The organism is Paenibacillus sp. NPDC058174 (assembly GCF_042883865.1).
Lineage (GTDB): Bacteria > Bacillota > Bacilli > Paenibacillales > Paenibacillaceae > Pristimantibacillus.
In genome coordinates this window covers 57,672-113,962 of record NZ_JBHVUY010000007.1, presented here as the reverse complement: position 1 = coordinate 113,962, position 56,291 = coordinate 57,672, and the positions used below count along the sequence as shown (strand labels likewise).

The window sequence follows — 56,291 nt, the reverse complement described above, 5'->3', positions numbered from 1 at the left end:
AAAGACGGCTGGCTCCTTATAGGTTATTTTACAAAAGGTTATAATGGTTAAAGTGCCTGTGGGCGGCTATAAAAAAGAAGATGCACTTGAAATCGAAGCGAAAAAAAAGTATGATAATTATGGTTGTTAGCACTTTACGCTTACGAGTGCTAATAAAAAACAATAAGCGACAAACTTTTTAAGGAGGCTATTTTCAATGATCAAACCTTTGGGTGAACGCGTACTGATCGAACCGATCGCAAAAGAAGAGACGACCGCAAGCGGTATCGTATTGCCGGACTCGGCTAAAGAGAAACCGCAAGAGGGCAAAGTAGTTGCAGTAGGCAGCGGTACGTTGAAAGATGGCGTTCGTGTTGCGCTTGAAGTAAAAGAAGGCGACCGCGTTCTTTTCTCCAAATATGCAGGAACTGAAATCAAGTACGAAGGCAAAGAGTATTTGATTATGAAAGAAAGCGACATTCACGCGATCTTTGGATAAGCCCCGTTAGGGACATATAGAGCAAGAACCAAGCAACACCATACATCTATTTATTTTCCGGGAGGTAATCGATAATGGCTAAGGACATTAAATTTAGTGAAGACGCTCGCCGCGCAATGCTGCGCGGTGTTGACGCTCTTGCAAATGCGGTTAAAGTAACGCTCGGCCCTAAAGGCCGCAACGTCGTGCTGGAGAAAAAATTCGGCAGCCCGCTCATCACGAATGACGGCGTATCCATCGCCAAAGAAATCGAGCTGGAAGATGCATTCGAGAACATGGGTGCTCAACTGGTTAAAGAAGTAGCTACAAAAACTAACGATGTAGCCGGTGACGGAACGACAACTGCTACCGTTCTTGCTCAAGCGATGATTCGCGAAGGCCTGAAAAACGTAACAGCTGGCGCTAACCCGATGGTTATCCGCAAAGGCATCGAAAAAGCGGTTAAAGCAGCTGTTGAAGAGCTGAAAACAATCGCAAAACCAATCGAAGGCAAACAATCCATTGCACAAGTTGCTGCAATCTCCTCGGCTGATGACGAAGTTGGCCAACTGATCGCAGAAGCTATGGAAAAAGTGGGCAACGACGGCGTTATTACTGTAGAAGAGTCGAAAGGCTTCGTTACAGAGCTGGAAGTAGTTGAAGGTATGCAATTCGACCGCGGCTACGTTTCCCCTTACATGATCACAGATACGGATAAAATGGAAGCTGTCCTCGACAACCCATACATCCTGATCACGGATAAAAAAGTATCGAACATTCAAGAGATCCTTCCGGTTCTCGAGAAAGTGGTACAATCCGGCAAGCAATTGCTGATCATCGCTGAAGACATCGAAGGCGAAGCGCAAGCTACGCTGGTAGTCAACAAACTTCGCGGCACATTCACTTGCGTAGGCGTTAAAGCTCCAGGCTTCGGCGACCGCCGCAAAGCAATGCTGCAAGATATCGCTGCTCTGACTGGCGGCCAAGTGATCACAGAAGAGCTCGGCCTTGAGCTGAAATCGACGACTGTTGAACAACTGGGCTCCGCTCGTCAAGTACGCGTAACGAAAGAAAACACGATCATCGTTGACGGCAGCGGCGAAGCTTCTGACATCGTAGCTCGTGTTAATCAAATCCGTGCTCAACTGGAAGAAACAACTTCCGAGTTCGACAAAGAGAAGCTGCAAGAGCGTCTGGCTAAATTGTCCGGCGGCGTAGCGGTAATCAAAGTCGGCGCGGCTACTGAAACCGAATTGAAAGAGCGCAAGCTCCGCATCGAAGATGCCCTGAACTCCACTCGCGCAGCTGTGGAAGAAGGTATCGTATCCGGCGGCGGTACAGCTCTGATCAACGTATACAAAGCAGTTGCTGCTGTTAAAGCAGACGGCGACGAGCAAACTGGCGTTAACATCGTATTGCGCTCCCTCGAAGAGCCGCTTCGCACAATTGCTGCGAACGCAGGCCAAGAAGGTTCTGTAATCGTTGAGCGTCTGAAAAACGAAAAAGTTGGCGTAGGCTACAACGCAGCTTCCGGCGAATGGGTAAACATGTTCGAAGCGGGCATCGTTGACCCTGCGAAAGTAACGCGTTCCGCGTTGCAAAACGCAGCTTCCGTTGCGGCTATGTTCCTGACAACTGAAGCAGTTGTTGCTGACAAGCCTGAAAAAGACAAACCAGCTATGCCAGATATGGGCGGCATGGGTGGCATGGGCGGTATGATGTAATAAGCTTCAAAAAACCCTGTGGTATCAAGGGTTTAGGGCTCCTTCGGGAGCCCTTTTTTATTATAAAATCACAAGAAAATCACAAAGAAAAGACACCTCTTATATTGAAGTGCCCCTAGAATTACATTGAATTATTCAGTTTTAAGTTACTTTTCCGTCTCTTTACCCAAAGGTATGCCATGGAATGGGATAACATGTAGATCGTGATCGACAAGGGAATGATGATCCATAAACCCAATTGGTGATGAACGAGCACAGTAAACAAGCCGATTAAGAGGAAATGGATAAAATAAATCTCTGTTGTGAGTGCGCTAGCGCTTTTTAGAAATGTCTTTAATTTTCCCGTTAGCTTGAGCGTCAGGAAGTAAATGCAGCTGATCCAAAATAAAATAAAGGCAAGATAAAATAAATTCACAATCAGCGTATGATGATAATAGCGATCATCTGATTCATACCCGGTAGGGAAATCAAAAGTGATAATTAACATCACATACCCAATCAGAAGAAGGAAGGAAACTTTGAATAGGGTTTGATAGAAATGGACTTTATGCTCACTCTGAATTAATTGCTTGCCAAACAAATAGCCCCCGATAGGATAGGCAATCCATGTGAAGAAAGGAAAGAAGGACATGGAGTTGCCGAATAGCAGGGCCAGAACAGGGCTGCTCCCCATATTCTCAATATATGAAATATACGGCGAGAGTAATAAATTGATAGACATAAATGCGAGCAGTACGAAAATGTGCGCTTTGCAGGAAAATTTCAAATGGCTGGATAGAGCAAAATACAGCATCGTCAATCCTGCAAACTGTAAAATATCAATGTAAAAAAAATTGTCATAAAACAGGGTGGAAATACGCTCATAAGGCTCAAATCCAAGCTTCATGTTAACCCATGCCGGAAGAACGGAGCGAAACAGGTTTAACATATAGCCAGCCGTGATTAATAATAATCCTCGCTTAACAAGGCGTGCGGGGGTATTCCTTCTGGAGTAAATAACCCCGACGCCTAGTAAGAACATAAAAACTGGTGCGGCAGGAATACCTCCTAACGCTTGTACTGCTTTTCCATACAGGGATTCAAACTGGGCATCCGAAGTTCCGAATTGAATTAATACATGTACAAACACCATAAAAATAACTGCTAATCCTCTAGCTGCATCCAACTCATATTGCCTGTTGTTATTTTTTAGCATAATTATTGTTCAATGCCTGTAGAATTTAATTTTTTTTGCCGGTACATCAGACTATAGCCATCCTTGGGCATGGTTTTGATGATATGAAATTCATTGGCATCATAAAGCTGTTGAGCTTTAAGTTCGTTCTCGTGGGTGGAGGTATATAAAAGCAGGTTTTCTTTCCCGCGATGTTTCGACTGCTGTACTGCATAATTTAATAACTGGATACCGATGCGCTGACCGCGATAGCGTTCATCTACACAAAACCAGCCGATCCAATCATTCTTATCAAAATCGCTATTCAATTCGTATAAACCGATGATGCCCATTACTTGATGTTCACTAACAGCGACATAATACTGAAAAGAGCGGATATCGTCATCCTGTGTAATCTGATAGTTGCGCAGCAGCTCCGGGTCCAGACTTGCTTGAAGTTCACGGGCAGGGAGCACCTCTTCGTCCTCATCAAGAAATACGGAATTAACTAATTGACTGGCTTGAAATAAGTAGGATTGATTTAATTCAACGATCTTCATGCTTTTCATCCTTTGTTATGATTCTCAATAATCGGAAACCAGATTTCCGGAGAAACGGTTCCTGTTATCGGGTAATACTCAATTTCGGGAAGCAGAGAGATGGAGTGATCCGAGATCAACATCCACTCTGACAACACTCGATTACGGGTATGCCGGAAATGTTCATCAGTTATTCCATTAACAGCGAATTTTGCCCATTTCCCGGAGGGAAGCTGGATTACTTCAAATCCGTTAGAATCCTTAACCTCCTCATTCGTTAAAATGCCTATACCATAAATGAACTGATCGCCTTCACCAGCAAGGCTGATACCAATAAATGATGCAGCGCTGTATTGATTCCTCAACTCGCTAAGTGCGCCATTCATTTGCTGCCAAAATTGTTCAATGACTTGCATATAAATGGAGGTATCATTGGAAATCGCAAGGGTCCTTCCCACAAAAGACATCATGGAATGATTCTCTTCCGTGGCTGTTAAAGGGGCACTGCTTTCTACACTGAACTTGATATGCATCGGACCGAAATATTTGACTTGTCTGGACAACGTGCGGTTTCGAACATCTTTAGGGGAAATGCCATGAAATCTTTTGAAGGCCTTTGAGAAAGCTTCAGGTGTCTCATATCCGGTATTGAGAGCGACTTCAAGAATGGAAATGTTTTTTGATTTTAAGGTAATAGCAGCATGGCTCAACCTTCTGTTTCGAATATATTCTCCAATGGTAACCCCTGTTAATATTTGAAAAGTCTTCTGTAAATCAGATGTATTCGTATAAAATTGATTGGCCAAAGAATCTGGCGTTATGCTGTTGTTGAACAATTGTGCCTCTATTTCTAATAGAGCATCCGATATGAGTTTAATCTTTTCCAAGTTGAGCGCCCCTTATATGTACAGATTATAAACAATCTCCATGCAAAAGTTCTGTCTGATTCCAAGGAGTTTTGTCCGTTTTAAAAAGTTGAAGTCTGGATCAAATTGCTGTACTTTTTTTCATTGGAGTAAGTTAATAATAGTATAGACTGGCGGGCAGACTTACTAACAGCTAAGGCAAGATCATGAAGTTCTCTTACAGGAGACTCCGTGATCCTGCCTTTTTCTGCATTTTAGCCCCTCACCAGCAAATCCCGCTCCTTAACCAATTATTCATAAAACGATGACAAAGCGTTAACATCACATGCCTATAGTAGTTGTATAGACGTCTAGACAAATGAACGGTAAGAAAAACGCTTTGTGTCGTCATGGTTGGACTCGTCCTTATATTCTCAATTTTTTATATCAAACGTTCAATAGGTGGGACTCAATATGACATGCGTCATTGATTTTCTTAATGTAGGCTTTGGCGAAGCGACGGTTATTCGGTATACATATGGCGATCGCAGCTTTTGCCTTGTCGTGGATGGCGGAGATGTTCATGCAAGTACTAATATACGCAGATGCAGCCTTACTCAATATATTCGAGAACAGCATATTGAAAAAATTGATGTGCTCGTCCTCACTCATTTCCATAGGGATCATATTGGCGGAGTGCATGAAATTATAGGCCGTGTTCCGATTGGGGAAATAAAAATTCATCTGACGCTTCCCGAGTTTATTTTGGAGACGGGTATGATGGATTGCTCAACGCCAATGCTTGCCTCCCTCTCGTTATATATTCAGATTTTGAATATGGCGAAAGAGCTTAACATCCCTGTTGATGTTGTAGAGAGGTCTACAGCATTTTACGAGCAGGAGTTAACTTATAAGCTGCTAATGCCAGAAATGCATAAACTGCAACAACTGAAGCTGGAGCTAAATGATCTTGACATGAGTTGTCTGAAAGGGCAAGCGGAGTCCTTGAACCGAATTGACCGGATGCTGAGCTCGACCGCGATGGCAGTTATTATCAGCTATAAAGGGGAATCGGTTGTGCTGCTTACCTCTGACGTGTCCTTGGATTTTTGGGTGCCCTACTGCGGAGAGCTTACGAATATCGCCGTCGTGCAAGCTCCGCATCATGGTGACCAGCATCGGATTTCAGGGGAGTGGCTTAGCAGCATAAACCCACAAGCTGTAATTGTTAGTGCGGATGATAGAGGGACGTATCAGCTTCCGCATAAAGAGATCGAAGCGATAATCTCGGAGCATAGTAATGCACAGCTATACTATACGGAAGCTGCAGCGACAACTCATCGGATTCTTCGTGTAGACGCCCAGCAATGCAGTGTGGAGTTCATATAATAAGGAACTGTGATAACCTATGAATTTAGATCAGGTATTAGACAATATAGAGTTCTGGGTAGACAAAGTAGCCGCTTACCAAAAAGTCGCCAACGAGCAAAATCAGCTTCAGGTTCGTACAAAGGGCTATGCGACGGATTTCGTTACCAATGCAGATGTGAAGTCCGAGGAAATGTTAGTCGAATGTATCCGAAGCGCTTATCCGGAGCACAGCATTCTCACCGAGGAGAAAGGGAGCTATACGCAAGATAGTGATTATTTATGGGTGATTGATCCCATTGACGGCACGACGAATTTCATTCACCGTTTTCCCTTCTCTTCGATTTCGATTGCTTTGCAGCATAAAGGCGTTACTCTGGCCGGCATGGTCTATTCGCCATGGCTTAACATGAAGTTTTATGCAACGAGAAAAGGCGGCGCTTATTTGAACGGAAAGCGTATTTTCGTATCAGGGACTGCCCGATTGGAAAAAAGCTTATTGGCTACAGGTTTCCCTGGAGGTGGCTATTCCGAATATATGAACCTGGAATATTTCAACCGTATGATCAGCAAAGTGGCCGGCATTCGGCGCACTGGGAGCGCTGCGCTCGATTTATGTTTTGTCGCCGCTTCATATTTTGACGGCTTCTGGGAATTTAATCTTCATGACTGGGATATATGTGCAGGTGCATTAATTGTTGAGGAAGCGGGCGGTATCGTACAGCGGCTGGAAGTTAATGAACATTCACTCATTCTCTGTAGTAATGACGAGCTATATGATATCTTTAAGGAAAGCTTACTTATTCAGGATTGAATTCATACAAAGCGGGGCCAGTCGAAATGGGAAGCTATCAGACGATTAAGCTGGAAATTGAGAAAATGATCGACAATAAGCTCTGGAAGGTAGGGCAAAAGCTGCCGGCTGAATATGAGCTGGCCAAATATTTTAATGTGAGCAGAGAGACGCTGCGCGCTGCGCTTAAGCTGCTGGAGCAGGAAGGCAGGCTGCTTGTGAAGCATGGCGTAGGCACCTTCGTCATTCAACCGCTTCCGGTTATTCCAAGCCGGCTCGAAATGCTGCAAAGTATCGGTGCGATGATTAAAGTGGCGGGCTTGAATGAGGAAGAGAAGAAAGAAATGATTGGAGAAGTGCCGTGCAGACAAGATTGGGCGGATGCGCTCAATATTGAAGAGAACAGCACGGTTATTAAGCTGGAACGGATTCGTTATGCCGACGGCGAGCCGGTCGCATATTCGATCAATATTTTGCCTAAAGAATTAGTTGGCGATGCGTTTGAACGTGTAGATTTCTCCGGATCGTTATTCCGTTTTCTTGAGGATAAATGCAAAATCAATATTGCCAGAGCAGACACAGAGCTGCTTGTCCCCTTAAAGAAAGACAAATATGCAGCGAGACTGCAGGGCGATAAAGAAGAAGCGCCGGTTATTCTTATGAAGCAGCTTCATTATGATGAAAAGAATAAAGAGGTGCTGTATTCCTTCGATTATTTGCGAAATGATATATTTAACTTTTGGATCCGGCGAGAGCGGAAATAATGTGGACCGGTTCGGAATAAACATGTAAAAAGACGCTTCCAGGCACTTCTATAGTGATATTGGAAGCGTCTTTTTTCATAGCTTTACGTCTTCTTAACGGATACTGTTAATCATTCAAATTATTGCATTTCCATTTGCCATTCTGTACGGGAATTTAGCGAAGAAGTATTCGACCAGAGCAATGATTGTAACTGGCATTATCACGTATATTGTATCTTGCGTAGCAGCCTTTTTTATTTCGTCGGTATGGCATATCTTTATTCTTGGTGCGATGATTGGGTCCGCACAAGGCGGTATACAGGCTTTAAGCCGATCTTACTTTGCCAGGATCATTCCGAAGGAAAACTCGAATGAGTTTTTTGGATTCTACAACATATTCGGCAAATTCGCAGCCATTCTCGGACCGTTCATAATGTCGATAACGACGACAGTGACAGGCAACGCCAAGCTCAGCATTTTATCCATCATTCCATTGTTTGTTATCGGGTTGCTTGTGTTCCTGACACTGCCTAAGGAGCAGAAGCATAGCGGGAACCTATTAGAATTGTAGATGACAGATTTAAATTAATAGAAGAAATATATTCCACCTTCATGTATAATTTAGGAAACGACATTTTTCGTGAAGGGATGATGAATAATGGCGAAGGCGTTAGTGAAACTGCTGCATGGATTAGAACTAAAGGACCCAGATACCCTTTTAGAAGTAACGTTTGATTCGGAGTTTCTAATCATTGTTGAGAAATCAATCAAAGGTTTTAAAACAATAGTTGAAAATACCTTTAAAATTCCATTGGTTAATTTTTTGGGATCAACGATTACAACTGAAAAAGACTTAACTGAAGTCAATAAAAGTGTTATAGGCCGGGGGATTGTCGGTGGTTTACTATTTGGGCCAGCTGGATTAGTATTAGGTGGAATGTCAGGTATTGGGACGAAAAAAGGAGCAACCTATCACGTATACATCGTTTCATTTGTTTCTTCGAATGGAGAAGTACGCAATATTACATTTAAAATGCCATTGCCAATGGTTAGTGTGACCCAAAAATTCGATGACAAGTTGAAAAAACAATTAATCAAAGTGCCAAGAAGCGAAGCAGCTATAAACATCTTGAAACAAGCTCAGGAACAAGAACAACTCGGTAAACCTGATGTTATTTTATAATTAGAAAAAGCGCCTGTCTCGGGCGCTTTTTTTTCTAAAGGTCAGCTGAGTGGATTAACTAGTCCTTCTTCTGATCCTTAGCAAGCTGCTGCCGGAGCTCCGCATTTTTTGCAGACAGCTGCTTGGACAGTTCCTCTTGAGAAGCGGTTAATTTAGCTGCTTCCTCAGTCAGCTTTTTGATTTGTTTGGATTTGCTATTGGAACCAGGATCGGAAGGATTCAACCGGAGTTCCTTTTGCAGCTGTTTTATTTTGGAGTGCGCTTTACCCGCTTTAATTTTATCATTGTTCATCTGATTCTGAATTTCTGTAATATCCCGTTTTAATCGGCTGATTCGTGAAGCCGTGAAGCTGATGGACATTGGAACACCTCATCCTCGTATTGTACTGCATGCCCATTCTACTATAAAAACGTCAATAGAGCGAGATGAATGCCTAACCTGCATGGAAATGCGGCCTCCTTTATTGACAATGATTTTGCAATTCGGATATACTGTCTGTAATCTTATAACGATATACGTTGAAAGAGCCCAGTAGCAGCTTTGTCCCTGTTATAGAAAGTCAGGGGTTGATGGAACCTGATACAAACAAGGTCTGCGAATTACACTCTGGAGTATCTTGGGTAATGCCAAGCGGAACGGCGAACGATATCTCGCCAATGAGTGGCATGAACAGCGTCTTAATGGCCTGTTGGTGCAATTTGGGTGGTAACACGGTTATTCAATCGTCCCTATGTCTACAATTAGACGAGGGGCGATTTTTTGTTGTTTTCAGACGGAAATGAACTTATCTATTAAAAAGGAGCTGCATGAAATTGAACATTATCGACGAACTGGAATGGCGCGACGCGATTAACCAGCAGACGGATGCGGAAGGCTTGCGCGAATTAACGAATACGAAGGCGGTTTCGCTCTACTGCGGCGTTGACCCGACAGGCGACAGTATGCATATCGGCCACTTGATTCCATTCATGATGCTCAAACGTTTCCAGTTGGCTGGTCACCGTCCGGTTATTCTGATCGGCGGAGCAACTGGCACAATTGGCGATCCAAGCGGACGCCAAACCGAGCGTTCCCTGCAAACGATGGAGCAAGTACAAGCGAATGTGGATGCACTGACGGCGCAATTGAAGAAGCTGTTCGTGACAGAAGGCGACAATGAAGTTCGCATGGTGAACAACTACGATTGGACGCATAAAATCAATGTAATCGACTTTTTGCGCGACTATGGCAAGAACTTCAGCATCAACACGATGCTCGCGAAGGACGTTGTATCCAGCCGTCTCGACAGCGGTATCTCCTTTACTGAATTCTCCTACCAAATTCTCCAGTCGCTCGATTACCTGCACCTGTACCAGCATGAGGATGTGCAGCTGCAAATTGGCGGTTCCGATCAATGGGGCAACATTACGAGCGGTCTGGATCTGATCCGGAAAAAAGAAGGCTCCGAGGCAAAAGCGTTTGGCCTCACCATTCCTTTGATGCTTAAAGCGGACGGCACGAAATTCGGCAAAACGGCCGGCGGCGCTGTATGGCTTGATCCGAACAAAACGACGCCATTCGAATTCTACCAGTTCTGGGCGAATACGGACGACCGCGACGTTATCAAATATTTGAAGTTCTTCACGTTCCTCGATAAAGCGGAAATCGATTCGCTGGCTGAAAAGGTTCAAACCGAGCCGCATAAACGCGAGGCTCAAAAAGCGCTGGCTGAGGAAATGACGAGATTCGTGCACAGCGAAGAACTGCTGGAGCAAGCAAAGCGGATTACGGCGGCGTTGTTCAGCGGAGATATCCGTTCCCTTACAGCTGATGAAATCGAGCAGGGCTTCAAGGAAATGCCAACGTTCGAGGCAGGCACCGAGTCGAAAAATATTATCGATTGGCTGGTTGATCTCGGTATCGAGCCGTCCAAACGTCAAGCGCGTGAGGATATTACAAAAGGCGCGATCTCGATGAATGGTGAACGTGTCAGCGATGTGGAGCTGACTGTGACGGCAGAGCATGCGATCGGCGGACGGTTCATTATTATCCGCAAAGGCAAGAAAAACTACAGCTTGGTGAAGCTGGGTTAAGCTTAGCAGTGGCCATTCTAACGGTATAAGGCAAAGCTGAAAGCTTCCTTCAGAGCATGATTTATATGCTCTGGAGGAAGCTTTTTTACGAATAACCACATGACAAATCTTTATTTTTTCGTTATGATGAGCAAGATAATTTAATAGGATAAGAATGAACAGGTGCCTATTTTTTCGTCTGATACGAAGAATGGGTTAAATGGGAAGCGGGTGAAAATCCCGCGCGGTCCCGCCGCTGTATAAGAAGAGTCCTTGCAGGAAGCCACTGGGAAACCGGGAAGGCAGCAAGGGCGATGACGCTTGAGCCAGAATACCTGCCTGTTCGTTTACACCATTAATTCTACGAGCGATAGGAGGGTGTTTATTCATGCATGCTTTTCTGAGATGTCCGCTTGATTAAACCCCTTGACCGTATGCGTCGAGGGGTTTGTTGTATTTCATCAATTTAATAGAAAGGGTGTTAATGAAGTAATGATTAAGAAACGAATATTATCCTGGCTGCTAATTGTTGCCGTCTTCATGTCCTTATTTTCTACTAACTTATCTGTATCCTTTGCCAATGAGGGAGGCACGCCTGAAGGATACGTTACGATTTCCGTAGAGAAATTCACACTAGGTCAAGGCTATTTCCTAGAACCTGTAAAGGTTCCATACTATGATGGAGATAATGGTGCTGCAATAATTACCAGATTATTGGGCGAAGGAAATTATAAAAACACAGGCTCTATTGATGAAGCATTTTATTTGGCAAAAATAAAAAATCCGGATTCGAATCCGCTGAATATTCCGCAAGGCGTACAGGATTTATTACCAAAGTACGGGCAGACTCTAGGAGATCGAATTAACGAAGAGTGGCTTGGTGAATTCGATTATACAGCTATGTCCGGCTGGATGTATGCCGTCAATAATCAATTCCCTCCTTATGGTTTCTCTAATTATTGGCCGGAAAACGGAGATGTGATTCGGACTCAATTTACTGTCATCGGCTTTGGTGAGGACCTCGGCAGTGAATGGGGAGATATTCAGCTGCCTAATAAAGATGAGTTGACCGCTAAGGTTGCCGAAATCAACAGCTCAGAAGAGAAAGCAAGTTTGCTTTCTAATGCCAATGTAAGCTCGGCCTATCAGGCTGCGTACCAAATTTTAGAGGATTATGACAGCACGCAAGCAGAGGTCGACAGCGCTCTTACAGAACTTAAAGATGCTGTTGATGTCTTTGGGGACAAGGAAGTGCCAGTCATTACAGTGGCAGGTGTAACGGACAACCAGATCGTTACGGCGCAGTCTTTAACTTTTAACGTATCTGTAAGTGACAACGTGTCACAAGCTATCCAGCCGGAAGTGAAAGTGAATGGCCATACGGTTACGGCCGAAAACGGACAATATCAAGTTTTATTACATATCGGATTTAATACGATCTCTATTAAAGCGATTGATGCAGCTGGCAATCAGTCAGAGAAAAGCTTCAATATTAAATATGAAGCGAATCCGGCAAATGATGTAGAAAAACAGCTTTACGATAGCCTTGGCTATATTTTGCAAACCGTCCCTAATCCGACATTCGGAACTGGCGGAGGCGAGTGGTCAGTTTTAACTCTAGCCCGCGGAGGGTACGGAGTTCCAAACGGCTATTATGACACCTATTTTAATAATGTACAAACTAAAGTAGCCAGCCTGATGACTCAAAATCAAGGTAAGTTGGACAGCTCAAAAGGTACAGAGCATTCCCGTGTTATTCTGGGGCTTACATCTGTTGGTAAAGATATCCATAATGTAGCTGGCTATGATCTTAGTTATGCGTTAAGTGATTACAATTATGTAACTAAACAGGGCTTAAACGGACCGGTCTTCGCGCTAATAGCGTTGGACAGTCATCAATACGAAATGCCCCTTAATGAAGTAGAAGCTGTTCAATCAACAAGAGATAAATTTATTCAATATATACTAGATAGAGAGATTAAGAAGGGTACAGCGGATGCCGGGGGATGGACTTTCTTTGGAAGTAATCCTGATGATATGACCCCGATGGCTCTTCAAGCTCTCGCTCCTTACTATGGGGTTAAACCAGAAGTTACGGCTGCCGTAGACCGGGCGATTGTGAAGCTGTCTGCTGTTCAAGCCAGCGCAGGCGGTTATATACTTTCCGGAGGTTCGAGTGTAAATGCGGAAAGCATTGCACAAGTAATCGTTGCTTTGACTGCGCTTGGCATTGATCCGCAAACGGATTCCAGATTTATCAAAAATGGAAAAACGACAATTGACGCATTAATGACTTTTGCTGTTCCAGGGGGCGGATTTAAGCATCTAGTTACACAGGCGCTTCCAAACAATATGGCGACCGACCAAGCTACCTATGCATTAGTTGCTTACGATCGTTACAAAAAAGGCAAGACATCGCTTTATGACATGTCGGATGTTCAAGTAGGACAGCCGACGCCAACACCGACGCCAACACCGACGCCAACGCCAACACCGACGCCGACGCCAACACCGACGCCGACGCCGACGCCAACGCCAACACCGACGCCTGATCCAGAAGGTAAACAATATGTAACCCTATCTGTCGACAAGCTGACGATTGGTAAAGGTTATGTGGTTCCCACGATAAGGGTAGAGCTTCAAGAGAGCGACACAGCTTGGAGTTTATTGAAGCGGGTATTGGATGAAAGAGAACTTATTGCCAAGTGGACAGAAACCCGAGATGGTAACGGAATTTCTGTAGAAGAAATTGATGGCGACAGAGAGTTTGACTATGGTGTTGGAAGCGGCTGGATGTATTTCGTCAATGGTCTGGCTCCAAATACTACATCCAATCAAATAACACTTAAAAATGGCGACGAATTGCAATGGCGTTACACGACAAATTATGGCGCTGATTTACAAGAGTTACCAGGTGAAGTTTTGCCGCTTCCGTCCGGCATGAATCCGCAAGTTGCGATTCCTGACAATACAGAGGATTATCTGATTGCAATTTCTGGAGCAGATAGCGGTAAAACCGTTGCGGTTGAAATTCCAAGTGATAAAAATTCGAAGGTTTCCTTAAGTCTGCCTTCCAATATTGAATTGCCGCAAATCGAATCTGTGAAAGGCACAGTATCTGCTGTTATTCCGCAAGGGACTAAGGTGCTAAGCGGCTATACAGGTCAAATTGAGCTGCTTACCACAAAGAGTATTGATGAGGCTCTGAAAGATAAACTAAGCGGATTTGCAGCTTCTGGACGACAATTAGATATTAATCATGCTCTTGTAATGGGTAATGCAGGAAGCGTAAAATTCAGCGACTTCATTACATTGACCTTTGCAGGAATGGCAGGCAAGGAAGCTGCTTATATTCAAAATGGCACGGCCAAACAAATTGAGAAATTCAGCTCGGAAGCCGAGGGACAAGATAGCGGATTAAATGAATATGCCTACGATAACGGCAATGATCTGATCATTAGAACAAATCATTTTACCGATTACGTAGTATTCGCTACAAGCGCTATACCAACGCCAAGCCCTACTGCGACACCAACACCAACGCCAAGTGCGACACCGATCCCTACACCCGCACCTGGTACGAATAAATTTGTCACGTTCTCGATTGATAAGCTGACGATCAATAAAGGCTACGTTCTTCCAGCAAGGCAGGTTGAGTTGAGAGCTGGCGATACAGTATGGACGATGCTGAAGCGTCTTCTGGAAGAAAACAATATCGCTTTTAGATATGAATTCAGTGAACAGTATAACAGTGTGTACGTACAATCTATCGCTGGTGACGGTGAATTTGATCATGGCAGCGGCAGCGGTTGGATGTATAACGTCAACGGCGTATATCCGGACTTTGGCGCAAGCTTGTATACGCTGAAGGAAGGCGATTCCGTTCAGTGGAGATTTACTACTGATTTAGGCGTTGATCTGGGAGTTGATCCAAGTGAATGGGAGCTTCCAGTTGCTCTTGACCCGGATGATAAAAACCCGATTATTAACGTTCCGAAGGATAGCAAGAACAATTTCAATCTCACGATTACAAATGAGCTAAGCAAAAAGGACAGCATTACGCTTAATATTCCAAATGAATTTAAAGCAAAAGCTTTCCTTCAACTGAAGAATACAGCCGATCCAGTTCCGCAGATCAAAATATCGAAAGGCAATGTCTCTGCAGTAATTGGGAAAGGGGCTACGCTCAAGTCCGGACCTTCCAGCCTGGAATTGTTCACAGCTTTAGATACGAAGGATACCAAGCTGCAAGAACAGGTAAAAGCAGGTCTTGGTGAAAAACAGGCGTTAAAATCGATTGATCAAGCTTTCGTATTTGGCGATTTAACAACAGCGGCTACATTTAATAAACCTGTTACGTTTACGTTAACAGGAGGAAAAGCAGAAATTCCGGGTATGCTCATCAATGGCGTATTTACGCCGATCCAGATTTATGAGACGGAAGAAAAAGGTGCCCAAGCTGCAAAAGACAACGAGAAATTGGCTTACGCTTATATTAAAGGCAATGATTTGATTATCCGCACAAATCAGCTGGCTGCTTTTGTATTGTATTCACTCAACGAAGCGAAGCCCGTTGTTGAATACACCGATGCGGCATCCATTTCGCAATGGGCGAAGGCTTCCATCGACCGGGCATCGGAGCTTGGCTTCGTACAAGGCAGCAATGGCAAGTTTAATCCGAAGTCATCGGTAACAAGAGCAGAGTTTGCGAAAATGCTCGTATCGGTGCTGAATATTCCGATGGTAAGCAAGCCTGCTGGTTATACCGATGTGGCATCTAACCAATGGTACTACCCGTATATCAACGCTGTTTCTCAAGCGGGGTATATGAGCGGCTATAATCAGAAGTTTGAGCCAAATGCCAGCATTACTCGTGAGCAAATGGCAGCTACAATCGTTAGGGCGCTCGGACTCAAACCTGTACAGACAGCATCGTTGATCGCTGATGCGGACAACGTATCGGTATGGGCGAAAGCGGATGTTTCTACCATCCTCGCTTCGCAAATTATGCTAGGCGATCACAATGGCTTTAATCCGCAAGGTACGGTTACTAGAGAAATGGCTGCTGTTGTCGCTATGCGTACTTACGACTATGGCAAGCCAAACGAGACCGATCCTGAAACGCCTGTTGTAAGCCCGATACACACAAAGGTTAAAACACAAGTGAAAGAGACAGCAGCTTTTCTGCAGTCTTCCGTTACAAACCCGGTCATCGCCAGCGTTGGCGGGGAGTGGACGGTATTAGGCCTGGCCCGCTCCGGCATTAAGATGCCGGATGCGTATTATGCTAAGTACTACGCTAATGTAGAAAAGAAATTGAAAGAAGTAGACGGCAAACTCCACAACATCAAATATACAGAATATGACCGTGTTATTCTGGCCCTTACTGCGATTGGCAAAGGCGTCGATAATGTAGCTGGCTACAATTTGCGGGAGCCGCTTGCTGACTACGAGACGCTAATCAAGCAAGGCATTAACGGACCGATCTTTGCACTGATCGCTTTGGACAGCAAGAACTATGAGATTCCGACAGTTGCAAAGGTGAAGACGCAAACAACTAGAGAGCTGCTTATCGACTTCATTCTGAATCGTGAAATTTCAGGCGGCGGATGGGCGCTGGGCGAGAAGCCAGCAGCCGCTGACCCGGACATTACCTCGATGGCTATTCAAGCCTTTGCACCTTATTATGCTGCGAATCCGAAAGTGAAAGCAGCCGTAGACCGCGGCATTGCATGGCTGTCGAAAGCACAGCAGGCTGACGGCGGTTACGTAAGCGGCGGATCTGCCAACTCCGAAAGCACGTCACAGGTTATTGTGGCTTTAACCGCACTCGGCATTGATCCGCATACTGATGCGAGATTTGTGAAAAACGGACACTCCGCAGTTGATGGATTGTTAAGCTATGCGGCTAACAATAAAGATAAAGGCGGCTTTTATCATGTGAAATCCGGCGGCGTGGACAATGGCGGCGCCAAGCCGGGCGATGTGGATCTGATGGCTACGGATCAGGCGTTCTATGCACTAGTTGCCTATGATCGTTTTCTGAACGGCCAAACCCGCCTTTACGATATGACGGATGTCAAAGCTTAATGGAATAAAAGAGCGAGCAAGGGCTGAATGCGATGCCCTTGCTTCGTTATTTTCACGATTGGGGTGAGAAGCGAGTGAAGAACAGGAATAAATGGCTGGCAGCGATAGCGGTTATAGTAGTGCTGGCTGTTGCATTTTTCTGGGGCGGCGATTATGCCAAGAACACAACAAAGGTAGATACAGCCTCTGTGATGGAGTCTCCGGCAGCAGGCCAAGAAGCTGCTACGGCATCCCCGCCGGCGACAGAGGAGCATGACGAGGAAGAGAAGGCGGGCGGCGTTCAAGCCTCACCTACGAGTACCCCATCGCCAGAGTCAACGCCAACGGATTCCGCTGCTGGAACCGGCAAACCGACAGGTCAAGCGGGTGAAGGAGGCAGCCCGAACCCTACGGAGAGCGCAGAGCAAGGCAGTCCGACAACTGCACCGTCAACGAAGCCGGATTCGAATACGGCGCCAACACCTAAGCCGGAAGTTACCAAGAAGCCAGCCGATACCGGGGGCAAGCAGCCGGCAGCGACAGCAAAGCCAACGTCCACACCGAAGGGCGGCAAGGATAAGTACCAGACCGATCCGATTCCAAGCGGCAAGCCAAAGCCTGTCGAATGGCAGGATGCGGTTGTCGATAAGAAGAAGAAGCTAACAGCAACTTTGTCCGTATCGGCAGCGAGCATTCTTGATCATATGGACAGCTTCAATAAAGATAAGCTCGAAGTGCTTCCCGAGGACGGCATAATCTACAAGGAGCAGAAAGTAACCTTTTATGAAGGAGAATCCGTCTTTGACGTGCTGCTTCGTGAAATGAAGAAGAACAAAATTCATATGGAATTCGAAATGACGCCGATCTATAACAGCAATTATATAGAGGGCATCAACAATATTTATGAGTTCGACTGCGGCGAGCTAAGCGGATGGATGTTCAAGGTGAACGGGTGGTTCCCGAATTACGGAGCGAGCCGCTATCAGCTGAAGGACGGAGATAAAATCGAATGGCAGTATACTTGCGATTTGGGACGGGATATCGGCGGCTATTCGGCTGGCGCAGGAGACGGTAGATGATGAAGGACAGCTTCTCCAGCTTCCATCCAATCATTAATTTTGGCTATTTTGCCGCGATGCTGCTGTTCGGAATGTTCTTGATGCATCCGGTGCTGCAGGTCATTGCGCTGCTTTGCGCACTCACGTACTCCAATCTTCTAAATGGAAGACGAGCGGTTAAATTCAACCTGCTCTATATGCTTCCGTTGTTTATTATCATGGCTGTTATGAACCCGGTCTTCAACCATGCAGGAGTGACAATTCTCTTCTATTTAAAGAACGGTAATCCGATGACACTGGAATCGATCCTTTACGGGATTTCGGCGGCCTGCATGTTCGTGACCATTCTGCTTTGGTTTTCTTGTTACAATGCGGTTATGACGTCGGATAAATTTATTTATTTGTTCGGTAAAATCATGCCCGCCCTATCGCTCATTTTCTCGATGGTGCTGCGATTTGTGCCCCGGTACAAGGAGCAAATTAAGCGCATTTCACTGGCACAGAGAAGTATCGGCCGCGATATTACGCAAGGAAATATGCTTGTTCGGGCACGCAATGGCCTTACGATCTTATCGATTATGACGACCTGGGCGTTGGAAAATGCGATCGAAACGGCGGATTCGATGAAATCGAGAGGCTATGGCCTTCCCGGCCGCACGAGCTTCTCGCTCTACCGGTTTGACAGCCGCGACCGCCTAGCTGGCGGAGCCCTATTAGTTTTAATTGCAATCATGGTAATTGGCGAAGTAAGCGGGCGTAACGATATGCGGTTTTTCCCGTCGGTAAAAATGGCGCATACGACGCCGTTCAGCATCATCGTGTTTATCGCTTATTTACTGCTTGGCCTGCTGCCTGTCATTATTCATGTTGTGGAGGCTTTGAAATGGAAATCTATCAGCTCCAAGACGTAAGCTTTACGTTCCCTCTATCGGAAGAAGCGGCGCTCTCTCATATTAATTTGACGATTGCGAGCGGGGAATTCGTTACGATATGCGGCAGATCGGGCTGCGGCAAGAGCACGCTGCTCAGACAGCTGAAGTCGATTCTGACTCCCCATGGCAAACGGGAGGGAACGATACGCTACGCTGGCAAGCTCATTGAGGAAACAGAACAGCGAACGCAAGCGGCGGAGATCGGCTTCGTGCTGCAAAATCCGGATAACGGCATCGTTACCGATAAGGTATGGCATGAGCTGGCATTTGGGCTTGAAAGTCTGGGCTATGACAGCGGCTCGATTAGATTGCGCGTAGCTGAAATGGCCAGCTTTTTCGGGATTCAACACTGGTTTCACAAAAATGTCGCTGAGCTGTCAGGGGGCCAGAAGCAGCTGCTTAATTTGGCCTCAATCATGGCGATGCAGCCTTCGGTTCTTATTCTGGATGAGCCAACTTCCCAGTTGGACCCTATCGCCGCGGCAGACTTTATTGAGACGCTGCGGAAAATCAATCAGGAGCTCGGAACGACGATTATTCTGACCGAGCATCGGCTGGAGGAAGTGCTTCCTGTATCGGATCGGCTTATCGTAATGGATGACGGTGCAATTATCGCCGACGATACGCCTCGCCGTTCGGGGCAGGCGCTGTTTCGGATGAAGCATCCGATGCTTGCGGCGATGCCGTCTCCGATGCAAATCTGTGCGGGCGTAGAAGCAGGAGCGTCAGCTATTCCCGTTACCGTAAAAGAAGGCCGGCAATGGCTGGATGCATTTCTGCAAGGAAAGGTACTTTCGGCGCTTGATCCAGAAAGCCGGAGTCAGCCGGCCGCTAACGCTGTCGCTGGCGGCGGCAAACGGCAGAAGCCAGTAATTCAATTCAAAGAGGTATGGTTCAAATACGGAAAAGATGCGCCAGACACGGTGAAGGATCTTTCCTTTGAAGTAGAGGAAGGGCAGTTCTATTGCATCGTTGGGGGCAATGGAGCGGGGAAAACGACAACGCTGTCGTTAACGGGAGGGCTGATTCAGCCTTATCGGGGCAAGATTCTAATCGCTGGCAAAAACATCGCCAAGATGAGTGCGAAAGAGCTGTTTACCAATAAGCTAGCTATTCTTCCGCAAAATCCGCAGCATCTGTTTGTGAAAAAAACAGTGGAGCAGGATTTGTATGAGATGCTGTCCAATTCGCCTTTAAGTTCTGCTGAGAGGACAGAGAAGGTTGAAAACGTTGTGCAGTTTCTGGAGCTTGAGCCGCTGCTGGAGAGACATCCTTATGACCTGAGCGGAGGCGAGCAGCAGCGAGCAGCACTGGCAAAGGTAATGCTGCTTGAGCCGCGTATTCTGCTGCTGGATGAGCCAACGAAGGGCCTTGACGGCTTCTTCAAGGACCGGCTTGCGCATTATTTGAAAAAGCTGAACGCGGAAGGCGTCACGATTTTGATGGTTTCGCATGATATTGAATTTTGCGCCAAGCATGGGGATGTGTGCGCGATGTTTTTCGATGGCAGCATTATTACGGAAAAAGCGACAAAAGCCTTTTTCGCGGGCAACAGCTTTTATACGACGGCTGCAAACCGGATGGCTCGGCATGTGTGGCGAGAGGGCGTTACGATTGAGGATGTGATTGCATTATGCAAGCAGAGCAGCTAACGAAGCCGAACCGGCGGTTAAGCCGCCGGACGCTGCTGTCCGCTGTACTCATACTTATCGTTATTCCGGCAACGATTCTCATGGGCATCTACTTGCTGAATGACCGCAAGTATTATTTTATCAGCTTGCTAATTATTCTTTACACGATGCTGCCCTTTGCCATGGTGTTTGAGAAACGGAAGCCGCAAGCGAGAGAGCTGATTGTTATTGCTGTATTGGCGGCAATTGCCGTTGCGGGGCGGAGCGCGTTTTTCATGCTGCCGCAATTCAAGCCAGTTGTCGCGATCGTTATTATTGCGGGGGTCAGCTTCGGGGCAGAGGCCGGATTTCTAGTTGGCGCTACGGCGGGCTTTGTCTCCAACTTTTTCTTTGGTCAAGGTCCTTGGACGCCTTGGCAAATGTTCTGCTTCGGCATTATCGGTTTTATAGCCGGCATTCTGTTTCAGAAAGGGCTGCTCCGCCGGACCAAGCTTTCCCTTTGCATATTTGGCGGTTTGTCTACATTAGTCATCTATGGCGGCATTATTAATCTGGGCTCAGCAACGATATTTTCTCCTTCGTTTTCGTGGGAAGCCTTGCTTGCGGTTTATGCCTCTGGGTTTTGGTTTGACCTGGTTCATGCGATAGCTACCGTGTTTTTTCTATTTATTTTATCGAGGCCCATGCTGGAGAAGCTGGATCGCATTAAGGTCAAATATGGCTTAATCGAGCGCGAGTAGGGAACAGCATAGAGGACATGGAGAGCTGTGAGGCGAATAAATATAGGATTACCTATATATTCCTCATAAGGGAGGGTTCCAACATGAATGAGAATCAGGACTTACAGGAGATTAAAGACAGACTGACCCAAATTGAAACGAAGCTGGAGAAGAAGCCAAGCTTTTTGAGAAATTTCTTGATGGGCTTCGGAATTGTGTTTATAGTTATGTTCCTCATTGGTGTTATTCAATTTATTACGAAGAACTAGCTGAAAAACCGGATATGCCTGACCTGAGTCAGCAGACGATCGGCTTTCTTTTGCAGCCAGTTTCGATTGTCGGGCAGCAGAGGTAAAGCAAGCTGTGCAGCGATCATTTCTACCACTTCATCAGTCGTAATCGAATCGGTATCCAAATGCTGGCCGAATAATTCATTCGACAAGCCTTCCATACAGCGGTCGATTTGTTGAGCAGGCCAAGATTGCTCCCGGTCCCCGCGGCCTTTCAGTCTTTTGAGCAGCACATCTTTGGAAGCCCATAGTGTAAAATGATGGGTCTCTACGCCTTCAGATTGCAGTCGACCGATAATTTCCTGAAAATACACAGGGGATACGATCGTCATCGGGATGATGATCGGTCCTTCGTAGCTGCTGCTTATGTACTTCAATAGGCTGTAATTGAATTCCCGCCACATCGGATAATCTTGAAAATCACCAATGAGGAGCGATTGCGGCAGCTGCTTGCGAATATAGTAGCCGGCATTTTCAGGATCAAATACGAAAGAATGTTGAAGCCGTCTATGAAGCTCATAGGCGGCTTGCGTTTTTCCCGCTCCAAAAGCGCCGTTTATCCAAATGATCATAATTAACACCTCGTATAGAAAGTGATGAAACTGGATTCTAGACGCTCCGTGTTTGTAAAAGGTTCCATTTGAGCGGAATTTAGCGCAAAATAGAACGTAATTAAGGGAAAGCGGAGGGACAGGATCTATATGAGCAGGAGAACAGGAATACTCCGTCAGCGGATTTTATACGGGATGGCTGTTGTGGCGGCTATGCTTCTGGGCTTGGGATCGAGACAATGGGCCGGACAACTCCCGCCATTTGCTGCGGAGCATTTAGGCGATGCGTTATGGGCGAGTATGATTTATTTCGGCTTTCGGATGCTCTGGCCAACAATGAAGCTGACAGGTTCAATGGTATTAGCTGTCGTGTTTTGCTTCGGTATCGAATTCAGCCAGCTTTATCAGGCAGAGTGGATCCAGTCAATAAGGGGGACGACGCTAGGCGCTCTTGTGCTTGGGAAAGGATTTTTGGCCGTTGATTTGGTGAGATATAGCGCCGGAATTCTGATCTCTCTTGCGATTGACAGTATACTGCTGGCGCGCAATGGGAGTGCTACAACGTGACGAACAGCTGCGTCCAATAGGTGCTGAATTCACTCTGGTCATTGCCGGGGACGTAGCCAACGCCCAAATAGGTGAAATTAGGGTTGAGGATGTTCGCACGGTGGCCGGGACTGTTCAGCCAGGATTGCATAACAGCTTCCGGTGTCCGCTGGCCGGCAGCGATATTTTCCCCGTATGCCGTCCAATTCACGCCAAATTCAGTGAGCATTTCTCCAGGTGAGCCGTACGTGGGCGACGTGTGAGCAAAGTAATTATTATCGCGCATATCCCGCGCTTTTAACGTAGCGATATCACTCAATTGATCGGTTGTTAGCGTCTCACCATTCGGGAGAGTGGTAGTGACGAGGAGCTTTCTCAGCGGCCGGAGTCCCGCAGCAGCCCGTGCTTCGTTAATCAGTGTGAACACATCATCAGCGAGCTGTGAAATACGTACCCGGGAACGGGTTCGTGAGCGGGTCAAAAACAGCGTGTACTTTCGCGATGTACGAGCCCGGTTGACCGCTGAAGGCTTCACCCTCCGTTTTCGCGTTGACGAAGCGACTTGTTTTCTTGCCATTTCATTCCTCCCATCTATTGTTTGCAGATATGATATTCTATTCAAAAGATAGGTTAACGGTTTGAGTGAAATGAACCTTGTTAGGAAAGAGGCGATTTGATATGTTTGAGAATACACTTTACACAGGCACAAGAGAAGAAAACTATCAGCTGCTGCTGAAGCAGCTTGAGGGATTAGTAGAGGATGAGCCGAGCCGCATTGCGAATCTGGCAAATGCATCGGCCCTTTTGCAGCAATTTTTGCAGGATATTAATTGGGTGGGCTTCTATTTGCTTGAAGGTGAAGACGAGCTGGTTCTAGGGCCATTTCAAGGCAAACCGGCATGCACGCGGATCACAGTCGGCAAAGGAGTATGCGGAACAGCCGTCAGCCGGGGAGAAGTGATGGTGGTCGAAGATGTCCATCAGTTTCCTGGGCATATCGCATGTGACAGCGCTTCGAATTCGGAGCTTGTTATTCCGCTTCGCAGCGGAGGCCGCATAATTGGCGTACTCGATATCGACAGCCCGTCGTTTGCCCGATTCGATGAGACAGATGCTCGGTTTTTGACGCTCTTCACTGAAGTGCTAGGTAAGTATTTGTAGGGGTTAGAAAAGAAGGAGAGAGGGCAGTCATCTAAAGGAGTCCCTTCTTCAATTAGAATGATGGAAAGTGCAATCAAAATGTAAAAGTGCATTTTGATTACTTCATTTCATTCAATATTCACCCTCAAAATGCAATAGTGCAGGTTGTTAAGCCAGAATAGGCCGAGTTGAGCTGATTTCAGCTATTTCAACTGCACTTTTACATTTTGATTAGAAAAATCGGGCTAAAAAGGTGGAACAACATGCAGATTTGCAGGTTGTTCCACCTTTTTAGTTTCCGCCACCTTAGAAATAGAACTTGTCCATTTCTTTCGGAATACCGTTGCGGGCGAGCAGCTCGCCGACCGTCTCACTGCGGCCAAGCGTATCGCCCGAGGTAAGCAGCCGGATGGCGAATTTATTAGCCTGCCGTTCATACTTCCCCACATTAAAGAAGGATTGTTCATCGAGCCAAAAGCGGTTGAACCCCGGATGCAGCCGGTCATGCCCAAGCTCATGCGCACAGACGAACCGGCGCCAATCATCCGGCAATACGTCGTGGATGACGATGAAGCGGCGCCGCAGCTTTTTATAGTAAAGCCCTTTGGTGGCTTCCCCAAGATCGGCATAACGAATATGAATGCCTAAACCCTCTGCAATGACGAACGGATCATTGGTTTGGAATTTACGGATAAGCCTCATGATTAGTTTGTCCATGGCGTCACCTACTTCTCGTTATGTTTGTCTGGTTCCTCTTGCACCTGTGATTTAGGGCGCTTGTTCATTTGCTTAGCTTCCCAGAATAGTCCTGTCAGGACGTCCATTACGCGCTGCCGGTCCGTATTGCTCATTGGCACCCCGTCGAACATTAGGTCGCCGTCTTCCTCCAGCATCTTTTTGAAATCACGCTTATCCTTATACGTAGCCCATTCAGGAATGGATTCAGCTGCAGACTCCCGCCCGAGCAAGTAATCCGTTGTTGTGTTCAAAATATCTGCGATCCGCTGAAGATCGCCGCTTGTCGGAACAACCCGGTCATTCTCAATATGACCGAAATTGGAGCGTCCCATGCCGATACGGGTCGCTATGTCTTGTTGGGTCAGCTCGTTTTTTGTCCGAAGTTCCTTAATTCTCGTACCAAGAGACATTGTAATCATCCTCCGAAATAAAATGGTATTTAAAATACTTGACGGTATTTATATTACCACATATAATGAATTTGTAACGAGGAATCGTAGTATAAATACTTATATTAATATTTTATTTGTTATAGGTGGTAATGTCAATACCGCGAGCAGTCTAGGAGACTACTAATTTTTTTATCCAATAACAGTATTTTAAATACCAAAAATAATAAACGGAGGGTATTTCTATGAACATGGAGCAGGATGTTGTGGAGCAATTGAAAGCGTACAAGCGTCTCGTCGCCCGGAAAAAATGGATCGAGAAGCAGCCGGTAGGGAGCGGGGTGACGATCAGCTCGGTCTATGAGGACGATAAGCTGCAGGAGCTGCACCGCGAGCTTCGCCGGATGCCTTCTTATATGTACTTAAACAAAAGAGAGCAGCAATTGGAGCAAGCAGCACACGCTCATTTGACGCAGCATCCCGTTGGAACTAAAGCGCAATTGAGGGAAGTTAAGCAGGCTGCCGGGAATGCCGAGCCGGGAGATGAGAAGCTGCTCCGCGAGCTGGCCCGCAAAATCGAGAAAGTCATTGAAGCGCGGGCAGGATCCGCTGCGGAAGGTTATGAGGGTGTCATTAACCGTCTGAGCGAGCTTCAAGACATTGAGCGGCAGCTGCAATCGATCGACCAGGCGATGGAGGCGCTGCAGACTTGTTTTCCGGAGTACGAGCGTTTGCTCCGTTTGCGTTATATCGAAGGAAGACCCGCCGACTTCGTTGCTTCTGAGCTTGGAATCGTGGATCGCACATTTCGCAGATGGCGGCAAAAGGCTTCTCTCGAGCTTGTCCGTTTTTTGTCCGAATGATGTCCGCCGCTTGTCCGATATCGCCTAAAAAACCGTGCTACTATGATATTGTGAAATACATCGTAAGCAGCGGGGACGAGAGGCGAACACAGCCACTCGTCCTTTCTCATACCATTGCAGGGGGTGATCGTATGTAGGCGCATCGGCTGCACGGTTGGAGCATCGGAAGGGCAAACCACTAACCGAACTGAAGGGAGCAAGGGCATGAATCAGATCCATAACGAAAATCAAGACAAGCCGTCAGGCGAAACGTTCAGCAAGCGCCAGCTGCTGTCATCGAAGGTCTACACCGAATTGCAAAAGGATCTTTTGTCCGCCGTATTGGACGCAGAGCAAAGCTATTCTCATGAGCAGGCGCAAACGCTGCTTGCCATCTATTTGAAAAAGGAGGTCATGTAAATCATGGCAGGAGGAACTTGGACAACCCAAAACAAAGTAAGACCAGGCGTATACATTAATTTTGCAGGTGAAAGACAGCTCGGCGCGAGCATCGGCGAACGCGGAACGGTATCCGTACCGCTCGTACTGGATTGGGGCGTATCGCAGACGATCATTCCGATTGAAAGCGGCGATGATGTAAGAAGCCTGCTCGGCTACAGCTTGAATGCACCGGAATTGCTGCTCGTTCGCGAAGCGCTGAAGCGGGCGAAGAAGCTACTGGTTTACCGTCTGAATACAGGCGTTAAAGCATCGGCAACCGTAGGCGGTCTCACGCTGACGGCGCGGCATGGCGGTGTACGCGGCAATGACTTGACCGTATCCGTTCAGAAAAATGTCGATGACGAGACGCTGTTCGATGTTGCGACATATTTGGCTGATGAGTTGGTTGATGTACAATCCGCGTCGGCGATTGCCGATCTGGCAGCTAATGCTTTCGTCGTATTCAGCGGCTCGGGTGCCCTTACTGCATCTGCGGGCGTACCGCTTGCCGGCGGCGCCAACGGTACGGTGACCAACCAGCAGCATGCCGATTATTTGTCGGCTATCGAGCTGTATGATTTCAATACGATTGCTCTTCCTGCCAGCGACGAGTCGCTCAAGGCAGTATATACGGCGTTTGTCCGCCGCTTGCGTGAGGACGAGGGCCGCAAGGTTCAGGCTGTATTGGCGAACTATCCTTCGGCCAATCACGAAGGGATCATCAGCGTGAAAAACGGCGTGAAGCTCGCAGATGGTACGGTCGTTCCAGCAGAAAAGGCAACCGTTTGGGTGGCTGCCGCTACAGCAGGCGCTGCGCTCAATGAATCTCTGACTTATGCTGCTTATGAGAACGCGGTGGATGTCGATGTTCGTTACTCGAACTCGCAAATCGAAACAGCGCTTCGCAGCGGTGAGTTCGTATTTACGGCAAGCCGCGGCACGGCAATCGTGGAGCAGGACATTAACAGCTTGACTCAATATGGAGCGGCTAAAAATCCTTCCTTCTCGAAAAACCGCGTCATCCGCGTGCTCGACGGCATCGCCAACGATCTGAAGGCCTTGTTCGAATCGTCTTATATCGGCAAAATCGACAACAATGCGGACGGCCGCAATCTTTTCCGCTCGGAGGTCGTTAAATATTTGGAGCTTCTGCAAGGACGGAATGCGATCCAAAACTTTAACTCGCAAACGGATTTGATTATTGCTGCTGGCGCGCAAAGCGATGCCCTTGTAATTGAAGTTCATATTCAACCGGTAGACAGCGTGGAAAAAGTATATATGAAAGTGACGGTGAAGTAAGATGGCATTTTTGAACGCAGGCGATACGATTTCCGGCCAAGAGGGCCGCGCTTATACGACAATTGACGGTAAATACGAGGAAATGTTCTACATCAAGACGCTGGAGGCCAGCATCGAGAAACAGAAGGCGGAGATCAAAACGCTCGGCCACCGCGGTTTGCAGCATAAGGCGACAGGCTGGTCGGGTACGGGCAGCATGACGATCTACTATGTGACGTCCAAATTCCGTCAGCTGATGCTGGACTACGTGAAGACCGGCGTGGATAAAGGCTTCGAGGTTCAGATCACGAATGAAGATCCGACTTCGACCATCGGTGCACAGACGGTGACGCTTTACAACGTTAACCTGAACAGCGTTATCATGGGCAAGCTGGATACGGAAAGCGAAGCGCTGGAAGAGGAGCTGGAGTTCACGTTCACGGACATCGACATTGTGTCGCCGTTCTCTTCTCCAGCATCGCAGGGTTAAACCAATAAAAGGAGGCAATTCAATTAATGAGTGACTTGAGTGTATTTTTCGCGCAAAATACGGGCGCTGAAGCGACTGAGCAATTTGTGGTGTCGGAACGCTTCAAGGATAAAGACGGCCAGCCGGTCGCATGGGAGCTTCGCAGCATGACGGAAGCCGAGAACGAGGAGTGCCGCAAATCGGCAACCCGTAAAGTAAAGGGCAAGAACGGCGTGTATACGCCGGAGACGAACACGGATGAATATTTGGCGAAGCTGGTCGTCAACAGCATTCATTTTCCAGAGCTTAAAAATGCCGAGCTGCAGAAATCGTATGGCGTCCTGGGCGCCGAGAATCTGCTGCGCAAAATGCTCCGTCCGGGCGAATACGCCTCCCTGGTGCAGCGCGTGCAGGATATCAACGGCTTCAACCAAAGCATGAACGATTTGGCGGATGACGTAAAAAACTAATCAAAGAGGGCGACGGCGAAGCCAACTACGCTTATTACGCCCTCCACGAGCTTCGCATTTTGCCGCATGAGCTGATGGGGATGAGCAGGCGCGAACGCGCCGCCATCTACGCGATGATCGACGTTCGCGTCGAGAATGAGCGCAAGCAGCGTGCCAAATCGAAACGAAAATAAGGAGAAGGCGTCCCGGCGGGACGCCTTCTGTTCGTTATGAAGGAGGTGTTTTGGGGATGGCCACAAATTCGGCGGAAGCCATCAAAATGTCCAAAGCCTTAAGAGCGATGGCGTATGCTGTAAACTATACGCTTCAGACTTTAAAAACATTTGAAGGGCAAATGAATAGAAACGCTAAAGCCTCTGATGCTTTTTCAAATGCTCAACTAAAAGTCATCAAATCAATGAACACAACGAACAATTCCATGAAAAGGCTGGAGACACAAGCCGTTAAGATGGAGACGGTCGGTAATGTGTTCGAAACAATTAAATTCAAGATTAGTGCAGCTAACGGCGAGCTTTCGAAAATGAAAACTGCAATTGGCGGTAACGATAAGAAAGTGAAAACCTTATTGAAATCTTTCGATACGGGCGGTAAAAGAATTCGATCTTTCGTCAAAGTGGGCGAGCAGATTTCAAAAATAACGAAAGCGATTCAGACATCTACTACCGCTCAGACAAGGTTTAATGATGCTATTAAAAAAGGAAAAGATGCTGCCTCTAAAACAAAAGTAGGGGCTGCTGCTAAAGACGCCGCTGAAAAAACTTCAGAAAAATCAAAAAGTGATAGTAAAGGTGAAGATAAAGATAAGAAGAGCGGTGCTGCTTCATTCGCTGCTGGATTGAAAAAAATGCATGGTCCTATAAAAAAAATGTTAAGTATGACGTTTGACGGGGCCATTGATCAGCAAAAAATGAAGGATCAGCTTATGGTGACAACCGACAGTGCTGCTCAAAGATCAGGTGTTTTTGATTTAGTTAAACAAAATGCTCTTAATTCAGGGCAGGATGTGAATAAAACTTTTTCTGGTGCTTTATCTTTTATGCCGCTTGTAAGCAATACGGATCAGTTGGATAAATTAACGCAGTTTTCTACACGTATATCTGCATTAAGTCCTACTGCCGGAGATGCTGAAGCATCTTCGACAGCCATGAAATCAGCGATGAGTGGAGATTTTACAGATCTTTCCAAACAACTTCAACTGCCAGAAAAGACAGTTAGTGATATGTTGGGAAATTCTAAAAATATGGATAGCTTTCTAGCATCGTTCGATAAGCTTCTCGATAAAGCGAACATGGGTGAAGAAAAGCTGACAGCTATGCTAAAGAGCCCGGCCGTCCAGCTAGACATGCTGAAGCAGCAGTTCAAAACGTCTTTTGCTGATGCCGGTGAGGGAGCGCTAGCCGCTATTTCGCCTTTATTAACGCTGTTGCTGGATGCATTTCAGAGCGGTAAATTCCAGCCTTTCTTTGATGCCTTGAATAAAGGCCTCACTTTGGGAGCAGAATTACTTGCCTCTATTGGGGAGAAGGCCATGGCTTTCTTCGATGCCAATAAGGAATTTTGGCCTGTTTTACTTGCTTTTCTTCCTGCAGTTTTCGTCGGCCTATGGGCGTTAGTAGCCCCTGTCATTGCTCAAGCTTTGGCATGGATGGCAGTGAATTGGCCGATCTTGCTGATAATGATCGCAATCGGCTTATTAATTACAGTCTTCATGCAATTTGGAGCCACAGCAGAACAAATTGTTGGATTTATAACTGGTGTTTTTTACGCATTGTTTGCATTTGTACAAAATAATGTTGCAATGCTGTGGAACATTTTTTTGGCGTTCGGTGAATTTTTAATCAATTTATTTATTGATCCTGTTTATGCAGTGAAAAAATTGTTCTACGACCTTGTTAAAAGTGTTGGTGATTTTCTTGGTAGTATTATTAACGCTGCGATAGACGGAATAAATTCGTTAATTGATTTATCCAACAAATATCTTAAAACCGATTTTGATACAATTGGTGAATTCACGATGAAATTAATCGATGATATGAAGCCGCCAACGAGCAATAAAGATGTTCTTAATTTATCTTCTCTTCGAATGGAGCAAGTCGATATTGGCGAGGCTTTTCAAAAAGGAGATAAAGCTGGTAAAGACTTCGCGGCGAAGACGATTGACGTGGTTGGCGATTTCAAAGAAAAGCTAAACGGGCAATACCCAAAAGATAAAGCTGGAGCGGGCGGTGCTCCTGGTCTACCTTCGGGCGGCCCAGACATCAACCGTGTAGGCGAGGTGGGCAAAATCAATGACTCGGTCGATATTACGAGCGAGGATTTGAAGACGATGCGCGAGCTGGCGGAGATGAAGAACATTCAGAACTTCGTAACGCTGCAGCCGTCAATCAGCGTTCAGACCGGTGACATCAACAACGGCTACGATATCGATACGGTTATTAAGCGGATGGAAGCTTCTCTGACCAATGAGATCGCGTCGTCGGCGGAAGGGGTGTACGCGTAGCATGATTACGAATCGCAATGAAAAATATCTGATTGGCCTTAGCTATAACAATCAGCAGCAGAGCTTCTTCCTTCCGGTAAACCCCCCTGAAATTCAAATTAGCGATTCTGCGGGCGGGAAAACGTACGAAGTATCCGGCTTAGGTGAGATTAACGTTATTCAAAGCCGAAAGTTGATGGACGTGTCATTCGATAGCTTTTTCCCGGCACCGGGGTCCGAGTATCCTTTTATCGTGAGGAAGGATGAGCTGCTTGATCCTGTTTTCTACATTCAAATGATCCGGGACTGGATGGAGAAGAAAAAGCCGATCCGGTTTGTGTTTACGGGCGAGTCCTTTGACTTGAACATCGCGGTTAGTATCGAGAAGTTCGATTGGAAGGAAGTTGCCGGTTCCGGCGATATCGAGTACAGCATTGCTTTTAAGCAATATGCATTCTATCGGGCGCGTCCAGTTATCGTGGATAAAAACAAGGCTAATACCAAGAGCGACCGTCCAGCGGATAAGCAAAAAGATACGACCTATAAGCTGGTTGCCGGCGATACGCTCATAAAAGTGGCGAAGAAAAAGCTGGGCGACGATTCGCGATGGCGAGAAATTCAGAAACTGAACGGCATTCCCGATGCGCAGTTGACCAGGCTGCCAATCGGGATGACGCTCAAGCTGCCGGGGTGACGAATATGCTGGAAATTATTTTGGACAACCGCAACGGTAAGCTGTGGAACATTACGAGTATCGTGCCGTCAATGACGTACAAGACGAAACGAATCGGCAGTCCGTCCAGTCTGGAGCTGACCTTGATTAAAGGCGCTTTGTTTCAGCATCGGGATTTTACGGTAAACAACGGCGATGTTATTCGGGTGAGAATGGATAATGTGAACGTCTTTTACGGCTATGTGTTCGAGAAGAGCTTTGGCCGCGATGAAAGTGTGTCGATTAAGGCGTACGACCAAGTGCGTTATTTGCTCATTAACGATCATTATTCGTTCACGAATGAAACGGCAGGCAATATTATTAAAAAAATCGCCGATGACTGCGGGTTGAAAACGGGCAAAATCGCCGATACGGTCTACAAAATTCCCACTATGCTGGAGGACAACAAAAAGCTGCTCGACACGATGTGCAAAGCGCTTGATCTGACGCTGATCAACGGGCATGGCAACTTTATGCTGTTTGACGATTATGGCGAGCTGACGGTCCGAAAGCTGGATGATATGAAGCTGGATACTGTGATCGGCGACTGGAGCCTTATGTATGATTTTGATTATAAAAGCTCCATCGATTCGGACACATTCAACCGGGTGAAAATCGTCAAGGACAACAAGGAAGCGGGCAAAAGAGAAGTATACATCGCGCAGGATAGCGCGAATATCGCCCGCTGGGGCCGTCTTCAATATTATCAGAAGGCGGATGACAACATGAACAGTGCCCAGATCAACGAGCAGCTGGACCAGTTGATGAAGCTGAAAAACCGCGAGCAGCGAAGTCTGAGCATTGAAGCGCTGGGAGATATTCGGGTGCGCGCTGGCTGCTACGTTCCAATTATTATCGAAGAGCTGAAGTTGAAGGAATATTTTCTCGTTGAGGAATGCACGCATAAGCTGGATGCGGATACGCATACGATGAATCTGGAATTGAGGGTGATTTAATGGCATTGCTGGATATTATCAAACAAGCGGGAGCCGCCGCCCATGCGTCGGGCAACCCTATGGCCGTGATGGCCGGAAAAGTACTCAGTATCAATCCTCTGCAAGTAAACGTTGATCAGCGTTTTACTTTGACAGAGGATTTTTTAATTGTCCCGGAAAGTCTAACGCGTTTTGAAGTGGATTTGGCTCATTCACACAGCATTGGATCGGGGCAAACGGAAGCAGCATTGCAGGAGAAGCTGCTCATCCGCCGCGGCTTGGAAGCAGGTGACGCCGTTCTGCTGCTGCGTGTTCAGGGTGGGCAGAAATTTGTTGTTTTGGACAAGGTGGTCTCATGATTCCAACGGGCGGCATTCAATTAACGGAAAGCTTAGTGACAGAGTCGCAGCAGACAAGCAGAACTTATGCGCTGAACGTCGCAGGCGGACGCATTTCCGGTTTTGTTGATGGGCTAGATGCGGTGAAACAGGCTGTGTTCAAAATTTTGCAAACGGAGCGGTTCGAGCATTTTATCTATAGCTTCGATTACGGATTTGAGTCGATGAGCCTGATTGGCGGAGCACCCGGCTATATGAAGTCTGAGTTGAAGCGGCGTTTCCAGGAAGCATTGCTCCAGGATGACCGGATCACGGGTGTAAATGATTTCGAAATGACTGTGGAAGGCGATAACGCTTTGGTTACTTTTCAAGTACAGAGCGATTATGGCGATTTTCTCTCAACGATGGAGGTGAAGGGAAATGTATGAAAATCAGACCTATAGCGCGATCTTGCAGCGTATGCTGGAGCGGGTTCCCGGAGACGTGGACAAGCGGGAAGGCAGCATCATTTATGATGCGCTGGCGCCGGCCGCAGCTGAGCTTGCGGAAGTCTATTCGCAGTTGGATGTGCAGTTGGATCTAACGTTCGCAGACACGTCTAGCGGTGAATTTTTACGCCGGCGTGCATTGGATTACGGAGTGAAATGGCAGGAGGCGACCCGGGCCAGCAGGCTTGGGTTGTTTTTCGATGCGAACAATGCTCCAATGGCTGTTCAACTCGGCGCACGCTTTTCGCTGCGCGACCGCAATTATAAGGTCAAGACGCAGCTTTCACTGGGCCGTTATGTGCTGGAATGCGAGACTGCGGGGACGGCGGGTAATTCTGATTTTGGAGCGTTGCTGCCTATCGATTATATTAATGGCCTTGCACGTGCGGAGCTTGCGGATGTGCTGATTCCGGGGGAGGATGATGAGACAGATGATAGTCTTCGTGCTCGGCTCTTAACCCAGGTTCAGAGTCCAGGGACAAGCGGAAATAAAGCCGATTATGTAAAATGGGGGCTTTCCGTGGCAGGTGTCGGAGGCGTTCAGGTTGAGCCGTTATGGGACGGGCCAGGAACAGTTCGGGTTGTTCTGATCGATAGTGAGAAGCTGCCAGCAAGCGTTCAGTTGGTCGATTCCGTACAAAATTATATCAGTCCGGAATTAGGAATGGGAGAGGGCGTAGCTCCTATTGGGGCAAAGGTTACAGTTGCCTCTGCTGAAGGAATTTCTTTAAGAGTGGCTGCTAAATTAGTGCTGGATGGTACGAAGTCATTGGGAGCGGTTCAAGAGCATTTTACCAGAGTAATGACTGATTATTTGCGAAGCATTGCATTCACAGCAGATCCGTCTCCTAAGTATGTCCGAATTGGTTCACTGTTGTTGGACACTCCCGGAGTTATAGACTTCACAAACTTGCTCGTTAACGGAAACGCAACGAATGTCGCCATTGCATCGAGTCAGGTTGCCGTTTTGAGCGAGGTGAGTTTGCATGAATGACACTATCATGAGTCCAATTGGCAGAATCCTAATGAACCATTTACCTGAGTATTATGCAGACATTAATGAGAGCAGGATCATATGTCAGACAGAGGGGATGGAATTTGATAGTCTTGAGTCTGCTTCTGCAGCAGTGCTGAGTCAACGTTTCGTTGATTCGGCAACTTGGGGATTACAACGGTGGGAAAAGGAGTTAGGTATCGCGGCATCAGCTGGCCAGCCTTTTGAACAGCGCCGCGCTGTCATTTGGTCTCGTATGAGAGGAACCGGGACTATAAGAAGCGAGTCTATTAAAGTGGTGGCAGGGGCCTACACGAATGGTGAAGTCGAGGTGCTTGAGAATTTTTCGGAAAGTACAATTATTTTAAAATTCGTATCCGTACTTGGTATCCCTCCTAATATTGCAGATATAACCGAAACGCTTCGAAGCTTAATTCCTGCACATTTATTAATAAAGTATGAGTATATCTACACGACATGGGGGGACATCGAAGCTGCGCCTGTATTTACTTGGAGTGATCTCGAGGATAGAAGTATTACATTTCAGGAGTGGTCTATATTTGATCCGTTTTCTCTCGTTCTTACGAGCTTAGGACTTACCGGATCAGATCAATAGAATAATAGGAGGTTAGTAGAATGGCATTTACTTTTCCAAAAGATAGTAATAATAAAGCTGGCGCTGTTCGTACGAAGAATGCTGGTACAGAATTTGTAATGCCCGTTCAGGATGAAATGTTTGATGTGATGGAAATCAAGCGTTCTACGCTTGCAGTATCCACCAATACGCAACTTTCATTTACAGGTGCGCAAAGTGTCATTGAAGTTCACAATCTAGGACCGGGTGAGTTGTATGCATGTCTCGACGCTGCAGCGACAGTTAACGGGGCAAACAGTATCCTAGTTCCTGAAGGAGCCGTTTATGTTTTTCCTATTAAAGGAACGGTTGTGAATGTTATTTCCAGTGGTACGCCTAAAGTTCAAGCTGTTGGGGTGAAAAACAATGCCTAAAAAACTCGGAATGCATATGCCGTCCGGTAAAAAGCTTGTCGGTAATGCTGTTGCCGGGGAGGTATTGACTGGAAAAACATTTTCCAATGCAACAGGTAATGATAAGGTAGGCACAATGCCTGATCGAGCAGCTATGACATTAAATCCTGGCACCAGTGATGTTGCTATTCCTGCAGGATACCATAATGGAGCAGGGAAAGTTTCTAAAGTAACCGTGGATCCATCAAAAGTTTTATCAGGAACTGTCATTGCCGGCACCGCTGGGACGATACCTTTGCGGGGAAATGAAGAATATGCAGGATGGTCGCGTGCAACGTTAGGACCTGTACCAGCGATGGAAGCAAGAGTACATGCGCGCGTACCATTAGGCGCGTATCTGAATGATGGTGCAAATGGATCGGGGTATCAGGGAGTGTTTTTAGATGATCCTAATTTCACCTCTAAAAATATTGCTGCAGGTGTTAATGTATTGGGGCTGACAGGTACCTTTGGTAAAGAAATTTATGTGAATAGGATATCTTCTATTAATCGTGATATTAGCTATGGAGGAGCAGGAGCTGCCTCAACAACTCCTATTGTTGATACTTTATTTATAGGTGAGGATATTATCGTCGCTTATACCGATGGAACAATTCGCAGATTTGATCGTAATTGGGGTCTTCAATGGAGTGTTCGTCATTATGCAGATACTTTAAAACAGGTTGTTGTAGGGGCAGATGGTTGGATATATTGTGCTCCAAATGTGTTGTATTCTACAAGACCAGTCTATCGTGTTAATGCAACAACTGGTGCCCTTGGTATTTCTTATCCTTATGCGCCAATATCATCTGGCGGGCCTGTTGCTGGGCTTGTGTACATTCACCAATATGATATTCTCGTGCTTAACTCTTATATGAATATGTATGTATTTAATGCAACAACTGGTGCTTTCCAACGGTATGTGTCAAGTGCTCCATCCAACTATAATGTTTCGATTATCCGAGATGTACGTTTCGCTGTTGGCGGAGGACAAGTAATTGCTGCAGGCCGCGCTAGTGGATATGATTATGTATTTAAATGGCCGTTAGCAATGAACGTTAATGGTGAGATCCTTATGACTGCTTACAATAGTACGTATGATTTGTTCATTGCTGAGGTGCAAAGCAGTGCATATGATGCTGCCATCTACACGTCATCAGGTTTAACAGTTTTTGCTGGCAATACTGCTCAATTAAATTTAGGCCCCGTAACATCCATTTGTGGATATGCTAATGGAGGTGGTTTCTATATATTCACAAATGACGGAAGATGGCATGTTGTATCAACTTCAGGTGCACTTTTAGCTACCTACACGTTAGGCAATGCGACGTTTTCGCCAAGAATGAAAGCAGATGGAAGGCCGTATGCTGTTGGGTATAGTGTTGTAAATGGAACATATACGCCTATGATTATGCGCCAATATTATTCGATTATTTAGGAGGTTTATTCATGAAGTTATTATTGGGAGAAGTAATTAGCGGTAAGGCACAAGTGGTTGGCCTTTTTTATGATCATTCTATGGCCCCAGAAAATGCAATTGATGTTGACTTCGCAGAAGTCCCAGAACCGCAACTATTATCTCGTAAAAATCCAGTGTTATATTATGATTCTCAAACTAATGCTTTGTTTTATGAATATATTAATCGTGATCTCACAGTAGAAGAACAACTGGCTGACCTGCAGTTGAAAATTGCTGAAAAAGATCAAGTAATTAACGATATTAGTATGGTTTTGTCTGACATTATCGCGGGAAATTAAAGGAGATGAAACGATGATAACTAAATTGCAAGATTATCAGATTCGTGTTATTGGACATGCTGTAATGGTTCGAATGGAACAAAGTGCGAGTGATGTGACTGATATCGTGGAAACATATTATCCTAATCTTTCAAAAGAAGATGCAGATAAAGTTGTTGAGTTCGTTGTCAGATCCCGTATGACGCCTTGAGGTATTAATAGCAATGCAAAAGAACTTTGCGCTTCTTATATTAATTTTACTATGGAGGTTAAGATATGGCACAATCATTACCAAGTGGATTAAAGTTGTTTGAATCGACGGATAGTGTTAACAAAGAGGCCTTTAACGAAAATACAAAACTAATAAATGACTCTTTGATAACACGAGCCCCGTTAGCTTCGCCTTCTTTTAACGGAATTCCAACAGCCCCGACAGCTCCTGCTGATACCAATACAGTTCAATTGGCAACAACAGCCTTTGTATTAGGTCAAGCAGGTGGGAATTTACCAATTATGAATGGAAGTGCTGCCTCCGGGGTATCTACAAAATATGCTCGACAAGATCACCAGCATCCAACAGATATGACCCGCGCGTCTGTATCATCTCCAGCTTTCACGGGTATCCCTAGCGCTCCTACAGCAGCTCAAGGGACGAATACCACTCAAATTGCAACAACAGCTTTTGTTCGTAATGAAATAACAGCGAAACAACAGTTTGTAACACCCAGTGATAATGTTCTGTACACATACGGTGGTGGGGGCTTTAGTGGTCAGCAGCGTTCGTTTACCGTCCCTTATCAAGGTAGATATCGAATAAAAGGTATGGCTCAACGCGGTAGTCAAACAGAATATATATCTATTAATATTTTCAGAACTCCTGTTAGTATTGGTTCTTTCTTAATTACAAGTCGGGAGGTATTTGCACCATATTCAATAGATATGGTGATTGCTGTTCCAGCGCAAAGTGTTATATCAATTTCTGTAGGAGGATACGGCTCCATAGACACGAATGGTATTCAAATTTGTGGAACCGTTGGTACATCATATGTCGGAGGTTTTGCAGAAGTTTAATTGATGAATGTTAAATAGAAACGGAGTTGGACGTAAATGAATGGTCTAACTATAACAGTCAACAGTGGCGCCGGGATTATCGGCGCCTTTTTTGCATTTGCTTTCGGAGGTTGGCATGAATCACTTACATTCTTACTGATCGCTATTGGCGCCGATATTATTACAGGGCTTTACGCCTCGATTAAAGAAGGCCGTGGTCTAAACAGTGCTGTTGGCGCTGTAGGTCTCGCCAAAAAAGGCCTGATACTGCTAGTCGTTTTACTAGCTCATCGCATCGATGTTCTTCTTGAGACGGAAAATATGACGATGATGGCCACCGTTTATTTTTATATCGCCAATGAGTTGATCTCTTTCACTGAAAATCTTGGACGCGCCGGTGTGCCTCTTCCCGAAAAACTGAAATACATTATTGAAGTGCTGAAAGGAAAGGGGAACAATAGGGATGTCTTGTAATTATCTCATTGACCATATCCCTCCCAACACACCTTGCACCCGCCGTCCTGCGCTCCCCATGCTCGCCACAACGATTACGATTCATAACACCGGCAATCCATCCAGCACCGCCCGCAATGAGCGCAATTGGCTGACGAATCCTTCTAATAACCGCACGGCTTCCTACCACATCGTCGTTGATGAGAGGGAAGCGATCGAGTGCTTGCCGCTTACGGAAAACGCCTGGCATAGCGGAGACGGCAGCGGTGCCAAGTCCGGCAACCGGACGTCCATTGGGATTGAGATTTGTGAAAGCGGGGATTATGCCAAAACGCTCGATAATGCAGCCGTACTCGTAGCCTCGATGTTACGGGAGCGTGGTTGGGGTGTCGACCGACTGCGCCGGCATTATGATTGGAGCGGCAAAATATGTCCTCGCCTCATGTACGATAACGGCAAATGGACAGGCTGGGAGGCTTTTAAAGCGACCGTAAGCTCCAAACTGACGCAGCTCGTGCAGGAGAGCGAACTGAAACAAGAACGGGGGGACATAATGGAGAAAATCGAAGTCTATATGAACGATAAGAAGCTGATTGACGGCTTATATGATACAAAAGCAGGCATTACTTATGTGCCTGTCCGTACTGTTGCGGAAGCGCTTGGTGCAGGCGTGAAGTGGGATGCCAAAAATAAGCGCGTCGAGCTAAAGTGCTAGAGTAAAGCCCGTCTACTTTGCGGCAGGCGGGCTCTAGCTATTAGTTGAACTGCTCTCTTATGCCGTCAAAAAATTCATTTGACTCGCCATCCGTACCGGGAGCGAATATAGCCATCACTTTATCGCCCTGCATCATAACGATCCGTTCTTCTTTTTTGTCGCTTTGGATAAGTGTGGCTGAATGATTTCCTTCTTCTCCTGTAACCTCTATCGTACTAACGACTTTAGGTTTCAGAAACTCGGTTTCGTTCTCCATCCCGCCCATATTAAATAGCAGCTGCATATCTTCTTGAACGTATTCCTTCACTGCTTTAGCTTTCTCTTCTTTCGTTCCGCTGTAATAGATTTTCAAAAATTCAAGCGCAATTGCGCTCTCCTTTGATTTCTTTTTGACCTTCGGATCCTCGCTCGCAGTCTCTTCTTTTTTGTTTGCATCTTCTGCCGGCGTCGTTACGTTAGCGGGAGCTGAAGCATTAGCCGCAGCTTCTTCTTTCTTTTCCCCGTTGCCGCAACCCGCCAACAGCAAGCTTAGCATCAATGCTGAAATCACAATTTTTTTCATTTCTTTGTTTCCCCCTTAAGATGTATTTTCCAGTAACGCTCCTTATTACTATAAAAATAGTTCAAAGGTTTCAAAAATAATGTTCGATTTTGGAAAAGACCATTTATATCCGCATAGGATTTCAGCATAAATTAGCAAACAAAATGCAAAAGTGCATTTTGAATTCACTCCAAACCCCCGAAATGGCCATCAAAATGCAAATATGCAGTTTGAATCAGCTATATCAGCCGATTTCAGAGGATTCAGGCGGATTCAAATGTACTTTTACATTTTGGAGCGGGAAATCGGCCTTTTTCGCCCAATCAAAATGTACTTTTGCATTTTGACCTGCGCACCTGACAACCAACTGACCCCCACAGCTGAGCAGCAGCAGAGTATCCTTCCAAACGTGCATCCTCCTGGAAAAAATGAGCAAACGCACATATTTGCTCATTGCCTATACGCATTAGGTTTTTCTACATAGGATACAAATGTACCCGAGCAAGATGCTGCCGTACAAACGCCACAGCAATACAGCACGCGGCGGCGGAAAGCCAAGGTGCAAGCTTTTCCTTCCTTATCTTTCTATTTAAAGGAGATGAACAAATGAGCTATGGAGTAGGTAACGCCGGCGTTGGCTGCGGCGGACCGGTTGTGGGCGGCGCTTTTACAAGCGTTGGAGTCATTCTGGTCCTCTTTATTCTTCTGGTCATTATCAGCCGTTCCTTCTGGTGCTAGTCTAAAGCTGATTAGCGAAAGATTAACGGCGTGGCCGCCAAAAACTAATTATAGATGACGACGAACCCCCAAGACCCGCAGTCTTGGGGGTTTGATCGCGTTCTCATACTTGCTCACGATCTCCCGTTGTCCCAGTCGTAACAGTTACGATATAATGGGGCTAGCGACACGACAAAACGTGATTACATAAGTAAAGAAGGTATATATGCGATGGCTGAAAATAAAGCTTTAATTCCGGTGCATCTCCTCTCCGGCTTTCTTGGAAGCGGGAAGACGACTTTGCTGACCAATCTGCTCGACTACTATAAGGGACAAGGGCTTAAACCGGCCGTTATCATGAATGAGCTGGGCGATATTAATCTGGACGGCCAATTGGTGGATGGCGAAGTGCCGATGTCGGAAATGCTAAGCGGCTGCATCTGCTGTACGATCCGCGGCGACTTAAGTATGGAGATTAAAGCGCTGGTGGACGAGCATCAGCCGGATATTATCGTCATTGAATCAACCGGTGCGGCGAATCCGATTGAAATATTGGACGGCGTAACCGAAGCGGCGATGTATTGCCGGATTGAGCTGCAATCTGTCATTACGGTCGTTGACGGTCCGGAGCTTCTGCAGCGCAGAAGGAGCGGCAAGGGAAGAACCTACAAGCTTATGCAGGAGCAGATCCGCTGTGCAACCAGATTGCTGCTTAATAAAGTCGATAAGCTGGAGCCGGAGGAGCTAGTCGAAGCTCAGCAATTGCTGCGGGAGCTGAATGAGCATGCGCCGGTCATGGCAACAATTCGCTGCTTCATTGACGATTGGGAGTGGCTGGCTTCATCCAAACAAAGCGCAGCAGCAGCTGTGCTTCCAAATGTGACATTAGCCGAGCAACCGCGAGAATCCGCTGCGTCGTGCGGCTGTGACCCAAAACGGGAACATGAGTGTGCCGAAGCATCATCCGACGAGGCCGAACCTGAACGTGAACTTAAACACGAGCATGAGCACCAACATAGCCATCATCACCATCACTCGCACGACCACGTCATGGTATTGACGCATTACCTGAGCGGACCGATCGACAGCGAATCGTTCGAGGCGCTGCTGAAGGGGCTGCCGGACAATATTTACCGGGCGAAAGGGATCGTGACCTTTTCAGATACGGCGAGCCGGTTTCTGTTCCAATATGCTTACAAGGAGACGGATTTCATGCGCATCACCCCTCAAGGCGATGTGAATGATGTTGCGGTATTCATTGGCGAGCATTTCTCGAAGGAGAGCCTGCTGGCGGAGCTGGAACAGCTGGAGCAGAACGAATAAACACCCTTCACGTCTATTCGTCATGAACGTTGGGAAAAATAATCCAAGAGGAGCGCAGCACATGCTCCTGCAACGCATCATGAATGAATAGAAGGGTTGTGGCAACAGGATGAGAACAAAATCGTATGTCGCGCTGCTAACCATAGCTTTATTACTAGCAGCCGCTCCGGCGTATGCGGCACAGCCGGAAAACCCGCAATCGGCGGAAAAGGGTACTGACGCGCAGTCCCGTTCCAGCTCGCATGAAGGCTGGAAGTCCGGCCATGATCATCATCATCATGGCAATCCCCCGTCAGCGGCTCAAATAGAAGAACATCGTCTGGCTAAGCTGCGCTATATGGCGAAATATTTCGGCATTAGTACGGAGGGCAAGACGGCAGATCAGCTGAAGAACGAGCTGAAAGCAGCGAAGGTGAAGGACAAGGACAAATGGGAGGCTTTTAAAGCTGAGCATCAGGCGAAACGGCTGGAGCATCTAAAGCGCGTTGCCGCTGAGCATGGCATCAGCACAGAAGGTAAATCGGCGGATCAATTGCTCGATGAGCTGCGCAAGCAGCGCCGGGCCGAGGAGAAAAAGCAGACTATTCCGGAGCAAAAGTCGAAAGTGAAAGAAAGCTGATTCAACAAATAAAAAGGGCTGAAGCCTCGGCGAGAAATGGACATTTCGATTGAACTCGAATGTCTGTGGTAACCCGGCGGACTTCAGCCCTTTATTTATGCACTAAGCCTAAATTTCTATTAGTCGCGAATCTCAGCAATCAATTCAATTTCCACTGGCGTATGGAAGGGCAGATCGCTTGTGCCGATTGCGGAACGAGCATGGCGGCCATTTTCCCCGAATACGGAAATGAGCAGGTCAGAAGCGCCATTAATCACGTACGGCTGATCGCCAAAGCCGGGAGCGCTGTTGACGAAGGCGAGAATTTTAACGATTTTGACGACGCGGTCGAGATCGCCCAAATGCGCTTTCATCGCTGCCAGCAGATTAATGACAACTTGGCGGGCAGCTTCTTGTCCTTGCTCAATCGTCAGGTCAGAGCCAACTTTGCCTTCATACATAAGTACACCGTCAATACGGCAGTCGAAGCCGGATGTATAGATCAGATTGCCAGTCTGGTTCACGGGAATATAAGAAAATTTAGGGGCAGTAACCTCTGGTAAAACGATACCCAGCTCAGCCAGGCGTTGATCGATTTTGGACATATGAATAAATTCCTCCTCATAATGGGTTTAAAGCTTCTAAATCGAGCAGCAGCGGTGTGCGCGAATCAACTGGCCTTCGCGTTTATGCTTATGCGTGCCGTGCTGCAGCGTCAGTTGACCGCCAACGATGACATGGCTAATGCCCGTTGGATATTGGCGAGGTTGCTCGAAGGTTGCCGTATCCTGAATCGTATCAAGATTGAATACGGTCAAGTCGGCGGCATAGCCTGGTACGAGCAGTCCTCTTTTGCCCAGCTTGAAGCGCTGCACGGGGAAGGAGGTCAGCTTGCGAACCGCCTGCTCCAACGACAGTACCTTGTCTTGCCGGACGTATTTGGCAAAGACGCGGGGGAAGGTGCCATAGGTCCGCGGATGCGGCTTGCCGGTCTCACAGTTCAAGCTGTCGGAGGCGATCAGCGATTTTTCGTAGCCGATAACCTGCTTCACATCATCATCCGACATGTGGAAATAGACGATCGCGATCTGTCCGTCCTCCTCCAGCAGCAGATCCATCATGCAATCGACAGGATGCTGGCCCCTTTGCTCGGCAGCTTCGGCAATGGATCTGCCCTCCAGATGCCGGTTGGCGTCGCTTTGGACCGAGGCAATAATAATGCTCTGCCAGCCGGTTGAACAGACGAGGTTATCCCAGCTGTCCTGCTCGCGGCTAAGCTCTTCTTTGATGCGTAAGCGGAGCTGCTTGTCGCGGAATGCAGCAAGCGTACGTTCAATGCCGCCCTCCAGCACCCAAGGAGGAAGGACGGTCGTGAGCGTTGTGGAGCCTGCCGAATACGGATAGACATCGACCGTTACATCCATGCCCCGCGCCCGCGCATCCTCAACAAGCTCAAGTGCGTCCAGCGCCTTGCCCCAGTTCGCCTTGCCAGCGGCCTTCAGGTGACTGATATGCAGCGAAATGCCGGCCTTCTCCGCAATCCAGATTACTTCTTGTACCGATGGCAGCAAATTGTTGCCTTCTCCCCGGATGTGGGTGGAGAGCAGTCCGTCATATTTAGGAAGCACACTGCAAAGCTCTGCCAGCTCCTCGCGTGAGGTATAGCTGCCAGGTGCATAAAGCAGCCCGATGGACAAGCCGATGGCGCCTGCCTGAAGTCCTTCCTCCAGCAGCTCCTTCATCCGTTCAATCTCAGACTTCGTAGCGGGACGGTTCTCGAATCCCATGACGGCAATTCGCAGTGCGCCATGGGCTACATAAGTTGCGATATGCTCGGAGGGATTGGAGCGGGCGACATGCTCCATGTATTGCCCGACCGTCTCCCACGGCCATTCCCAGCTCGTACTGCCAAGCACGGGCTGCACATAGGTTTGAAGCAGCTCTGCCCGGCTCCGAACGAACGGGGCAGGGGCTAAGCCGCAATTGCCGACGACCTCCGCCGTTACCCCTTGCTGCAGCTTGATCTCGCTGTAAGGGTGGTCGATAATCATTAGATCAGAGTGGCAGTGGCCGTCAATGAAGCCGGGGGAAATAATCTGCCTCCCGACATCAATAACGTCGCGAGCCTCCTGATCCACGCTGCCAATAGCAGCAATGATGCCGTCCTTTATGCCAATGTCGCCGGCGAACCAAGGATTTCCGCTGCCGTCGACGATTTTTCCGTTTTTCAATATGAGATCCAGCATGCCGCAATGACCCTCCCGGGGGGAATAGGATGTATGATCACAACTAAAGACTTTAATGCCTTGCCTGGGTATCTCTGCCTAAGCGATCCAGACTGCGGATTACTCCAGCATTCCGCGCGCGGCAACCCGAGTTTTCCGCAAAGCGCCGCCAGGCTCCGTGATATAGACGTCATTATGCAAATTAACAGTGCTGCAAATATGATTCGGAATAATTCGGATAACGTCGCCCACCTCATATGGATGATGGGCACCGATCCGAATCATGCCATGTTCCTCGTTCATTCGCTCCAGAACTGCGTCGGGCGCCCCCATAATATGACCGAAGCCTTGTAGATGAAGGGGCGGATTATTCGGCTGCACATCGGTGGCGAATGTTTTGCTGCCGCCGTCCACGACGATCAATTCCGCTGAAGGGCGGCTCACTACCGTGACCCATACCGTCGCTGCGCAATCTTCCAGGGAGCAGACGCCAAAGGCCGCTTGCATTCGGTCGTGGAAAATATAAGTGCCGGGCCGGACCTCGGTCACGCCTTCTACCTCCGCTGCAAAAACGGAGGTAGGCGTAGAACCGACGCTGACATCAGCGATAGGCAGCCCTTCGGCGCGCAGCACCTGTGCAACCGCAGCCATCAGGCGGCCTTCCTCCAGACCCGCTGCCCGCAGTTCCAGCGTGGACTTGCCATCCAGCATGGCGCCGCGATAGGTGAAAATACCGGTCAAGCGGATACCCTCCAGCGCGTGAATCTCCTTCGCAAGTGCAAGGGCATTTTCCGGCAATACGCCGGTGCGATGAAGGCCGCTGTCGATTTCAAGCCGTACTTCAAATGCCACGCCCTCCTTCACTGCGACAGCTGCGGCCCGTCTTGCGCCTTCCAGGCTGTCGACAGTCAGGATCAGCCGAATACGCCGGCTTAATACCGCAGCCCGCTGCAGCTTGTTCTCGCTGACGATCGGGTAAGCGATGAAGATATCGGCAATGCCGCCATCCGCCATTACTTCCGCTTCGGACAGCTTGGCAACAGTAATGCCGACAGCACCTGCTTCCACTTGGCGAGCAGCCATCTCCGGCAGTTTATGGGTCTTGGCATGCGGACGGAGTTTGACTCCAAGACGCCTGATACGTTCCGCCATTTCTCGGATGTTGCTGTCGACTACAGAGCTGTCAATGATGATACAAGGCGTTTCCGGGGCATTACCCTTCACGACGATTTCTTCCGCTGCTTGCACGGACATCGACATTTACATCCCTCCTCAATCAGACGACGAGGCCGGCTCCGCCTGAGCATCGGAATCGGCTGCCGCAGATTTTGATTCCTCCAAATAGCTGTACAGCGTATACTTCGAAATACCGAGGTAGCTGCATACCTTTTCGCCTGATTTCTTAATCAGGAACGCGCCTTTCTGATCCAGCAGCTGAATGAAGCGGACTTTATCCTCCTTCGCCATAATGGCCGCCGGTTTGCCGATCGCTTCCTGTGTCTCTTGAATGAGTGTATCCAGCAAATCGTTTACGTTGCTGACGAAGGACTCGCGAACAGGCGCAAGCCCGCTTGCGGTGAGAGATTGCAGTGTTTTCTCCGCCACCATCAGATCGGTGATGTCGAAGTTAATGCAGATGGCGCCGATAATCGTCCCCGCATTGTTCTTCACATACATCGAAGTAGAGCGAAGAATGCGGCCGTCCTTCGTTTGCGTAATGTAATTATGCCGGTTGTCGCCCTCGGTCGTTCCTCGCATAATTTCTAAGCCGAGATTCGTGCCGGGGTCGCCCACCTTGCGTCCGGTGACGTGGCCGTTCTCAATTGCGACAATCGTTGAATCATAGGGGCGCGACCAGTCATGAACGACGACCTCGCAGCTGTCGCCGAATTGCGCCGTAATGCCTTTCGCCAGCTCGGTCATGAAGCTGAGCTCCTGGGCAATTGATTCCATGGTATCCCTGCTTTCTTGAATCGCTTACTGCCTACAGGGTACACCCGATGATTATAAAAATCAAACAAAAAATCTGTTTTGCTAAAAAAAAGTATGATAGGATAGCTGTGAATAGCACATCAAGAGGTTAGAACTTAAAGCGGGATGGGAGAGATGGGAAAATGCGCTGGATCATCAGCTCGCTGAAACGAAAGCTTAGCTTTTTGCTCCTGCTGTCGGTATTGATTCCGCTGCTCGCGCTGGGGTTGTTCTCTTACGATATGGCGGCGACCGCGACGGAGCAGAAGGCGAAGCAGTCGGGGCTGAGCATTTTAAGCCAGACGGCTACTAACTTAGAGTTTATCGTGCAGGATATTGAGAACATCTCGATTTTTATTATCGGGCAAAAGGATATTCAGCAGTACTTGAGCAACCGGGGCGACGATGCCGTCAAACAGACGCAGATGATTGAGTTTCTATCCAATCTCGTATTCTCGAAATCTTATATTTCGGACATTACGATTTATCCCATGTACCAGTCGCATTTATTATCCAATACAACGATTTTTAAGACGAAGCTGCCTACGATATCGGGACAAGACGGACAAAGCTTTCAAGCATCCGAGAAATGGTGGTCGGCCCGGTATGAGACGACGACGGCGGCGGGAACGAAGCAGGTTATTTCGCTCGTCCGTCCAATTCGCAGCATCAATTCGTTCAAGCAAATCGGTACGCTTGTCATCAGCGTTGATGAGAAAGCGCTTTCTAGAATACTAGCCCAAGCCGGCATGCCGGGAGGCGGCAGTGTCGTGCTGTCCAATACGGAAGGACAGTTATTAACGGGCTCCATTCAAGAAGAGATGCCCTCCACGATGGAGGAGCTGCTTCCCGGTTACGCCGCTAAAGGTCATTCAGGGGCAGTTAATTACGGAAGCGGTGATGACAAACGTACGGTTCTGCATGATACGGTGGCCGGTGTCAATTGGCGGCTCACTGGCATTATGCCTTTCTCCGAATACCGGTCGCAGAACAATTATGTGCTGAAAATTATGGCGATCGTCATTGTGCTCTCGATCATTATCGTCACAGCGCTTGTGCTGTATTTCGTTCAGCGCATAACGAATCCGCTAACGATGCTGACCCAATTTCTAAAGAGCTCAAATCCCGAGGAGCCTATGCAGACGTATCGCGTCGAGACGATGGACGAGGTGGGGCAGCTGGTACGGAGCTATAACAAGTTTAGCGAGCGGATTGCCGCATTAACCGAGCAGGTTAAGCTGGAGGAATCGTACAAGAAGGAAGCCGATATGCAGGCGCTCCAGGCGCAGATCAACCCTCATTTTCTCTACAATACGCTGTCTTCGATTCACTGGATGGCGCTTATGAACCAGGATGCGAAAACGGCCGATATGGTTGGCAGTTTGAGCGATTTTCTAAGATTCAGCCTGAACAAAGGGGAGGAGTTTTGCCCTGTAGAGCAGGAGGCCGCGCATGCCGGCCATTATGCGACGATTCAGGCAATCCGTTTCCCGGATCGCTTTAAGCTGACGATGCGGATCGATCCCGAGCTGCGGGAGCTGCTTATGCTGAAGCTGCTGCTGCAGCCGTTAATTGAAAATGCGCTCATTCATGGCGTGCAGAAGAAAGAAAGCTTTGGTGAAATTACAGTTACCGCCCAGCGGCAAGGAAGCTGGATGGCTTTTGCCGTATCGGATAACGGAGCGGGAATGGACGCTCTGAAGCTGGCTGCAATCGAGAAGGAGTTGCACGGACCGGATGACCGGATCAGGGAGCGCGAACGGCTGCAGGAAGGAAGCTACGGCTTGCGCAACGTCCACAAGCGGCTGCTGCTGCATTACGGAACGGAAGCGGGACTGCGTGTGGAGAGCACCGAGCAGCTCGGCACGCGCGTCTCCTTCGCAATTCCCATCTCACAGGAGGAGGAAGCGGTATGAAGCTCTTAATCGTCGATGACGAAGTGATTATTCGCACAGGCCTTAGCACGGTTATCAAATGGGAGGAGCTTGGCTATGAGCTGCTCCGTCCGGCAGCTTCTGCGGAGGAAGCGTTAGAGAGAATCACTCTGGAGCGTCCAGAAATAATATTGACCGATATCCGGATGACCGGACGCGACGGTCTGGAGCTGGCAGGCGAAGCTAGACGTCTGCTTCCTGACAGCGAGGTGCTTATCCTGACCGGCTATGACCAGTTTTCCTATGCGCAGCAAGCGATTCGTCAGGGAGTGAGCGATTACTTGCTGAAAACAAGCCGTCCAGACGAGATCATCCGGGCCGTCAACGGAGCGAAGCAGCGGGTTCTTGGCCGCTTGCATACGTTAAAACCGGACCAGCTGCGTGATTCGCTGCTGGAGAAGCTTGTCTCTGGCCGGGAACCTGACGGGCGGCTGCTGGAGCAGGCAGGGAAGCTGCTGCCTGGACTCAAGCTGGAAGCCGCTTGCCCTTTGCAGGCTGTTACCGTAACGGCTTCGGGCTGGGGAGGCGCAGCCGAGGACGGCAGGCTGCTGCTATTCGCTGTCCATAACATGATGAGAGAGCTGATAGAAGGCGAGGCGCTTATCCGCGATAATGTTCTGCTTGTCATTCTGAGACTGGACGGCCTCTTGGCCGATGGAGCCGGGCTAAAGCGCTTTGAGAGCGACCTGCTTCGAATCGAACGAAGACTGAAATGCAAATTGTTTGCGGGAGCCGGCTCCATTGTTCCGGATTGGAGAGGCTTGCCGTTATCCAATAAAGAGGCGGCTGTCGCATTAGGCTTTAAGGAATTAGCCGGCGAAGCGCGATGGCTGTGTTACGCAGATGTTATCGGGCGGAAAGGCGGTCGTACGGTCTGTACGATCGAAGAGGAACAGCTGCTGACTGCCTTGCTCAAGGAGGGTGATCCGTCGTCCCTTCAGCGCTGGGTAGAAGCGACGACGCAAGCGCTGCTGGCAGATCCTGACGCTACACCGCAATCGATGCAGGCTTTCGTGAACTCGGTGCTCATCTCCGCTCATCGCTGGATCGAACGCGTGCTGGCCTCCTTTGGAGAAGGAAGCCAGCGGGCCGGGCTGCCCCCGAATTCCGAACAAGCAGCCGTAAGCGATGATCAGCGATTGCGAATGCTGGCTCCCTTGAATCATCTTATGGACGTCTATGCAGAAGCCGTGGGCAATGCGGGCATTCCCTATATTAATCGTTCTATCGCTTATATCCACGATCATTTGGATAAGGAGCTTACGCTGCAGCAGGTGGCTAGAAACGTCCATCTCAACCCCAATCATTTCAGTGAAGTATTTAAGCGCGAGACCGGTCATACCTACATTGAATTTGTAACCATTGCCCGGATCGAGCGGGCGAAGGCGCTGCTGGGCGATTCTCCGATCAAGGTGAGCGACGTAGCCAGCCGGGTCGGCTATGCCGATATGAAATATTTTAGCCAGCTGTTTAAACGTTACACAGGTTTCACCCCTTCGGAGTACCGGGCAAGAAGCTGATTTTTTTCTACCCATCATCCGATGTCTGTCCCCTGCCAATGTCAGCCTGGTTTCCCTATACTCGAATGTAACCCCACTATGAAGGAGGAAACATGACATGAAGAAAAGATTGGCATTGGTCGCAATAGCAGCACTTCTTATTTCAATCCTGGCCGCTTGCGGCGGCACGAACGACAAGGAAAAGACGAATGAGGGCGGGAAGCCTGCGGGCGGCGAGAAAGTGAAGCTGTCGCTTTGGCATAATTTCACGGGTGATGATCTGCGGGCGCAAACGATGCGTTCCATTATCGAGCAGTTTCAGAAGGATCATCCCAACGTGACGCTGGATATTCAAGCGATTCCGCCGGACGGCTACAAGACGAGGCTGAAGACGGTCGCGGCTGCTGGTGAAATGCCGGATGTCTTTATTCTGTCGAACGGCTCCATGACGCAAGAGTTTTCCGCAGCGGGACTGATCCAGCCGGTGAATGACCTGATTGACAGCCACCAGGAATGGAAGGATGGCTTCATGCCAAACTCCTTTGACGCGTTCACGGTAGACGGCAACATTTACAGCGCGCCAATGGGCTTGTCTCCCACCTCCATCCTTTACTATAACAAATCGATTTTAGAGCAAAACGGCCTGACGGTTCCGAAAACGTGGGATGAGCTGATGAACGCCATCAGCGTGCTGAAAGGCAAGGGCATTACGCCGATTGCGCTTGGCAATAAAGCGGCTTGGCTGGCGCAATCCAGCATTTTCAGCTCACTCGCTGACCGGGTGACGGGTACGGAGTGGTTTTTGAAGGCGGTTAAGCAGGATGGAGCCTCATTTACTGATCCGGAATTCGTGCAGGCGTTGACGTATATGCAGGATCTCGGCAAAGCCGGCGCTTTTCAGGATGGCTTTAACGCTATTGACAATACACAAATGGAGCAAATGTTTGCTCAAGGCAAAGCAGCGATGATGATCGACGGAGGCTGGGCGCTGTCGAATCTGGCTTCTAATGCGAATGCTGAAGCGCTGGAGCAGATGGGAGCGACAGTGCTGCCGACGATTCCGGGCGGCAAGGGCGAGCCAAACACATTGTCAGGCGTAGTTGGCGTCGGCATGGGGCTTGGCAAAGATGCAACCGGAGTGAAAAAGGATGCTGCATTTGAGCTGATCTATGCGATGTCAGGTCCGGATGCGCAGAAGCGGACGCTGGAGAGCAATCAGCTGGTCAGCTACAAGGTTGAGCTGGATAAGAGCAAAGTATCGCCAATCTTCAGCGAAGTATATGAACTTGTAAACAACGTGAAGCTGACTCCCGTATATGACGGCAAACTGACCTCCGCAGGCGGAGAAGCGGTTAATAACGGTCTGCAGGAGCTGCTGATGGGCGGCAAGCCGGAGGATATCGCCAAAAAAATTCAAGATGCGCAATCAAAAGCGTTAGGCCAATAAGGGCAAGTCGAACCGTTAATGGAACGCGCAGCCTTCGCGGCTGCCGTTCCGGCTCGATGTTGGAGGGATGAACATGACATCAATGCGTACTAGAGGCTTTATTGCGATCGGCTTGCTCCCCGCGCTGAGCATCTTTATTTTTTTCGTCATCGTACCGATTGTCTGGTCGGCTTATTACGGCTTTTTCGATTGGAAGGGCATCGGCCCGATGAAGTTTATCGGCTTGAACAATTATGCCGAAGTACTGCAGGACCCGCTGTTTTGGAAATCGTTCAAGAACAATCTGCTTATCGTAGCCGCTTCTGTATTCGGACAGGTGCCGATCGCGCTGCTGCTTTCACTCGTTTTGCTGAAAAACCGCTGGTTCCAGAAGTTTATCCGTGCATCGATCTTTATGCCGATGGTGCTCTCATCGGTCGTCGTCGGTATCATTTGGGGCTATATCTATCATCCGCAAATCGGTGTCCTTAACTTTCTGCTCGACTCTTTGGGACTCGGCAGCTGGAAAATGCAATGGCTGTCCGATCCGTCGGTATCGATGTATGCCATCATGGTTCCGATCATATGGCTGAATGTCGGGCCCTATCTTGTGATGTTTATTGCTGCCTTGCAAAATATTCCTTCCGAGATTGACGATGCGGCGCAGATTGACGGAGCTCAAGGCTCGCGGAAGCTGTTCTCGATCAAGCTCCCGATGATCTGGGATACGATTAAAGTCGCTGTCGTGCTTTGTATTTCCGGAAGCTTGAAGGCTTTCGATCTTATCTATGTCATGACAGGCGGCGGGCCAGCCCATTCAACGGAACTGCTGGCTTCCTATATGTACAACAATACGTTCTCGATCTACCGCTTTGGCTACGGCAGCGCCGTGTCTACGATGATTGTCATCATTAGCTTGATTATGGTAGCGGGAAGCCAATATTTGATGAAATCCAAAAAATAGGAGGGGGACGAATCCGATGTCCGCACCCATGACCAGGCCGCTGCAGCCAGCCTCCTCCAGCCGGCAGGAAGCGGGAATGCCCCGGCTCCGCTGGCTGAAATCGAAAGCGATCGGGGCCGCTCTTACCGTTTATGCCTTAGTTACGCTGTATCCGCTGCTTTGGCTGTTTATAAGCGCGATGAAAACGAACGAAGAGTTTTTCTCCCGCCCGTTCGGCTTGCCCAGCCACTGGAACTGGAGCAACTTTTCCCGCGCATGGGAAGTAGCCGAGATGGGAAGAGCCTACGCCAACTCGTTTATCGTAACGATTCTATCTCTGATCGTTACCCTTGTACTTGGCGCATTAAGCGCCTATGTGCTGTCCCGCTTTCAGTTCCGGGGCAAGCTGCTTGTTATGGGCATATTCATGCTGGGGATGCTAATTCCGATCCATAGTACGCTCGTGCCGTTGTTTATATTAATGAACAAAATCCATATTTTGAACACTTACGCTGCGCTGATTCTGCCGTATACGGCGTTTGAGCTGCCGATTGCGATTTTTATATGCGTCGCTTATATGAACAGCTTTCCGAAGGAAGTCGAGGAAGCGGCACAGATTGACGGTTCAGGCTACTGGGGCATTTTTTTCCGGATGATGCTGCCGTTATCAATGCCGGCGCTTGCGACGGTAGGCATACTTGCTTTTCTGCGGTATTGGAATGACTTCTCGTTCGCGTTAGTCTTTATGAGTGATCCGAAGCTCAAGACGCTGCCGCTCAGCTTGTCGGTGTTTGCGACCGGCTATTCTACCGATTATAAGCTGACGATGGCGGCGATGGCGCTAGCTGTTATTCCAACAATTGTCGTCTATCTTATTTTTCAGGAGCAAGTCATGAAAGGCATGACTGCCGGGGCGGTCAAAGGCTAGCGCAGTTAAGCTCTATTATGTAAAAAGATGCTGATGCGCGATGCCTATCCTGGCCAAGTGCATGGTCTAAAATCTCCGTTTTTCGCTTCGGTGAAACCGGGGATTTTTTGCTATACGCGAGAAATGAAATAAGCATTTGGAAGTGAGTTTGGAGGATGGGTGAGTAATAAGGTAGGATTCGACAAAATATGTCGATTAATATTAGGTTCTAGTGACAGAAGGATGAACATTTGCATTGTGCTTCACATTATTTGTCAAGTATACTAGAAACAAATCATATTTTGACAAATATCGTCGAATCGGCGCTGATGGTTCCAGTCACAGGAGGATCGTTACTTTGAAGAAAATGAGGCTCAGTATTGCACAGAAGCTTATTACGGCACTAGGGGCTCTCATGCTGCTGTCGTTTGCGTTGCTGGTGTCGATTCATCTAATGAAGCTTTATGATGCGAATTTACGCGAGGGCGAGCTGCTGGCTCAAGCACAGTCTACTTCTTATATCGGAAGATTCTCGCAATCCGTGAATCAGACGCTCACCAAGCTGGAAATGCTGCGGGATACGATGCTGGAAATGAGGAAGGAAGACTCAGCCAACCGGGATACGGTCATGCGCTTATTGGAGCAAATGATAGAGGATAATCCTTATTTGCTAGGTACATATACACTGTGGGAGCCTGATGCTTTTGACCAAAGCGATGCCATCCACCGTAATGCCTCGGATCATGATGACGAGACTGGAAGATTCCTGCCTTATGTTGTTCGAATGAACGGGGCTGTCCAGTATATGCCTGTTCGGCATTATGAACGGCCGGGAGAAGGCGACTTCTATCAAATCCCGAAGAAGACGAAGAAGTTTACGATGATGGAACCCTATAACTATGAAGTTAACGGGAAAAAGATTATGATGACTTCCTACGTTTTCCCGATTGTAGATGACGGGGGAAGGTTTCTTGGCATTGTAGGGGCAGACTTTTCACTGGAAATGCTGAGCACGGAGGTAGGTAAACTTCATCCGCTCGATGGCTATGCCAATATTATCTCATCGGATAATCGGTATGTGGTGAACAGTGCCTATCCGGAGCAGGTTCTGCAGCCTTATCAGCCGTGGTCAGCTACAGAGAGTCCAACTCTGCTGAAAAAGAACGAGCGGTCGATGTCCTATGATATAGAGCCCAATACTTCAGCAGAGGTGCTTCGGATCTTTTATCCGATTGCGATTAAAGATTATACTTGGCACTTTGAGCTGGTCATTCCGAAAGCCAATATGCTGGTGGAGTTCCGGAATAGCTTGTGGAATTCGATTGCCATATCGATTGCCGCTCTAATCGTAATGACGGTGCTGATGGTGCTGCTGGTCCGAAAAATCGTGCTGCAAAATATCCGCAAAGTTGCGCAGGTGTCTGCGGCGCTAGCTGTCGGGGATTTGAAGCAAAAGCTTGAGATTCAAACGAATGACGAGTTTGAGCATATGGCTGCCCATTTCAACCGGATGATCGATTACCGCAAGGAAGCGGAGGATCTGATCGAATTTCAGGCGACGCATGATCTGCTCACCGGATTGCCAAACCGTTACGGCTATACGCGGCACTGGGAAACCAGAATGCAAAACTTGCAGCAGGGCAGCATTTTCAGCCATTCCGCATTGCTGTATATCGACTTGGACCGTTTCAAGATCATTAATGATACGCTCGATTATTCTATGGGCGATTTATTATTGAAGCAGATTGCGATGCGAATTGTTGATGTGGTGCATCAGAACGGATCATCAGATTCAGTCTCAGGACATGTATTCCGGTTCGGCGGCGACGAGTTTGTTGTCCTGCTCGAGGATATTAGCCATTTGCATCAGGCGATTATGGTTGGCGAAACGATCCTGCAGGTGATCGCAGAGCCTATTCGGTTGAAGGACCGGCTTTTCTATATGACGGCGAGCATTGGCATGAGTCTTCAGCATGAGCTGCATGACTGGACGGGCGACCGGCTGGTGAAGGAGTCGGATATTGCGCTCTATCTGTCCAAGAAGCAGCGCAATACGTCTACACTGTACTCCCCTTCGATGAATGATGTGCCGAAGAAGGAAATCGTACTGGAGAACAGCCTGTTTGCTGCACTGGAGGGAGAGCAATTTACACTCGTCTATCAGCCGAAAATTGAGCTGTCTACCGGCCGCGTATACGGGGCGGAGGCTCTGCTGCGCTGGCGGCATCCGGAGCTTGGCATGGTATCGCCGCTTGAATTCATTCCGCTAGCAGAAAAAACAGGCTTTATTATCCCGCTCGGCGAGTGGGTGCTGCGCAGAGCCTGCAAGCAGATCAAACAATGGGAACGCGAAGGCATTACGTCGCTTTCCATTAGCGTGAATATGTCGATGATTCAATTTCAGCAGAAGCATATCGTTCATACGATAGAGAAGATTATTGAAGAAGCAGGGGTAAAGCCGAAGCAGATCGAGCTGGAGCTGACGGAATCGATCTTTATGGACAATCCCGAGCATACGCTGAAAATTTTGCATGAGCTTCAGATGTTAGGCGTCAAGCTGTCGCTGGACGATTTCGGAACGGGCTTTTCTTCGCTCAGCTATTTGCAAAATATTCCGCTTCATTACTTGAAGCTGGACAAAACGTTTATTAATGATATCGTTGGCGATATTAAGAAAGAAATGATTTTTAAGTCGCTGATCGTAATCGCTCATAATCTTAATATGAAGGTCGTAACGGAAGGCGTAGAAAATCAGGAGGAGCTTGAGATCATCCGCAAGCATAAATGCGATTTGGTGCAAGGCTTCTACTACAGTCCGCCTGTTCCGCCCGATCAGTTCGCGGCATTGTATGAATCGGCT

The 56,291-nt window shown here is 47.8% G+C and carries 57 protein-coding genes, 1 riboswitch and 1 other annotated feature (1 of these 59 only partly in view); of the genes, 44 read left to right on the top strand and 13 right to left on the bottom strand.

The window, feature by feature from the left end:
* Positions 1-196: 196 nt before the first annotated feature.
* Positions 197-478, top strand: coding sequence for a co-chaperone GroES (groES, locus tag ACFVVF_RS24820; protein ID WP_042170723.1), 282 nt, complete (start codon positions 197-199; stop codon positions 476-478).
* Between the two features lie 74 nt (positions 479-552).
* Positions 553-2,181, top strand: coding sequence for a chaperonin GroEL (groL, locus tag ACFVVF_RS24815; protein ID WP_387815279.1), 1,629 nt, complete (start codon positions 553-555; stop codon positions 2,179-2,181).
* A gap of 121 nt (positions 2,182-2,302) precedes the next feature.
* Here the strand turns inward: groL and ACFVVF_RS24810 are convergent, their stop codons facing one another.
* Genes ACFVVF_RS24810 through ACFVVF_RS24800 form a run of 3 tightly spaced genes read right to left on the bottom strand, consistent with a single transcriptional unit; the run spans position 2,303 to position 4,760 of the window.
* The gene (locus ACFVVF_RS24810) at positions 2,303-3,376 is read right to left on the bottom strand and encodes a heparan-alpha-glucosaminide N-acetyltransferase domain-containing protein (protein ID WP_387815277.1); all 1,074 of its coding nucleotides are present in this window, start codon (positions 3,374-3,376) and stop codon (positions 2,303-2,305) included.
* Between the two features lie 2 nt (positions 3,377-3,378).
* A complete protein-coding gene (locus tag ACFVVF_RS24805) occupies positions 3,379-3,894 on the bottom strand; it encodes a GNAT family N-acetyltransferase (protein WP_387815275.1) in 516 nt (171 codons plus the stop codon).
* Positions 3,895-3,899: 5 nt separating this feature from the next.
* Positions 3,900-4,760 (bottom strand): AraC family transcriptional regulator, encoded by an 861-nt coding sequence (locus ACFVVF_RS24800; protein ID WP_387815273.1) that lies wholly within the window; start codon positions 4,758-4,760, stop codon positions 3,900-3,902.
* A gap of 432 nt (positions 4,761-5,192) precedes the next feature.
* On the opposite strand from ACFVVF_RS24800, the gene ACFVVF_RS24795 reads away from it, so the two are divergent.
* The 5 genes from ACFVVF_RS24795 (at position 5,193) to ACFVVF_RS24775 (ending at position 8,805) form a co-directional block, all read left to right on the top strand.
* Entirely contained in the window at positions 5,193-6,107 is a 915-nt protein-coding gene (locus tag ACFVVF_RS24795) for a ComEC/Rec2 family competence protein (protein ID WP_387815271.1), read from the top strand.
* Positions 6,108-6,126: 19 nt separating this feature from the next.
* Positions 6,127-6,900: an inositol monophosphatase family protein gene (locus ACFVVF_RS24790; RefSeq protein ID WP_387815269.1), complete on the top strand. Its 774-nt coding sequence runs from the start codon at positions 6,127-6,129 to the stop codon at positions 6,898-6,900.
* The gene (locus tag ACFVVF_RS24785) at positions 6,897-7,643 is read left to right on the top strand and encodes a GntR family transcriptional regulator (protein ID WP_387815267.1); all 747 of its coding nucleotides are present in this window, start codon (positions 6,897-6,899) and stop codon (positions 7,641-7,643) included. The genes ACFVVF_RS24790 and ACFVVF_RS24785 overlap by 4 nt, the downstream gene beginning before the upstream one ends.
* A gap of 100 nt (positions 7,644-7,743) precedes the next feature.
* Positions 7,744-8,193 carry an MFS transporter gene (locus ACFVVF_RS24780; RefSeq protein ID WP_387815421.1) on the top strand — a complete coding sequence of 150 codons (450 nt, stop codon included), beginning with the start codon at positions 7,744-7,746 and terminating at the stop codon, positions 8,191-8,193.
* Between the two features lie 87 nt (positions 8,194-8,280).
* Positions 8,281-8,805, top strand: coding sequence for a hypothetical protein (locus ACFVVF_RS24775; RefSeq protein ID WP_387815265.1), 525 nt, complete (start codon positions 8,281-8,283; stop codon positions 8,803-8,805).
* 58 nt (positions 8,806-8,863) lie between these two features.
* Here the strand turns inward: ACFVVF_RS24775 and ACFVVF_RS24770 are convergent, their stop codons facing one another.
* Positions 8,864-9,166 (bottom strand): hypothetical protein, encoded by a 303-nt coding sequence (locus ACFVVF_RS24770; RefSeq protein WP_387815263.1) that lies wholly within the window; start codon positions 9,164-9,166, stop codon positions 8,864-8,866.
* 149 nt (positions 9,167-9,315) lie between these two features.
* Positions 9,316-9,539, top strand: a binding site (T-box leader).
* A gap of 79 nt (positions 9,540-9,618) precedes the next feature.
* Here ACFVVF_RS24770 and tyrS point away from each other — a divergent pair.
* The 7 genes from tyrS (at position 9,619) to ACFVVF_RS24735 (ending at position 21,535) form a co-directional block, all read left to right on the top strand.
* Entirely contained in the window at positions 9,619-10,878 is a 1,260-nt protein-coding gene (gene tyrS, locus ACFVVF_RS24765) for a tyrosine--tRNA ligase (RefSeq protein WP_387815419.1), read from the top strand.
* Between the two features lie 143 nt (positions 10,879-11,021).
* Positions 11,022-11,214, top strand: a riboswitch (cobalamin riboswitch).
* Between the two features lie 135 nt (positions 11,215-11,349).
* Entirely contained in the window at positions 11,350-16,947 is a 5,598-nt protein-coding gene (locus ACFVVF_RS24760; protein ID WP_387815261.1) for a DUF4430 domain-containing protein, read from the top strand.
* Positions 16,948-17,021: 74 nt separating this feature from the next.
* Complete coding sequence (locus ACFVVF_RS24755) at positions 17,022-18,005, top strand: DUF4430 domain-containing protein (protein ID WP_387815259.1); 984 nt, start codon at positions 17,022-17,024, stop codon at positions 18,003-18,005.
* Positions 18,002-18,895, top strand: a complete 894-nt coding sequence (locus ACFVVF_RS24750; protein WP_387815257.1) for an energy-coupling factor transporter transmembrane component T — start codon at positions 18,002-18,004, stop codon at positions 18,893-18,895. The genes ACFVVF_RS24755 and ACFVVF_RS24750 overlap by 4 nt, the downstream gene beginning before the upstream one ends.
* Positions 18,868-20,568, top strand: a complete 1,701-nt coding sequence (locus tag ACFVVF_RS24745) for an ABC transporter ATP-binding protein (protein ID WP_387815255.1) — start codon at positions 18,868-18,870, stop codon at positions 20,566-20,568. Before ACFVVF_RS24750 ends, ACFVVF_RS24745 begins: the two co-directional genes overlap by 28 nt.
* The gene (locus tag ACFVVF_RS24740) at positions 20,550-21,287 is read left to right on the top strand and encodes an ECF transporter S component (protein WP_387815253.1); all 738 of its coding nucleotides are present in this window, start codon (positions 20,550-20,552) and stop codon (positions 21,285-21,287) included. The genes ACFVVF_RS24745 and ACFVVF_RS24740 overlap by 19 nt, the downstream gene beginning before the upstream one ends.
* Before the next feature lie 83 nt (positions 21,288-21,370).
* Positions 21,371-21,535, top strand: a complete 165-nt coding sequence (locus ACFVVF_RS24735) for a hypothetical protein (protein WP_387815251.1) — start codon at positions 21,371-21,373, stop codon at positions 21,533-21,535.
* Here ACFVVF_RS24735 and ACFVVF_RS24730 read toward each other — a convergent pair.
* Positions 21,532-22,128, bottom strand: coding sequence for an AAA family ATPase (locus tag ACFVVF_RS24730; protein WP_387815249.1), 597 nt, complete (start codon positions 22,126-22,128; stop codon positions 21,532-21,534). The two genes, ACFVVF_RS24735 and ACFVVF_RS24730, sit on opposite strands and share 4 nt — an antisense overlap.
* Positions 22,129-22,257: 129 nt before the next feature.
* Between ACFVVF_RS24730 and ACFVVF_RS24725 the strand changes: the two genes are divergently transcribed.
* Positions 22,258-22,674 carry a ribosomal maturation YjgA family protein gene (locus tag ACFVVF_RS24725; protein ID WP_387815247.1) on the top strand — a complete coding sequence of 139 codons (417 nt, stop codon included), beginning with the start codon at positions 22,258-22,260 and terminating at the stop codon, positions 22,672-22,674.
* Here ACFVVF_RS24725 and ACFVVF_RS24720 read toward each other — a convergent pair.
* The gene (locus ACFVVF_RS24720) at positions 22,664-23,230 is read right to left on the bottom strand and encodes a CAP domain-containing protein (RefSeq protein WP_387815245.1); all 567 of its coding nucleotides are present in this window, start codon (positions 23,228-23,230) and stop codon (positions 22,664-22,666) included. The genes ACFVVF_RS24725 and ACFVVF_RS24720 overlap by 11 nt on opposite strands.
* A 101-nt stretch (positions 23,231-23,331) precedes the next feature.
* On the opposite strand from ACFVVF_RS24720, the gene ACFVVF_RS24715 reads away from it, so the two are divergent.
* Positions 23,332-23,814 carry a GAF domain-containing protein gene (locus ACFVVF_RS24715; protein ID WP_387815243.1) on the top strand — a complete coding sequence of 161 codons (483 nt, stop codon included), beginning with the start codon at positions 23,332-23,334 and terminating at the stop codon, positions 23,812-23,814.
* Positions 23,815-24,099: 285 nt separating this feature from the next.
* Here the strand turns inward: ACFVVF_RS24715 and ACFVVF_RS24710 are convergent, their stop codons facing one another.
* A complete protein-coding gene (locus ACFVVF_RS24710; RefSeq protein ID WP_188891416.1) occupies positions 24,100-24,510 on the bottom strand; it encodes an ImmA/IrrE family metallo-endopeptidase in 411 nt (136 codons plus the stop codon).
* A gap of 8 nt (positions 24,511-24,518) precedes the next feature.
* Entirely contained in the window at positions 24,519-24,941 is a 423-nt protein-coding gene (locus ACFVVF_RS24705; RefSeq protein ID WP_387815241.1) for a helix-turn-helix domain-containing protein, read from the bottom strand.
* Between the two features lie 224 nt (positions 24,942-25,165).
* On the opposite strand from ACFVVF_RS24705, the gene ACFVVF_RS24700 reads away from it, so the two are divergent.
* The 19 genes from ACFVVF_RS24700 to ACFVVF_RS24610 all read left to right on the top strand — a co-directional run bounded on the left by ACFVVF_RS24700 (position 25,166) and on the right by ACFVVF_RS24610 (position 39,347).
* On the top strand, positions 25,166-25,783 hold the full coding sequence (locus ACFVVF_RS24700; protein ID WP_387815239.1) for an RNA polymerase subunit sigma-24: 618 nt from the start codon (positions 25,166-25,168) through the stop codon (positions 25,781-25,783).
* Positions 25,784-25,987: 204 nt separating this feature from the next.
* Positions 25,988-26,182 (top strand): hypothetical protein, encoded by a 195-nt coding sequence (locus ACFVVF_RS24695; protein WP_387815237.1) that lies wholly within the window; start codon positions 25,988-25,990, stop codon positions 26,180-26,182.
* Between the two features lie 3 nt (positions 26,183-26,185).
* The gene (locus ACFVVF_RS24690; protein ID WP_387815235.1) at positions 26,186-27,502 is read left to right on the top strand and encodes a phage tail sheath family protein; all 1,317 of its coding nucleotides are present in this window, start codon (positions 26,186-26,188) and stop codon (positions 27,500-27,502) included.
* Between the two features lies 1 nt (position 27,503).
* Positions 27,504-27,971 carry a phage tail tube protein gene (locus ACFVVF_RS24685; RefSeq protein WP_042170635.1) on the top strand — a complete coding sequence of 156 codons (468 nt, stop codon included), beginning with the start codon at positions 27,504-27,506 and terminating at the stop codon, positions 27,969-27,971.
* Between the two features lie 26 nt (positions 27,972-27,997).
* Positions 27,998-28,420 carry a phage tail assembly chaperone gene (locus ACFVVF_RS24680; RefSeq protein WP_042170632.1) on the top strand — a complete coding sequence of 141 codons (423 nt, stop codon included), beginning with the start codon at positions 27,998-28,000 and terminating at the stop codon, positions 28,418-28,420.
* Between the two features lie 229 nt (positions 28,421-28,649).
* A complete protein-coding gene (locus tag ACFVVF_RS24675; RefSeq protein WP_387815233.1) occupies positions 28,650-30,920 on the top strand; it encodes a phage tail family protein in 2,271 nt (756 codons plus the stop codon).
* A gap of 1 nt (position 30,921) precedes the next feature.
* A complete protein-coding gene (locus ACFVVF_RS24670) occupies positions 30,922-31,593 on the top strand; it encodes a LysM peptidoglycan-binding domain-containing protein (protein WP_387815231.1) in 672 nt (223 codons plus the stop codon).
* Positions 31,506-32,567, top strand: a complete 1,062-nt coding sequence (locus ACFVVF_RS24665; RefSeq protein ID WP_387815230.1) for an XkdQ/YqbQ family protein — start codon at positions 31,506-31,508, stop codon at positions 32,565-32,567. The genes ACFVVF_RS24670 and ACFVVF_RS24665 overlap by 88 nt, the downstream gene beginning before the upstream one ends.
* A gap of 5 nt (positions 32,568-32,572) precedes the next feature.
* Complete coding sequence (locus tag ACFVVF_RS24660; RefSeq protein ID WP_387815417.1) at positions 32,573-32,905, top strand: DUF2577 domain-containing protein; 333 nt, start codon at positions 32,573-32,575, stop codon at positions 32,903-32,905.
* Positions 32,902-33,312 carry a DUF2634 domain-containing protein gene (locus ACFVVF_RS24655; protein WP_387815228.1) on the top strand — a complete coding sequence of 137 codons (411 nt, stop codon included), beginning with the start codon at positions 32,902-32,904 and terminating at the stop codon, positions 33,310-33,312. The genes ACFVVF_RS24660 and ACFVVF_RS24655 overlap by 4 nt, the downstream gene beginning before the upstream one ends.
* Positions 33,305-34,366 carry a baseplate J/gp47 family protein gene (locus ACFVVF_RS24650; RefSeq protein ID WP_387815226.1) on the top strand — a complete coding sequence of 354 codons (1,062 nt, stop codon included), beginning with the start codon at positions 33,305-33,307 and terminating at the stop codon, positions 34,364-34,366. The genes ACFVVF_RS24655 and ACFVVF_RS24650 overlap by 8 nt, the downstream gene beginning before the upstream one ends.
* Complete coding sequence (locus tag ACFVVF_RS24645; protein WP_387815225.1) at positions 34,359-34,982, top strand: putative phage tail protein; 624 nt, start codon at positions 34,359-34,361, stop codon at positions 34,980-34,982. The genes ACFVVF_RS24650 and ACFVVF_RS24645 overlap by 8 nt, the downstream gene beginning before the upstream one ends.
* 20 nt (positions 34,983-35,002) lie before the next feature.
* On the top strand, positions 35,003-35,374 hold the full coding sequence (locus ACFVVF_RS24640) for a hypothetical protein (protein ID WP_387815223.1): 372 nt from the start codon (positions 35,003-35,005) through the stop codon (positions 35,372-35,374).
* On the top strand, positions 35,367-36,830 hold the full coding sequence (locus ACFVVF_RS24635; protein WP_387815221.1) for a hypothetical protein: 1,464 nt from the start codon (positions 35,367-35,369) through the stop codon (positions 36,828-36,830). Before ACFVVF_RS24640 ends, ACFVVF_RS24635 begins: the two co-directional genes overlap by 8 nt.
* Positions 36,831-36,841: 11 nt before the next feature.
* The gene (locus ACFVVF_RS24630) at positions 36,842-37,150 is read left to right on the top strand and encodes a hypothetical protein (RefSeq protein ID WP_387815220.1); all 309 of its coding nucleotides are present in this window, start codon (positions 36,842-36,844) and stop codon (positions 37,148-37,150) included.
* A 13-nt stretch (positions 37,151-37,163) separates the two neighbouring features.
* Positions 37,164-37,340: a hypothetical protein gene (locus ACFVVF_RS24625; RefSeq protein ID WP_387815218.1), complete on the top strand. Its 177-nt coding sequence runs from the start codon at positions 37,164-37,166 to the stop codon at positions 37,338-37,340.
* A 65-nt stretch (positions 37,341-37,405) separates the two neighbouring features.
* Positions 37,406-38,200 (top strand): hypothetical protein, encoded by a 795-nt coding sequence (locus ACFVVF_RS24620; RefSeq protein WP_387815216.1) that lies wholly within the window; start codon positions 37,406-37,408, stop codon positions 38,198-38,200.
* Between the two features lie 36 nt (positions 38,201-38,236).
* A complete protein-coding gene (locus ACFVVF_RS24615; protein WP_387815214.1) occupies positions 38,237-38,653 on the top strand; it encodes a phage holin family protein in 417 nt (138 codons plus the stop codon).
* Positions 38,643-39,347, top strand: coding sequence for an N-acetylmuramoyl-L-alanine amidase (locus tag ACFVVF_RS24610; protein ID WP_387815212.1), 705 nt, complete (start codon positions 38,643-38,645; stop codon positions 39,345-39,347). Before ACFVVF_RS24615 ends, ACFVVF_RS24610 begins: the two co-directional genes overlap by 11 nt.
* A gap of 40 nt (positions 39,348-39,387) precedes the next feature.
* On the opposite strand, the gene ACFVVF_RS24605 is transcribed toward ACFVVF_RS24610, so the two are convergent.
* Positions 39,388-39,909: a hypothetical protein gene (locus tag ACFVVF_RS24605; RefSeq protein WP_387815211.1), complete on the bottom strand. Its 522-nt coding sequence runs from the start codon at positions 39,907-39,909 to the stop codon at positions 39,388-39,390.
* Positions 39,910-40,494: 585 nt separating this feature from the next.
* Between ACFVVF_RS24605 and ACFVVF_RS24600 the strand changes: the two genes are divergently transcribed.
* The 3 genes from ACFVVF_RS24600 to ACFVVF_RS24590 all read left to right on the top strand — a co-directional run bounded on the left by ACFVVF_RS24600 (position 40,495) and on the right by ACFVVF_RS24590 (position 42,547).
* Positions 40,495-40,626 carry a sporulation protein YjcZ gene (locus tag ACFVVF_RS24600; protein ID WP_202903241.1) on the top strand — a complete coding sequence of 44 codons (132 nt, stop codon included), beginning with the start codon at positions 40,495-40,497 and terminating at the stop codon, positions 40,624-40,626.
* A gap of 210 nt (positions 40,627-40,836) precedes the next feature.
* Positions 40,837-41,928 carry a CobW family GTP-binding protein gene (locus ACFVVF_RS24595; protein ID WP_387815209.1) on the top strand — a complete coding sequence of 364 codons (1,092 nt, stop codon included), beginning with the start codon at positions 40,837-40,839 and terminating at the stop codon, positions 41,926-41,928.
* Positions 41,929-42,037: 109 nt separating this feature from the next.
* Positions 42,038-42,547: a hypothetical protein gene (locus ACFVVF_RS24590; protein ID WP_387815207.1), complete on the top strand. Its 510-nt coding sequence runs from the start codon at positions 42,038-42,040 to the stop codon at positions 42,545-42,547.
* Between the two features lie 119 nt (positions 42,548-42,666).
* Here ACFVVF_RS24590 and ACFVVF_RS24585 read toward each other — a convergent pair whose 3' ends face one another.
* The 4 genes from ACFVVF_RS24585 to ACFVVF_RS24570 form a co-directional block, all read right to left on the bottom strand.
* Positions 42,667-43,131 carry a RidA family protein gene (locus ACFVVF_RS24585; RefSeq protein WP_188891370.1) on the bottom strand — a complete coding sequence of 155 codons (465 nt, stop codon included), beginning with the start codon at positions 43,129-43,131 and terminating at the stop codon, positions 42,667-42,669.
* Positions 43,132-43,167: 36 nt separating this feature from the next.
* Positions 43,168-44,772, bottom strand: a complete 1,605-nt coding sequence (locus ACFVVF_RS24580; RefSeq protein WP_387815205.1) for an N-acyl-D-amino-acid deacylase family protein — start codon at positions 44,770-44,772, stop codon at positions 43,168-43,170.
* A 99-nt stretch (positions 44,773-44,871) separates the two neighbouring features.
* A complete protein-coding gene (locus ACFVVF_RS24575; protein ID WP_387815203.1) occupies positions 44,872-46,011 on the bottom strand; it encodes an alanine racemase in 1,140 nt (379 codons plus the stop codon).
* A gap of 12 nt (positions 46,012-46,023) precedes the next feature.
* Positions 46,024-46,704 (bottom strand): helix-turn-helix transcriptional regulator, encoded by a 681-nt coding sequence (locus ACFVVF_RS24570; RefSeq protein ID WP_387815201.1) that lies wholly within the window; start codon positions 46,702-46,704, stop codon positions 46,024-46,026.
* A 161-nt stretch (positions 46,705-46,865) separates the two neighbouring features.
* Here ACFVVF_RS24570 and ACFVVF_RS24565 point away from each other — a divergent pair, with 161 nt between their 5' ends.
* The 6 genes from ACFVVF_RS24565 to ACFVVF_RS24540 form a co-directional block, all read left to right on the top strand.
* On the top strand, positions 46,866-48,638 hold the full coding sequence (locus ACFVVF_RS24565; protein WP_387815199.1) for a cache domain-containing sensor histidine kinase: 1,773 nt from the start codon (positions 46,866-46,868) through the stop codon (positions 48,636-48,638).
* Positions 48,635-50,176, top strand: coding sequence for a response regulator transcription factor (locus ACFVVF_RS24560; RefSeq protein WP_387815197.1), 1,542 nt, complete (start codon positions 48,635-48,637; stop codon positions 50,174-50,176). The genes ACFVVF_RS24565 and ACFVVF_RS24560 overlap by 4 nt, the downstream gene beginning before the upstream one ends.
* 97 nt (positions 50,177-50,273) lie before the next feature.
* Positions 50,274-51,602, top strand: coding sequence for an extracellular solute-binding protein (locus tag ACFVVF_RS24555; protein ID WP_387815195.1), 1,329 nt, complete (start codon positions 50,274-50,276; stop codon positions 51,600-51,602).
* A 67-nt stretch (positions 51,603-51,669) separates the two neighbouring features.
* Entirely contained in the window at positions 51,670-52,545 is an 876-nt protein-coding gene (locus ACFVVF_RS24550; protein ID WP_387815193.1) for a carbohydrate ABC transporter permease, read from the top strand.
* A 76-nt stretch (positions 52,546-52,621) separates the two neighbouring features.
* Positions 52,622-53,452: a carbohydrate ABC transporter permease gene (locus ACFVVF_RS24545; RefSeq protein WP_387815415.1), complete on the top strand. Its 831-nt coding sequence runs from the start codon at positions 52,622-52,624 to the stop codon at positions 53,450-53,452.
* 346 nt (positions 53,453-53,798) lie between these two features.
* A protein-coding gene (locus ACFVVF_RS24540) for a bifunctional diguanylate cyclase/phosphodiesterase (protein ID WP_387815413.1) crosses the window boundary here: on the top strand, positions 53,799-56,291 show its 5' portion. Its footprint extends 18 nt past the window's final position; the window shows 2,493 of its 2,511 coding nt (coding positions 1-2,493); the start codon lies at positions 53,799-53,801; its stop codon lies beyond the right edge, outside the window.

What these genes read in the sequence shown, in the direction of transcription:
- groES (WP_042170723.1), top strand. Translation starts at nt 197, where the DNA reads ATGATCAAACCTTTGGGTGAACGCGTACTGATCGAACCGATCGCAAAA.
- groL (WP_387815279.1), top strand. Translation starts at nt 553, where the DNA reads ATGGCTAAGGACATTAAATTTAGTGAAGACGCTCGCCGCGCAATGCTG.
- ACFVVF_RS24810 (WP_387815277.1), bottom strand. Translation starts at nt 3,376, where the DNA reads ATGCTAAAAAATAACAACAGGCAATATGAGTTGGATGCAGCTAGAGGA.
- ACFVVF_RS24805 (WP_387815275.1), bottom strand. Translation starts at nt 3,894, where the DNA reads ATGAAGATCGTTGAATTAAATCAATCCTACTTATTTCAAGCCAGTCAA.
- ACFVVF_RS24795 (WP_387815271.1), top strand. Translation starts at nt 5,193, where the DNA reads ATGACATGCGTCATTGATTTTCTTAATGTAGGCTTTGGCGAAGCGACG.
- ACFVVF_RS24790 (WP_387815269.1), top strand. Translation starts at nt 6,127, where the DNA reads ATGAATTTAGATCAGGTATTAGACAATATAGAGTTCTGGGTAGACAAA.
- ACFVVF_RS24775 (WP_387815265.1), top strand. Translation starts at nt 8,281, where the DNA reads ATGGCGAAGGCGTTAGTGAAACTGCTGCATGGATTAGAACTAAAGGAC.
- ACFVVF_RS24770 (WP_387815263.1), bottom strand. Translation starts at nt 9,166, where the DNA reads ATGTCCATCAGCTTCACGGCTTCACGAATCAGCCGATTAAAACGGGAT.
- ACFVVF_RS24760 (WP_387815261.1), top strand. Translation starts at nt 11,350, where the DNA reads ATGATTAAGAAACGAATATTATCCTGGCTGCTAATTGTTGCCGTCTTC.
- ACFVVF_RS24750 (WP_387815257.1), top strand. Translation starts at nt 18,002, where the DNA reads ATGATGAAGGACAGCTTCTCCAGCTTCCATCCAATCATTAATTTTGGC.
- ACFVVF_RS24745 (WP_387815255.1), top strand. Translation starts at nt 18,868, where the DNA reads ATGGAAATCTATCAGCTCCAAGACGTAAGCTTTACGTTCCCTCTATCG.
- ACFVVF_RS24740 (WP_387815253.1), top strand. Translation starts at nt 20,550, where the DNA reads ATGCAAGCAGAGCAGCTAACGAAGCCGAACCGGCGGTTAAGCCGCCGG.
- ACFVVF_RS24735 (WP_387815251.1), top strand. Translation starts at nt 21,371, where the DNA reads ATGAATGAGAATCAGGACTTACAGGAGATTAAAGACAGACTGACCCAA.
- ACFVVF_RS24730 (WP_387815249.1), bottom strand. Translation starts at nt 22,128, where the DNA reads ATGATCATTTGGATAAACGGCGCTTTTGGAGCGGGAAAAACGCAAGCC.
- ACFVVF_RS24725 (WP_387815247.1), top strand. Translation starts at nt 22,258, where the DNA reads ATGAGCAGGAGAACAGGAATACTCCGTCAGCGGATTTTATACGGGATG.
- ACFVVF_RS24720 (WP_387815245.1), bottom strand. Translation starts at nt 23,230, where the DNA reads ATGGCAAGAAAACAAGTCGCTTCGTCAACGCGAAAACGGAGGGTGAAG.
- ACFVVF_RS24715 (WP_387815243.1), top strand. Translation starts at nt 23,332, where the DNA reads ATGTTTGAGAATACACTTTACACAGGCACAAGAGAAGAAAACTATCAG.
- ACFVVF_RS24710 (WP_188891416.1), bottom strand. Translation starts at nt 24,510, where the DNA reads ATGGACAAACTAATCATGAGGCTTATCCGTAAATTCCAAACCAATGAT.
- ACFVVF_RS24705 (WP_387815241.1), bottom strand. Translation starts at nt 24,941, where the DNA reads ATGTCTCTTGGTACGAGAATTAAGGAACTTCGGACAAAAAACGAGCTG.
- ACFVVF_RS24700 (WP_387815239.1), top strand. Translation starts at nt 25,166, where the DNA reads ATGAACATGGAGCAGGATGTTGTGGAGCAATTGAAAGCGTACAAGCGT.
- ACFVVF_RS24695 (WP_387815237.1), top strand. Translation starts at nt 25,988, where the DNA reads ATGAATCAGATCCATAACGAAAATCAAGACAAGCCGTCAGGCGAAACG.
- ACFVVF_RS24690 (WP_387815235.1), top strand. Translation starts at nt 26,186, where the DNA reads ATGGCAGGAGGAACTTGGACAACCCAAAACAAAGTAAGACCAGGCGTA.
- ACFVVF_RS24685 (WP_042170635.1), top strand. Translation starts at nt 27,504, where the DNA reads ATGGCATTTTTGAACGCAGGCGATACGATTTCCGGCCAAGAGGGCCGC.
- ACFVVF_RS24680 (WP_042170632.1), top strand. Translation starts at nt 27,998, where the DNA reads ATGAGTGACTTGAGTGTATTTTTCGCGCAAAATACGGGCGCTGAAGCG.
- ACFVVF_RS24675 (WP_387815233.1), top strand. Translation starts at nt 28,650, where the DNA reads ATGGCCACAAATTCGGCGGAAGCCATCAAAATGTCCAAAGCCTTAAGA.
- ACFVVF_RS24670 (WP_387815231.1), top strand. Translation starts at nt 30,922, where the DNA reads ATGATTACGAATCGCAATGAAAAATATCTGATTGGCCTTAGCTATAAC.
- ACFVVF_RS24665 (WP_387815230.1), top strand. Translation starts at nt 31,506, where the DNA reads ATGGCGAGAAATTCAGAAACTGAACGGCATTCCCGATGCGCAGTTGAC.
- ACFVVF_RS24655 (WP_387815228.1), top strand. Translation starts at nt 32,902, where the DNA reads ATGATTCCAACGGGCGGCATTCAATTAACGGAAAGCTTAGTGACAGAG.
- ACFVVF_RS24650 (WP_387815226.1), top strand. Translation starts at nt 33,305, where the DNA reads ATGTATGAAAATCAGACCTATAGCGCGATCTTGCAGCGTATGCTGGAG.
- ACFVVF_RS24645 (WP_387815225.1), top strand. Translation starts at nt 34,359, where the DNA reads ATGAATGACACTATCATGAGTCCAATTGGCAGAATCCTAATGAACCAT.
- ACFVVF_RS24640 (WP_387815223.1), top strand. Translation starts at nt 35,003, where the DNA reads ATGGCATTTACTTTTCCAAAAGATAGTAATAATAAAGCTGGCGCTGTT.
- ACFVVF_RS24635 (WP_387815221.1), top strand. Translation starts at nt 35,367, where the DNA reads ATGCCTAAAAAACTCGGAATGCATATGCCGTCCGGTAAAAAGCTTGTC.
- ACFVVF_RS24630 (WP_387815220.1), top strand. Translation starts at nt 36,842, where the DNA reads ATGAAGTTATTATTGGGAGAAGTAATTAGCGGTAAGGCACAAGTGGTT.
- ACFVVF_RS24625 (WP_387815218.1), top strand. Translation starts at nt 37,164, where the DNA reads ATGATAACTAAATTGCAAGATTATCAGATTCGTGTTATTGGACATGCT.
- ACFVVF_RS24620 (WP_387815216.1), top strand. Translation starts at nt 37,406, where the DNA reads ATGGCACAATCATTACCAAGTGGATTAAAGTTGTTTGAATCGACGGAT.
- ACFVVF_RS24615 (WP_387815214.1), top strand. Translation starts at nt 38,237, where the DNA reads ATGAATGGTCTAACTATAACAGTCAACAGTGGCGCCGGGATTATCGGC.
- ACFVVF_RS24610 (WP_387815212.1), top strand. Translation starts at nt 38,643, where the DNA reads ATGTCTTGTAATTATCTCATTGACCATATCCCTCCCAACACACCTTGC.
- ACFVVF_RS24605 (WP_387815211.1), bottom strand. Translation starts at nt 39,909, where the DNA reads ATGAAAAAAATTGTGATTTCAGCATTGATGCTAAGCTTGCTGTTGGCG.
- ACFVVF_RS24600 (WP_202903241.1), top strand. Translation starts at nt 40,495, where the DNA reads ATGAGCTATGGAGTAGGTAACGCCGGCGTTGGCTGCGGCGGACCGGTT.
- ACFVVF_RS24595 (WP_387815209.1), top strand. Translation starts at nt 40,837, where the DNA reads ATGGCTGAAAATAAAGCTTTAATTCCGGTGCATCTCCTCTCCGGCTTT.
- ACFVVF_RS24590 (WP_387815207.1), top strand. Translation starts at nt 42,038, where the DNA reads ATGAGAACAAAATCGTATGTCGCGCTGCTAACCATAGCTTTATTACTA.
- ACFVVF_RS24585 (WP_188891370.1), bottom strand. Translation starts at nt 43,131, where the DNA reads ATGTCCAAAATCGATCAACGCCTGGCTGAGCTGGGTATCGTTTTACCA.
- ACFVVF_RS24580 (WP_387815205.1), bottom strand. Translation starts at nt 44,772, where the DNA reads ATGCTGGATCTCATATTGAAAAACGGAAAAATCGTCGACGGCAGCGGA.
- ACFVVF_RS24575 (WP_387815203.1), bottom strand. Translation starts at nt 46,011, where the DNA reads ATGTCGATGTCCGTGCAAGCAGCGGAAGAAATCGTCGTGAAGGGTAAT.
- ACFVVF_RS24570 (WP_387815201.1), bottom strand. Translation starts at nt 46,704, where the DNA reads ATGGAATCAATTGCCCAGGAGCTCAGCTTCATGACCGAGCTGGCGAAA.
- ACFVVF_RS24565 (WP_387815199.1), top strand. Translation starts at nt 46,866, where the DNA reads ATGCGCTGGATCATCAGCTCGCTGAAACGAAAGCTTAGCTTTTTGCTC.
- ACFVVF_RS24560 (WP_387815197.1), top strand. Translation starts at nt 48,635, where the DNA reads ATGAAGCTCTTAATCGTCGATGACGAAGTGATTATTCGCACAGGCCTT.
- ACFVVF_RS24555 (WP_387815195.1), top strand. Translation starts at nt 50,274, where the DNA reads ATGAAGAAAAGATTGGCATTGGTCGCAATAGCAGCACTTCTTATTTCA.
- ACFVVF_RS24550 (WP_387815193.1), top strand. Translation starts at nt 51,670, where the DNA reads ATGAACATGACATCAATGCGTACTAGAGGCTTTATTGCGATCGGCTTG.
- ACFVVF_RS24545 (WP_387815415.1), top strand. Translation starts at nt 52,622, where the DNA reads ATGCCCCGGCTCCGCTGGCTGAAATCGAAAGCGATCGGGGCCGCTCTT.